This window comes from Effusibacillus consociatus, assembly GCF_042652925.1.
Lineage (GTDB): Bacteria > Bacillota > Bacilli > Tumebacillales > Effusibacillaceae > Effusibacillus > Effusibacillus consociatus.
The window spans coordinates 169,175-226,075 of the sequence record NZ_JBHSHC010000112.1 but is presented as its reverse complement, the minus strand read 5'-3'; the positions used below and the strand labels follow the sequence as shown (position 1 = coordinate 226,075).

At 47.6% G+C, this 56,901-nt stretch carries 61 protein-coding genes, 7 tRNA genes, 1 rRNA gene and 1 riboswitch (1 of these 70 running past the window's edge); of the genes, 9 read left to right on the top strand and 60 right to left on the bottom strand.

From position 1 onward, the window contains the following. The 8 genes from ACFO8Q_RS16105 to prsW form a co-directional block, all read right to left on the bottom strand. On the bottom strand, positions 1-277 hold the beginning of the coding sequence (locus ACFO8Q_RS16105) for a lysophospholipid acyltransferase family protein (RefSeq protein ID WP_380026839.1). Its footprint begins 317 nt before the window's first position; the window shows 277 of its 594 coding nt (coding positions 1-277); the start codon lies at positions 275-277; the stop codon falls past the left edge of the window. A gap of 13 nt (positions 278-290) precedes the next feature. Further along, entirely contained in the window at positions 291-971 is a 681-nt protein-coding gene (gene cmk, locus ACFO8Q_RS16100; protein WP_380026838.1) for a (d)CMP kinase, read from the bottom strand. A gap of 171 nt (positions 972-1,142) precedes the next feature. Further along, positions 1,143-1,664: a hypothetical protein gene (locus ACFO8Q_RS16095; RefSeq protein WP_380026837.1), complete on the bottom strand. Its 522-nt coding sequence runs from the start codon at positions 1,662-1,664 to the stop codon at positions 1,143-1,145. A gap of 63 nt (positions 1,665-1,727) precedes the next feature. Then, positions 1,728-2,411 (bottom strand): flagellar brake protein, encoded by a 684-nt coding sequence (locus ACFO8Q_RS16090; RefSeq protein ID WP_380026836.1) that lies wholly within the window; start codon positions 2,409-2,411, stop codon positions 1,728-1,730. Between the two features lie 116 nt (positions 2,412-2,527). Further along, positions 2,528-3,850, bottom strand: a complete 1,323-nt coding sequence (gene ypeB, locus ACFO8Q_RS16085; RefSeq protein ID WP_380026835.1) for a germination protein YpeB — start codon at positions 3,848-3,850, stop codon at positions 2,528-2,530. 23 nt (positions 3,851-3,873) lie between these two features. Then, positions 3,874-4,665, bottom strand: a complete 792-nt coding sequence (gene sleB, locus ACFO8Q_RS16080) for a spore cortex-lytic enzyme (RefSeq protein ID WP_380026834.1) — start codon at positions 4,663-4,665, stop codon at positions 3,874-3,876. Positions 4,666-4,782: 117 nt separating this feature from the next. Beyond that, a complete protein-coding gene (locus tag ACFO8Q_RS16075; RefSeq protein ID WP_380026833.1) occupies positions 4,783-4,989 on the bottom strand; it encodes a hypothetical protein in 207 nt (68 codons plus the stop codon). A gap of 71 nt (positions 4,990-5,060) precedes the next feature. Next, positions 5,061-5,726 carry a glutamic-type intramembrane protease PrsW gene (gene prsW / locus ACFO8Q_RS16070; RefSeq protein ID WP_380026832.1) on the bottom strand — a complete coding sequence of 222 codons (666 nt, stop codon included), beginning with the start codon at positions 5,724-5,726 and terminating at the stop codon, positions 5,061-5,063. Positions 5,727-5,834: 108 nt separating this feature from the next. Here prsW and ACFO8Q_RS16065 point away from each other — a divergent pair, with 108 nt between their 5' ends. Then, complete coding sequence (locus tag ACFO8Q_RS16065) at positions 5,835-6,806, top strand: asparaginase (protein ID WP_380026831.1); 972 nt, start codon at positions 5,835-5,837, stop codon at positions 6,804-6,806. Between the two features lie 55 nt (positions 6,807-6,861). Here ACFO8Q_RS16065 and ACFO8Q_RS16060 read toward each other — a convergent pair whose 3' ends face one another. The 4 genes from ACFO8Q_RS16060 to ACFO8Q_RS16045 form a co-directional block, all read right to left on the bottom strand. Next, positions 6,862-8,133 (bottom strand): Glu/Leu/Phe/Val family dehydrogenase, encoded by a 1,272-nt coding sequence (locus ACFO8Q_RS16060; protein ID WP_380026830.1) that lies wholly within the window; start codon positions 8,131-8,133, stop codon positions 6,862-6,864. A 95-nt stretch (positions 8,134-8,228) separates the two neighbouring features. Beyond that, positions 8,229-8,384 carry a hypothetical protein gene (locus ACFO8Q_RS16055; protein WP_380026829.1) on the bottom strand — a complete coding sequence of 52 codons (156 nt, stop codon included), beginning with the start codon at positions 8,382-8,384 and terminating at the stop codon, positions 8,229-8,231. Positions 8,385-8,414: 30 nt separating this feature from the next. Next, positions 8,415-9,554, bottom strand: a complete 1,140-nt coding sequence (locus ACFO8Q_RS16050; protein ID WP_380026828.1) for a trans-sulfuration enzyme family protein — start codon at positions 9,552-9,554, stop codon at positions 8,415-8,417. Continuing rightward, entirely contained in the window at positions 9,551-10,711 is a 1,161-nt protein-coding gene (locus ACFO8Q_RS16045; protein WP_380026827.1) for a trans-sulfuration enzyme family protein, read from the bottom strand. The genes ACFO8Q_RS16050 and ACFO8Q_RS16045 overlap by 4 nt, the downstream gene beginning before the upstream one ends. 70 nt (positions 10,712-10,781) lie before the next feature. After that, positions 10,782-10,889: riboswitch (SAM riboswitch) on the bottom strand. A 144-nt stretch (positions 10,890-11,033) separates the two neighbouring features. Here ACFO8Q_RS16045 and ACFO8Q_RS16040 point away from each other — a divergent pair. The 3 genes from ACFO8Q_RS16040 (at position 11,034) to ACFO8Q_RS16030 (ending at position 13,799) form a co-directional block, all read left to right on the top strand. Further along, positions 11,034-12,326: an MFS transporter gene (locus tag ACFO8Q_RS16040; RefSeq protein WP_380026826.1), complete on the top strand. Its 1,293-nt coding sequence runs from the start codon at positions 11,034-11,036 to the stop codon at positions 12,324-12,326. Positions 12,327-12,439: 113 nt separating this feature from the next. After that, a complete protein-coding gene (gene comA, locus ACFO8Q_RS16035; RefSeq protein WP_380026825.1) occupies positions 12,440-13,273 on the top strand; it encodes a phosphosulfolactate synthase in 834 nt (277 codons plus the stop codon). Between the two features lie 73 nt (positions 13,274-13,346). Further along, positions 13,347-13,799: a DUF441 domain-containing protein gene (locus ACFO8Q_RS16030; protein ID WP_380026823.1), complete on the top strand. Its 453-nt coding sequence runs from the start codon at positions 13,347-13,349 to the stop codon at positions 13,797-13,799. A gap of 38 nt (positions 13,800-13,837) precedes the next feature. On the opposite strand, the gene ACFO8Q_RS16025 is transcribed toward ACFO8Q_RS16030, so the two are convergent. The 15 genes from ACFO8Q_RS16025 to ACFO8Q_RS15955 all read right to left on the bottom strand — a co-directional run bounded on the left by ACFO8Q_RS16025 (position 13,838) and on the right by ACFO8Q_RS15955 (position 22,386). Next, complete coding sequence (locus tag ACFO8Q_RS16025) at positions 13,838-14,437, bottom strand: adaptor protein MecA (RefSeq protein ID WP_380026822.1); 600 nt, start codon at positions 14,435-14,437, stop codon at positions 13,838-13,840. A gap of 84 nt (positions 14,438-14,521) precedes the next feature. Next, positions 14,522-15,904 (bottom strand): dipeptidase PepV, encoded by a 1,383-nt coding sequence (pepV, locus tag ACFO8Q_RS16020; protein WP_380026821.1) that lies wholly within the window; start codon positions 15,902-15,904, stop codon positions 14,522-14,524. Positions 15,905-15,917: 13 nt separating this feature from the next. After that, complete coding sequence (locus tag ACFO8Q_RS16015; RefSeq protein WP_380026820.1) at positions 15,918-16,907, bottom strand: substrate-binding domain-containing protein; 990 nt, start codon at positions 16,905-16,907, stop codon at positions 15,918-15,920. 713 nt (positions 16,908-17,620) lie between these two features. Further along, positions 17,621-17,703: transfer RNA gene (locus ACFO8Q_RS16010), tRNA-Leu, on the bottom strand. Positions 17,704-17,836: 133 nt separating this feature from the next. Next, positions 17,837-17,911: transfer RNA gene (locus tag ACFO8Q_RS16005), tRNA-Gln, on the bottom strand. A gap of 12 nt (positions 17,912-17,923) precedes the next feature. After that, a 5S ribosomal RNA gene (gene rrf / locus ACFO8Q_RS16000) occupies positions 17,924-18,038 on the bottom strand. Positions 18,039-18,233: 195 nt separating this feature from the next. Then, positions 18,234-18,309: transfer RNA gene (locus tag ACFO8Q_RS15995), tRNA-His, on the bottom strand. Between the two features lie 20 nt (positions 18,310-18,329). After that, positions 18,330-18,405: transfer RNA gene (locus ACFO8Q_RS15990), tRNA-Trp, on the bottom strand. Between the two features lie 146 nt (positions 18,406-18,551). Then, positions 18,552-18,636 (bottom strand) — tRNA-Tyr (locus ACFO8Q_RS15985). An 8-nt stretch (positions 18,637-18,644) separates the two neighbouring features. Continuing rightward, positions 18,645-18,720, bottom strand: a tRNA-Thr gene (locus ACFO8Q_RS15980). A gap of 3 nt (positions 18,721-18,723) precedes the next feature. Beyond that, a tRNA-Asn gene (locus ACFO8Q_RS15975) sits at positions 18,724-18,798 on the bottom strand. Positions 18,799-18,974: 176 nt separating this feature from the next. Then, positions 18,975-20,882 carry an ATP-dependent helicase gene (locus tag ACFO8Q_RS15970; RefSeq protein WP_380026819.1) on the bottom strand — a complete coding sequence of 636 codons (1,908 nt, stop codon included), beginning with the start codon at positions 20,880-20,882 and terminating at the stop codon, positions 18,975-18,977. After that, positions 20,854-21,135 carry a hypothetical protein gene (locus ACFO8Q_RS15965; RefSeq protein ID WP_380026818.1) on the bottom strand — a complete coding sequence of 94 codons (282 nt, stop codon included), beginning with the start codon at positions 21,133-21,135 and terminating at the stop codon, positions 20,854-20,856. Before ACFO8Q_RS15965 ends, ACFO8Q_RS15970 begins: the two co-directional genes overlap by 29 nt. A 5-nt stretch (positions 21,136-21,140) precedes the next feature. After that, on the bottom strand, positions 21,141-21,857 hold the full coding sequence (locus tag ACFO8Q_RS15960; RefSeq protein ID WP_380026816.1) for a hypothetical protein: 717 nt from the start codon (positions 21,855-21,857) through the stop codon (positions 21,141-21,143). A gap of 64 nt (positions 21,858-21,921) precedes the next feature. Further along, positions 21,922-22,386 carry a SprT family protein gene (locus ACFO8Q_RS15955; protein WP_380026815.1) on the bottom strand — a complete coding sequence of 155 codons (465 nt, stop codon included), beginning with the start codon at positions 22,384-22,386 and terminating at the stop codon, positions 21,922-21,924. A 69-nt stretch (positions 22,387-22,455) separates the two neighbouring features. Between ACFO8Q_RS15955 and ACFO8Q_RS15950 the strand changes: the two genes are divergently transcribed. After that, positions 22,456-23,142, top strand: a complete 687-nt coding sequence (locus ACFO8Q_RS15950; RefSeq protein ID WP_380026814.1) for a metallophosphoesterase — start codon at positions 22,456-22,458, stop codon at positions 23,140-23,142. Positions 23,143-23,191: 49 nt separating this feature from the next. Here ACFO8Q_RS15950 and folE read toward each other — a convergent pair whose 3' ends face one another. From folE to ACFO8Q_RS15935, 3 genes are all read right to left on the bottom strand, one after another. Next, entirely contained in the window at positions 23,192-23,758 is a 567-nt protein-coding gene (folE, locus tag ACFO8Q_RS15945; protein ID WP_380026813.1) for a GTP cyclohydrolase I FolE, read from the bottom strand. Positions 23,759-23,899: 141 nt separating this feature from the next. Continuing rightward, positions 23,900-26,359, bottom strand: coding sequence for a transglycosylase domain-containing protein (locus ACFO8Q_RS15940; RefSeq protein ID WP_380026811.1), 2,460 nt, complete (start codon positions 26,357-26,359; stop codon positions 23,900-23,902). Positions 26,360-26,690: 331 nt separating this feature from the next. Next, positions 26,691-26,888 carry a cold shock domain-containing protein gene (locus ACFO8Q_RS15935; RefSeq protein ID WP_380026810.1) on the bottom strand — a complete coding sequence of 66 codons (198 nt, stop codon included), beginning with the start codon at positions 26,886-26,888 and terminating at the stop codon, positions 26,691-26,693. 105 nt (positions 26,889-26,993) lie between these two features. Between ACFO8Q_RS15935 and ACFO8Q_RS15930 the strand changes: the two genes are divergently transcribed. Together ACFO8Q_RS15930 and ACFO8Q_RS15925 are read left to right on the top strand one after the other, a co-directional pair. Next, positions 26,994-27,602, top strand: coding sequence for a DsbA family oxidoreductase (locus ACFO8Q_RS15930; RefSeq protein ID WP_380026808.1), 609 nt, complete (start codon positions 26,994-26,996; stop codon positions 27,600-27,602). Next, entirely contained in the window at positions 27,592-27,972 is a 381-nt protein-coding gene (locus tag ACFO8Q_RS15925) for a hypothetical protein (RefSeq protein WP_380026807.1), read from the top strand. The genes ACFO8Q_RS15930 and ACFO8Q_RS15925 overlap by 11 nt, the downstream gene beginning before the upstream one ends. A 30-nt stretch (positions 27,973-28,002) precedes the next feature. Here ACFO8Q_RS15925 and ACFO8Q_RS15920 read toward each other — a convergent pair whose 3' ends face one another. Together ACFO8Q_RS15920 and ACFO8Q_RS15915 are read right to left on the bottom strand one after the other, a co-directional pair. After that, entirely contained in the window at positions 28,003-28,800 is a 798-nt protein-coding gene (locus ACFO8Q_RS15920) for an SDR family NAD(P)-dependent oxidoreductase (protein ID WP_380026806.1), read from the bottom strand. A 3-nt stretch (positions 28,801-28,803) separates the two neighbouring features. After that, positions 28,804-29,172: a Lin0512 family protein gene (locus ACFO8Q_RS15915; protein ID WP_380026805.1), complete on the bottom strand. Its 369-nt coding sequence runs from the start codon at positions 29,170-29,172 to the stop codon at positions 28,804-28,806. Positions 29,173-29,295: 123 nt separating this feature from the next. Here ACFO8Q_RS15915 and ACFO8Q_RS15910 point away from each other — a divergent pair, with 123 nt between their 5' ends. After that, positions 29,296-29,847, top strand: a complete 552-nt coding sequence (locus tag ACFO8Q_RS15910; RefSeq protein WP_380026804.1) for a hypothetical protein — start codon at positions 29,296-29,298, stop codon at positions 29,845-29,847. On the opposite strand, the gene nth is transcribed toward ACFO8Q_RS15910, so the two are convergent. Continuing rightward, positions 29,833-30,486 (bottom strand): endonuclease III, encoded by a 654-nt coding sequence (gene nth, locus ACFO8Q_RS15905; protein ID WP_380027036.1) that lies wholly within the window; start codon positions 30,484-30,486, stop codon positions 29,833-29,835. The two genes, ACFO8Q_RS15910 and nth, sit on opposite strands and share 15 nt — an antisense overlap. 288 nt (positions 30,487-30,774) lie before the next feature. Between nth and ACFO8Q_RS15900 the strand changes: the two genes are divergently transcribed. Then, the gene (locus ACFO8Q_RS15900) at positions 30,775-31,113 is read left to right on the top strand and encodes a hypothetical protein (protein WP_380026803.1); all 339 of its coding nucleotides are present in this window, start codon (positions 30,775-30,777) and stop codon (positions 31,111-31,113) included. A 161-nt stretch (positions 31,114-31,274) separates the two neighbouring features. Here the strand turns inward: ACFO8Q_RS15900 and ACFO8Q_RS15895 are convergent, their stop codons facing one another. From ACFO8Q_RS15895 to nusA, 27 genes are all read right to left on the bottom strand, one after another. After that, on the bottom strand, positions 31,275-31,457 hold the full coding sequence (locus ACFO8Q_RS15895) for a hypothetical protein (RefSeq protein ID WP_380026801.1): 183 nt from the start codon (positions 31,455-31,457) through the stop codon (positions 31,275-31,277). A 45-nt stretch (positions 31,458-31,502) separates the two neighbouring features. Then, positions 31,503-32,114, bottom strand: a complete 612-nt coding sequence (locus tag ACFO8Q_RS15890) for an MgtC/SapB family protein (protein WP_380026800.1) — start codon at positions 32,112-32,114, stop codon at positions 31,503-31,505. Between the two features lie 27 nt (positions 32,115-32,141). Then, positions 32,142-34,523: a DNA translocase FtsK gene (locus tag ACFO8Q_RS15885; protein WP_380026799.1), complete on the bottom strand. Its 2,382-nt coding sequence runs from the start codon at positions 34,521-34,523 to the stop codon at positions 32,142-32,144. A gap of 164 nt (positions 34,524-34,687) precedes the next feature. After that, a complete protein-coding gene (locus ACFO8Q_RS15880) occupies positions 34,688-34,912 on the bottom strand; it encodes a YlzJ-like family protein (protein WP_380026798.1) in 225 nt (74 codons plus the stop codon). Further along, positions 34,912-35,682: a ClpP family protease gene (locus tag ACFO8Q_RS15875; RefSeq protein ID WP_380027034.1), complete on the bottom strand. Its 771-nt coding sequence runs from the start codon at positions 35,680-35,682 to the stop codon at positions 34,912-34,914. Before ACFO8Q_RS15875 ends, ACFO8Q_RS15880 begins: the two co-directional genes overlap by 1 nt. Positions 35,683-35,803: 121 nt before the next feature. After that, positions 35,804-37,504, bottom strand: a complete 1,701-nt coding sequence (locus ACFO8Q_RS15870) for a ribonuclease J (RefSeq protein WP_465251892.1) — start codon at positions 37,502-37,504, stop codon at positions 35,804-35,806. A 279-nt stretch (positions 37,505-37,783) separates the two neighbouring features. Further along, positions 37,784-38,662 (bottom strand): 4-hydroxy-tetrahydrodipicolinate synthase, encoded by an 879-nt coding sequence (gene dapA, locus ACFO8Q_RS15865; RefSeq protein WP_380026796.1) that lies wholly within the window; start codon positions 38,660-38,662, stop codon positions 37,784-37,786. Between the two features lie 38 nt (positions 38,663-38,700). After that, positions 38,701-39,915 (bottom strand): aspartate kinase, encoded by a 1,215-nt coding sequence (dapG, locus tag ACFO8Q_RS15860; protein ID WP_380026795.1) that lies wholly within the window; start codon positions 39,913-39,915, stop codon positions 38,701-38,703. Between the two features lie 13 nt (positions 39,916-39,928). Continuing rightward, complete coding sequence (locus ACFO8Q_RS15855) at positions 39,929-40,966, bottom strand: aspartate-semialdehyde dehydrogenase (RefSeq protein WP_380026794.1); 1,038 nt, start codon at positions 40,964-40,966, stop codon at positions 39,929-39,931. A gap of 83 nt (positions 40,967-41,049) precedes the next feature. Next, a complete protein-coding gene (locus tag ACFO8Q_RS15850) occupies positions 41,050-41,643 on the bottom strand; it encodes a dipicolinate synthase subunit B (protein WP_380026793.1) in 594 nt (197 codons plus the stop codon). 16 nt (positions 41,644-41,659) lie between these two features. After that, positions 41,660-42,538, bottom strand: coding sequence for a dipicolinate synthase subunit DpsA (dpsA, locus tag ACFO8Q_RS15845; RefSeq protein ID WP_380026792.1), 879 nt, complete (start codon positions 42,536-42,538; stop codon positions 41,660-41,662). 140 nt (positions 42,539-42,678) lie between these two features. Then, positions 42,679-42,954, bottom strand: a complete 276-nt coding sequence (locus ACFO8Q_RS15840) for a YlmC/YmxH family sporulation protein (protein WP_380026791.1) — start codon at positions 42,952-42,954, stop codon at positions 42,679-42,681. A 148-nt stretch (positions 42,955-43,102) separates the two neighbouring features. After that, positions 43,103-43,564 (bottom strand): dUTP diphosphatase, encoded by a 462-nt coding sequence (dut, locus tag ACFO8Q_RS15835; protein WP_380026790.1) that lies wholly within the window; start codon positions 43,562-43,564, stop codon positions 43,103-43,105. A 153-nt stretch (positions 43,565-43,717) separates the two neighbouring features. After that, positions 43,718-44,962: a M16 family metallopeptidase gene (locus tag ACFO8Q_RS15830; protein WP_380026789.1), complete on the bottom strand. Its 1,245-nt coding sequence runs from the start codon at positions 44,960-44,962 to the stop codon at positions 43,718-43,720. A gap of 60 nt (positions 44,963-45,022) precedes the next feature. Further along, positions 45,023-45,961, bottom strand: coding sequence for a polysaccharide deacetylase family protein (locus ACFO8Q_RS15825; RefSeq protein WP_380026788.1), 939 nt, complete (start codon positions 45,959-45,961; stop codon positions 45,023-45,025). 79 nt (positions 45,962-46,040) lie between these two features. Then, a complete protein-coding gene (gene pnp / locus ACFO8Q_RS15820; RefSeq protein ID WP_380026787.1) occupies positions 46,041-48,251 on the bottom strand; it encodes a polyribonucleotide nucleotidyltransferase in 2,211 nt (736 codons plus the stop codon). 144 nt (positions 48,252-48,395) lie between these two features. After that, the gene (rpsO, locus tag ACFO8Q_RS15815) at positions 48,396-48,665 is read right to left on the bottom strand and encodes a 30S ribosomal protein S15 (RefSeq protein ID WP_380026786.1); all 270 of its coding nucleotides are present in this window, start codon (positions 48,663-48,665) and stop codon (positions 48,396-48,398) included. 75 nt (positions 48,666-48,740) lie between these two features. Continuing rightward, complete coding sequence (locus ACFO8Q_RS15810; RefSeq protein ID WP_380026785.1) at positions 48,741-48,896, bottom strand: hypothetical protein; 156 nt, start codon at positions 48,894-48,896, stop codon at positions 48,741-48,743. A 67-nt stretch (positions 48,897-48,963) separates the two neighbouring features. After that, complete coding sequence (locus tag ACFO8Q_RS15805; protein ID WP_380026783.1) at positions 48,964-49,194, bottom strand: hypothetical protein; 231 nt, start codon at positions 49,192-49,194, stop codon at positions 48,964-48,966. Between the two features lie 233 nt (positions 49,195-49,427). Then, positions 49,428-50,378, bottom strand: a complete 951-nt coding sequence (locus ACFO8Q_RS15800) for a bifunctional riboflavin kinase/FAD synthetase (protein WP_380026782.1) — start codon at positions 50,376-50,378, stop codon at positions 49,428-49,430. Between the two features lie 14 nt (positions 50,379-50,392). After that, a complete protein-coding gene (gene truB, locus ACFO8Q_RS15795; protein ID WP_380026781.1) occupies positions 50,393-51,310 on the bottom strand; it encodes a tRNA pseudouridine(55) synthase TruB in 918 nt (305 codons plus the stop codon). Next, positions 51,307-52,281 (bottom strand): DHH family phosphoesterase, encoded by a 975-nt coding sequence (locus tag ACFO8Q_RS15790; RefSeq protein WP_380026780.1) that lies wholly within the window; start codon positions 52,279-52,281, stop codon positions 51,307-51,309. Before ACFO8Q_RS15790 ends, truB begins: the two co-directional genes overlap by 4 nt. Before the next feature lie 2 nt (positions 52,282-52,283). Beyond that, positions 52,284-52,637 (bottom strand): 30S ribosome-binding factor RbfA, encoded by a 354-nt coding sequence (rbfA, locus tag ACFO8Q_RS15785; protein WP_380026779.1) that lies wholly within the window; start codon positions 52,635-52,637, stop codon positions 52,284-52,286. Between the two features lie 99 nt (positions 52,638-52,736). Further along, entirely contained in the window at positions 52,737-55,157 is a 2,421-nt protein-coding gene (infB, locus tag ACFO8Q_RS15780; protein WP_380027032.1) for a translation initiation factor IF-2, read from the bottom strand. A gap of 28 nt (positions 55,158-55,185) precedes the next feature. Further along, positions 55,186-55,512, bottom strand: a complete 327-nt coding sequence (locus tag ACFO8Q_RS15775) for a L7Ae/L30e/S12e/Gadd45 family ribosomal protein (RefSeq protein ID WP_380026778.1) — start codon at positions 55,510-55,512, stop codon at positions 55,186-55,188. Next, complete coding sequence (gene rnpM, locus ACFO8Q_RS15770) at positions 55,505-55,783, bottom strand: RNase P modulator RnpM (RefSeq protein ID WP_380026777.1); 279 nt, start codon at positions 55,781-55,783, stop codon at positions 55,505-55,507. The genes ACFO8Q_RS15775 and rnpM overlap by 8 nt, the downstream gene beginning before the upstream one ends. 14 nt (positions 55,784-55,797) lie before the next feature. After that, positions 55,798-56,886: a transcription termination factor NusA gene (gene nusA / locus ACFO8Q_RS15765; RefSeq protein WP_380026776.1), complete on the bottom strand. Its 1,089-nt coding sequence runs from the start codon at positions 56,884-56,886 to the stop codon at positions 55,798-55,800. Positions 56,887-56,901 lie beyond the last annotated feature (15 nt).

Here is a 56,901-nt window from a genome sequence, read left to right as displayed (position 1 = left end):
GAGCCCTGCGATCACCGGCACCTCTTCTAACCGGAATCGTTCCGATCCGATGAAGAATGGATTTTAAAATGGGAATCCTGAACAGTTCTTCCTTGGCAAAGAATGAGATCTTTCGATCCAACCAGATTCCAATGGCGGGCGGATCCAATAGGCTGATATGATTCGAACAAAGGAGTACGGGGCCTTCCTTCGGAATATGCTGCTCCCCGGAAATTTCCAACGGATACAAAATCGAATATAACAACCGCAAAATTGCTCTTGCTATTGTATAAACCATTTTACTCTTCTCCCTATAGTTTTGTGCCTATCTGTTTCTCACAAATCGACACGATCTGCTCAACAACTTCATCCAAGGACAAATTGGTGGTGTCAATGGAATATGCATCTTCAGCCTTTCTCAAAGGAGCAAATTCCCTTGAACTGTCCATCTCATCCCGTTTTGCAATGCTGGATTTCAATTCCTCGAAATCAACTTGGACACCCTTCCGGATTAATTCTTCCATCCTGCGGCGAGCTCGTTCTTCCAAGGAAGCAGTCAGGAATATTTTTACTTCCGCATCCGGAATGACGCAGGTGCCGATATCCCGACCGTCCATGACAACCCCTTGTTCTTGGGCCAGTTTCTGCTGCATCTTAACCAACGAAGTACGGACTCCCGGTATGGCGGAGACAGTGGATACGTGTTCGGTCACTTCTTTTGAGCGGATCTGTTCGGTTACATTTGTATCGTTCACAAAAACGGATTGTTTCTGTTTATTGGTTTGCAATCTGATATGTAAATTTGAAGCCAATTCGACCAGCTTTTGCTCGTCCGACAAAGGGATTCCCTCTTCAATCGCCTTCCAGGTAACCGCCCTGTACATAGCACCCGTATCGATATATAATAACCCGAGCCTTCTGGCTACCATTTTCGCAACAGTACTTTTCCCTGCACCTGCCGGTCCGTCAATTGCCACTCGTATTTCATTCATGTGCAAACGTCCTCCTGCAGCTCTATGCACTCAAAGAGCACAAGTGGCGCCAAGGCACTCCGGGCCCCGCCAAAGTGCTTGCACTTTGGTGGGTAGACTATTGTGCCAGGTCGCCCTATGAAAAGAAAGAGCAGGCAAGGCCCGCTCGTCCTCATACTAACATATGCAAAGTCATCGTGCAAGGGAATTACTGCTAATCAGCACCTGTTCTACAACAGCAGCGTGACCTTCACTTGATTCAACGACGGTTCCCGGAGTCGGACTTGTAACGGACGGATCGTTATGATCGATTTCGAACTGGTAAATCCCGTTCTTGGATGAAGTGTCGATTTCGATCCGATCCCCATGTTTCACTTTGATGGCCGTTTCCGATTCCCCAATACGTACAATCGGAATTCCATTTATCTTCACCCACGCTTCAATCGGACCTGACTGACCTTTAACCGGCCGGATGATGATCTCATGGGCCGTTACACTCATTGAAGCCTGACTGTCTCCGTCTTGAGAAATTTTTTGTCCTTCCATTCCGTCTGTCACGGATAGAACCTGCCGAAGTTCCGGTACCGAAAGAACGAATTGGCTGATTACAATGCCTGCAAATCCCAGCATGGCAACACGAAAGAAAAGCCGTTCCAGTTTTGTGGAAACGGCCAGAAAACGTTCTTCGTAAGATTGAGGCCGACGGTATTCCATATGGCACCTCCACTTATACATCATCGTATGCCTGTTCGAGGTGTTTCATACATCCGACCTTGTTTACTTCGAGCGAAGCCAACCCCGTTCACGAAGTTCGATCTGTCTGCGATACACATATTGAATGATGGTTTGCCTGTTCGTTTCGCTTATCTCAACAAACTTTAAGGAACAGGTGTTTCGGGCCGACGGATCCGATGCCTTTGAAACCTTGAGCACTCGGGTCTTGCCTATAATTTCATGGATTTTGCCGTCCACATTCAATCGAAAACGAAATCCCGCCAAATCTCCTGTCTTTACGGGAGAATCCCTGCGTATGATCAGAGATAAACCACCTCCGGAAATGTCACGGGTGATTGACGGAATTGTATGTATTTTTCTGGTTTCCAGATCCATCAGTACAAGTTCAACCGAAATGGAAGCGGGCACTCTTACATATTCCCGTCTTTGTTTACGGCGAATCGCTTCTTTTTCAGGTTTTCTGATTACTTGCAAGTGGACATCCTTGAACAGATTCGCTTCTATAATGGAATCGAATTCACACGGTGTATCTTTTGCATCTGAAAAATGTACGGTAACCTTGGTACCTTCTGGCAGCGGTTCAAAGATTTGAGTCTCCGTATTTACAGGAATATCAATGAGCAGCCATTGTTTTTTTATCTCTCGTATTTGTGCATGGTAATGCCCTTTGAAAATGCCTTCCGATACGTGGAGAACAACAAATTGACCGGCGCTTGGCATGGACATACTAGATTCCCCCTCATGATTCTTAACCCCCCATGCCAATTATAACTTACACCTTAAAATTTTAGCAAATTATTAACAAATCATTAAAATGGAGCGGGAACTCCCGCTCCATCTCCTTACAGCTGCTTTAATTTTTCCACTTTTTCCTCATCACCGTTATGAGCATTAATATAGATTTTGTACGTATCGTTATCCATCGTTCCGATAAATTCGTAGGTTAAAACCTCTTTGCCCAATTCATCCTCGATTAACGCAAGCCCTGATTCTTGGATTTGCGTATGCTTCGAGACAAATTTTCTGGCTTGTTCCTGCGAAAGACCCGGCTTTCCCAGCGTCCGCTGCTTATGATGGAACAAGTAATCTTGACCGTTAAAACCGATTATTTCCCCGTTATCAAGGGCGACTTTCACCGCAACCGTATCAGGGTAGATTAATACATTCTCCTGTTTGGGAACAAATGTATAAATCGCAGTGTTGTCGTATTGCTCAGTTTTCGTCAGAGTCAGATTGGTATAACCTCGGACGGACAGCCACTGCTCCGCTTTTTGCTGCCCAGACACCAAATCCAATGTGGGATCTTTCACTTCCCTGTCTTTCACCAACCAAGTGACATGCCCGCCTTTGATTGTCATGTCCATATAAAATTTTTGCCCGTTAGGTTCCTGAGCAGTGACGGAATATGCGGGATACTGCATTCCTTTCCCGTTCTTCTGGACGGTGATTCCGGATGTATCCGATTTGCCCAGAAATGCTGCCGCCTTTTTGGCTGCTTCCTCTTGTGAAACGTCATTGCCTGAAACGTTTTGAATATGAGGCTTGTCTTTTGATTTCATTGCGCTTAAAGTATCAGACTGGATTTCCGGAAAAGCGGATACTTTTTTTTCAACCGTTTTAAATCCGTCGACAATTTGATTATCCGTTTTCTTTTGGGTTTGTGACAAAGCGAGTTCTGCATCCATCCAACGCAGGTTATGGGTAAGTACATTGGTTTGCAGTTTTTGAAGATCCTGCTCGATGCCATTTGCTTCGTTGTAGAGAGTTTGTAAAGTTTTCCATTCGTCGTCCGTGAGCGGTTGTTTCTTTTGATCGCGAATGGCCACACGATACGAGAACTCGCCTATATCCCGTAGAAATTCCTGAGTTCGATTAAACGGCATCAAACTTAGCGGCAGCTGACCCAAATCTGACTGAGCAACATATGAAATTCTCCAGATATTTGACAGACAAGGGGTTAATTGCCGCTGTGTGTTCATGGCCAATGCTTTTCCCAACTCGTCCTGCAAGAGGTCGAGGTTTGATGAGAGATCGTGAAACGCTCTTTGATACTGATTTTCGGCTTTGAGCAGCAGCGCTTGCTTTTGCTGATGTTCCCGATATCCCCAAAAACCCAACAGTACCAAAGCAAGTACGGCTGCGACAGTTACTATTCTCCTAACCATGGTAGGCCTCCTCGTACAATGACTTAGCGACAGAATATATGCTTGCCGATTCTTTTGATTTGGGGTCTGGACCATATCCATTTTGATGTTGCCGTATCGGGATTAAAGTAATAAATGGCTCCGCCCGAAGGATCCCAACCGTTTAACGCATCGCTTACCGCTTTTTTCGATTCTTCATTTGGCGTAAGCCAGATCTGCCCGTCTGCAACCGCTGTAAATGCTCCCGGCTGAAAAATAATCCCGGAAATGGAATTGGGGAACTTTGGATTCTCCAAACGATTCAAAATCACTGCCGCAACAGCAACCTGTCCAATATAAGGTTCGCCACGGGACTCACCGTGAATCGCATTTGCCATCAGATTGAAATCCCCTGTCGATATGCGGCTTGATGAATGGACAATCCGGGCCGGATCGTTTCTGGGCGATGCGGCTCTTCTGGCAGCTCTTCCCTTTCTACCGCCGGTTTGGGCTGGCGGCCGCCATGGATTGTAATTCCGGGTGGCCCGGACAAGCTTTTCTCTTGTATCTTCCCCTACTCTTCCATCAACCTTTATTCCGAACTGATATTGAAAATTTCGTACCGCCCAATAGGTGCTCCATCCAAAAATACCGTCAACATCCCGTTTGTAAAACCCGAGTAGTTTCAGCCGTCCTTGCAGTTCTCGAACGTCAATTCCCGTGCTTCCTTTCACCAAAATTCGGTTAGTAAAAGTTGGTGTCGAATTTCTCTCAAATGACGACGGACTGGAATAAAGTACAGAGAAGGCCATTGCCAATGACAAACCGGCAGCCAAAATACTCCACTTCAGTTTCAATTTGGTCCCCTCCTTGGAGATTTGCTTCTTCTGTATTTTGAGGAAGGAACCCCCTGTTTATGCCCATTGCTGGAAGGAAAAAAAATACAGGAGCTGATCGCTCCTGTAGATCGGATGTTACCGCAGTGTCTCAATTTCAAAGTCTCTCTCGTTGTCACACAAGCAACGTTTAAATCCTGTATCGACGTGACCTTTAAAATCACGCGAACCGCGAAGAATAAAGCTCTCGCCGCATTTTCTGCATCGAATATGGACTTTCACCCGATTGTTGCTTACCACAGCGGCATCATCTCCCTGCCATGATGATTCGATCAGCTCTCGCATAGGATGCCCCCTTTCCACGATCTTCATAGCTCAATTATCGTCAGACATTCGGTCAGTTCATACCATGTATGTTAATCTTTTGGTTTAAAAGGTGATCGATCCTGCGCCGCTTTCATTTTTCGCAAACCCAAGATCCACAGTCCAACCATAAAGGGCAGAATCATAATTCCCCAGATCGGATGAGTTCCGGTTAAAATAAGGTCATAGATTGAGTGCAGCAGCCAAGCGGAAAGCAAAGACCTGGTGAATAACTGAAACTTTAACGTGCGGCTCGAAAATTTGGCCTTGCCCGCATAATATCCCATTACAACGGCAAACAGAGCGTGGCCCGGAACGGGAAGAACCGCTCGAATCGCTGCTGTTTCCCAACCGTGCGGTAGTACGGAGATAATGTTTTCTACAGTTGCAAATCCAAGAGATATTGCGACGGCATAAAGTATCCCGTCATATAGCTCGTTTACTTCTTTACTTCTCTTTAAAAAAGAAATCAGGATCATGAATTTCACGATCTCTTCAATGCCTGCTGCCACAAAAAACACATGAAAATATGGAGAGGCGGTGAAACCTTCCAGCAATTGTTGGATACCAATGACGGGAAAAACGGCTAGCATGCCAAGAAAAAAAGACCATAAAACGGCTCGGAGCGGCTCTGATTCATAGCGATCCCGAAGATAAAAATACGACAGGAGTGCAATACCAGGTGCTACAGCAGCTACAGACATCATTATCAAGAACAACAAACTCCCTCCCGTCTTAATACAAAATTCGCCCGCACGACCTATTTTCCTGCACAATTTGACAATTATTTTCAGTTGTATAAAAATCGGGGTAGGAGGACTGGTACAATGAAAAAAATTGTTGTAATAACGACTGGCGGGACAATCGCCATGAATGAGGACCTTGAAACGGGAACGGTTCGGCCTGTTACGGTTAAAACGTTGTCAACCTACCTGCCCGCTGTCTCGCAGTATGCGGATGTTGATATGGAAGAAGCATTTAATCTCCCGAGTCCTCATCTTACATTCCGACATTTGGAGCAATTGCTCGAAAAAGTGCGAACCCTGATCTCAAACCCGACTATCGATGGGGTGGTCATTACACACGGAACCGATACATTAGAAGAAACAGCATTTTTTCTCGATCTTCAGTTACCCCCCGGCAAGCCTGTGGTTGTAACCGGAGCCATGAGATCCTCCAATGAAATTGGTGCGGACGGTCCTTTGAACCTGTTGAATTCCGTAAGGACAGCCGCATGCGAAGAAGCACACGGAAAAGGGGTCTTGGTTGTATTCAACGAGGAGATTCACGGGGCCCGCTTTGTAACCAAAACGCACACCAGTAACGTGGCAACCTTTCAATCGCCACAAGTGGGTCCGATAGGAACATTGGATAAAAGATCGATTCATTTCCGTCATATGCCCCTGGAGCATGAGTATTATCCGGTTGAGAGAATGAACCGTTCTGTTGGCCTCCTCAAAATGGCTCTGGGAATGGACAGCCGCCCGATTTTTCATCTGCTCGAAGATGGCATATCCGGAATCGTTATCGAAGCATTGGGACAAGGCAACGTCCCGCCCGAAGTGGTTCCCGGGATCCAACAAGCAATAAAAAGGGGCGTACCCGTTGTACTTGTCTCACGCTGTTTCAATGGAATGGTCCAGGATGTTTACGGATACGAAGGGGGCGGAAAACACCTTCGCGATCTGGGGGCCATATTTTCGAACGGTCTTAACGGTCAAAAAGCCCGCATTAAACTTCTGGTTTTACTGTCGTCCACTTCAGATTTGGAGTCAATACGCAAAGCATTTGAACATTAGAGCCTTAAAACAGAGCAGGGCGCATGCATCAGCATGCGCCCTGCTCTGTTTCTACTTACACCCAACCGCGCAATTGGCATGCTTCCGCCATTCGGCGTACCCCGACCATATAAGCGGCCAAACGCATATCAATTTTACGAGCCCGTGCAGTTTCATAGATCGTGTTGAACGCTTTGACCAGAATTTCTTTGAGTCTTCTGTCAACCTCATCCTCCGTCCAATACAACCCCTGGTTGTTTTGCACCCATTCAAAGTACGAAACAATGACGCCCCCGGCATTCCCCAATACGTCGGGAACCAACAAGACTCCCCGCTCGGTAAGTATCTTTGTTGCTTCGAAGGTGGTTGGACCGTTGGCTGCTTCCACCACAATTTTCGCTTTTATATGAGGAGCGTTTTTTGAAGTGATTTGGTTTTCAATGGCTGCAGGAACCAGAATATCACAGTCAAGTTCAAGCAGCTCTTCATTTGAAATCGTATTTTTATAAAGTTTTGTTACAGTGCCAAAAGAATCGCGACGATCCAACAAGTAGTCAATGTCCAGGCCGTTTGGATCGTGCAAGCCGCCATAGGCATCTGAGATCCCAATCACGATTGCACCCGCGTCATGCATAAACTTGGCCAAATATCCTCCGGCATTGCCAAAACCTTGAACGACAACGCGTGCCCCTTTTAATTCAATTCCCTTTACCTTAGCGGCTTCTTGGATCGCGATGGTCACACCGCGTGCAGTCGCTGCATCACGGCCGAGGGAACCACCGAGGACTAAAGGTTTACCGGTGATAAAGCCCGGAGAATCAAATTCTCTGATTCTCGAATATTCGTCCATCATCCACGCCATGATCTGGGAATTCGTAAAAACGTCAGGAGCCGGAATGTCTTTGGTAGGTCCGACGACCTGGGAAATGGCACGTACATATCCGCGACTCAGCCGTTCCAGCTCACGGAATGACATTTCCCGCGGATCACAGATGATTCCCCCTTTTCCTCCGCCGTAGGGCAGTTGTGCGATCCCGCACTTCAAACTCATCCACAAAGCAAGGGCTTTAACCTCGTCTTCGGTCACATCCGGATGAAACCGAATCCCTCCTTTTGTCGGACCTACAGCATCGTTGTGTTGCGCACGATATCCGGTGAAAACGCGGGTAGTTCCATCGTCCATACGCACCGGAATGCGAACAGTCAAAACACGTAGCGGCTCTTTCAGAAGCTCGTACATTTCATCCCCGTACCCCAGTTTGTTTAACGCTTCCTTAATCACCATCTGGGTCTGAGTCAATACGTTTAATGACTCTCCTTGATTTTTCGTGTTTGTCCGGTTACTCATTCTTAAACCACCTTTAATAGCAAATCAAATGAAGACATGCAAGGATAGTATAACCTGACCCTATTCATTTAGGAAAGCACGTCTTGACCAAAAGTTCAATGTTTCAAAGATGGATCTGGGATTTCTATATCATCCGGGTTGTCCTGTTCCACCAATGTATCGGGGTCTCCCTGTGCGGATTCAGATATCGCTCCTTCCAAGTCATCCGGGTTATCCGCTTTAATCAATGTTTCCTCTGACTCCGGTCTCATATGGACAGCTCCCTTTTTGTCGATGTACTTTTATATTCCCTTGAGAGCTTGTTCTATATCCTCGATCAGGTCTTCAGGACTTTCCAGCCCTGCCGAAAAGCGAAGCAATCCTCCGTTGATGCCTCTGATCAGACGTTCCGGTTCAGGCATCGCGGCATGAGACATTTTCACCGGATACGACAATATGGATTCCACGCCGCCAAGACTTACAGCAAACATGGGAAGCTGCAAATCTTTTACAAATCGGCGAACCGCTTCGGCATCATCCAGTTCAAATGACAATACCGCACCAGGACCGTCCGCTTGCTGCAAATGGATTTTACCGCCAGGGTGTTCATCCAGACCCGGGTAATACACTTTCTTGATTTTTGGGTGGGCAGCCAGGTAATTTGCAAGCACTCCCGCTGTTTGCTGACTTTGGGTCATCCTGACGGGGAGGGTTTTAATGCCTCGCATGAGCAGCCAACAATCCTGCGGCCCGAGTACTCCTCCGAAGCCATTCTGGATTAAATAAATTTCTTTGGCTAACGCCTCATCCCGAACGGTGACGAGTCCCGCAACAACGTCAGAGTGACCTCCCAAAAATTTGGTCCCTGAATGAACCACCACATCAATGCCTGATTCGTGAGGCCGCTGCAAGAAAGGGGACATGAAAGTATTATCAACAACTGTGATAACCCCTTTTCTTTTTGCGATTTCGGCTGCTCCCTTTAAATCAATAATCTTCAGGGTTGGATTTGAAGGCGTTTCTAAAAGAAGCATTTTTGTCTCAGGGCGGATCGCAGAATCAATTTTGTCCAAGTCGGAAGCATCCACAAAAGCAGTTTGAATCCCCAAACGGGAAAACACACGGGTCAGCGCCCGAAAACTTCCGCCGTAAATGTCTTCACAAGCAACAACATGCGATCCGGAGGACAAGGTCAGCAATACTCCCGTGATTGCAGCCATGCCGGATGCAAACGCAAACCCGTAGTTTGCTCCTTCGAGTTCCGCGATAATATGTTCCAGCGCTTTTCGGGTAGGATTACCCGAACGGGCGTAATCGAACTCCTGGGTTGAATCAAATTCCTCCTGATGAAAGGTAGAAGCTTGGTAGATCGGAACACTGGAGGCGCCGGTTATCGGATCGACCTCTACCCCGGTATGAAGAGCTTTCGTCTGAAATTTCATTTTGACACCGCCCCAACCTTGGCCGCCTCTAAAGCTTGAGCCAGATCCTCAATGATATCCTGGTAGTGTTCAATACCAACCGAAAAGCGCAGAAGTCTGTCTGTTACTCCATAAGCCTCCCGTACTTCTTTCGGAATATCAAAATGGGTCTGTCTTGCCGGATAGGTGATTAACGATTCCACGCCCCCAAGACTTTCGGCAAAAGTAATCATTTTCACACTTGCCAAAATCGGCTCGATCATATTTTCGTCTGCCACTTCAAATGACAGCATGCCGCTGTATCCTGCAGCTTGTTTTTCATGAACCTCTTTGCCTTCATGATCGGTTAGGCCCGGAAAATACACCTTTGTTACCTGCGGGTGCTTAACGAGCCATGCTGCAACCAGCTGGGCATTCTCCTGGTGTTTCTCCATCCGAAGAGCCAAAGTTTTCATCCCACGAATCATCAACCAGCAATCTTGCGGTCCCAACACTGCCCCAATCGAGTTTTGCAAAAAGAATAATTTCTCGCCCAGTTCTTCATCCTTAACCACGATTAATCCACACAACACGTCGTTATGACCACCAAGATATTTGGTTCCCGAGTGAAGTACGATATCTGCGCCAAGGTCCAGCGGACGCTGGAAATAAGGGGTCATAAACGTATTGTCCACAATCGTCAGCAGACCGTATTTTTTCGCAATGGCGGCACAGCCCTTTATATCAGTGATCTTCATTGTCGGATTGGTCGGAGTCTCGATAAAAATCGCTTTCGTGTTCGGCTGCACAGCCGCTTCCACAGCCGCCAAGTCCCCGGAATCCAGATAGGTGGTGGTGATGCCTTTTCTTCGCAAAATTTGTTCCAACAATCGATACGTACCACCGTACAAGTCATTGGATGCAATCAAATGATCCCCGGGCTCAAATATTTCAAACAAACAGCCGATTGCAGCCATCCCGGAAGCAAACGCAAACCCTCTGGTGCCGTTCTCCAAGTCGGCAATCGTATCCTCCAGCACTTTTCGCGTCGGGTTTAAAGTTCGTGTATAATCGAAACCTGTACTTTGCCCCAAAGCGGGATGAGAAAATGTGGTGGAATGATGAATCGGCAGTGATACTGCTCCTGTGCGCGGATCTTGACGATTCCCTGCTTGCGCCAAACGTGTCTCAATTTTCATCGTGATCTCCTCCTGACTTAAAAAAGGCCTTTCTCTAAAGAGAAAGACCTTGTGAATTTCCGAAGTCCTCCTCTTATCTGTCAGGTACTACCTGCAGGAATTAGCACCACAAATCTTAAACAAGATTCAGGTTGCCGGGCTTCATCGGGCCAGTCCCTCCGCCAGCTCTGGATAAGAGTCAAAATAATTCAGTTCTTTGGTTCTTGGATACACTGTACAACCTTTGGGCCAGCTCGTCAAGAGTGGATTAACAACAACTGCCTGCAATCGGAGTCTGATTCATGGATACACTACTTGTACACTGAGGAAAGGACTGAACGGAATGGCGCAATCAACCTCTACCAGTTCCAAAGTTTCGGTTCTGCCGCTCATCGCTCTCGGAAGCGTTCCGCTTATCATGGTGTTGGGCAATTCGATGCTGATCCCCATTCTGCCGACTATGCAGGAACAGCTTGATATATCCAAATTTCAAGCAAGTTTGGTTATCACACTGTTTTCGGTTCCGGCGGGAATCATAATCCCTCTGGCCGGTTTCCTTTCGGATCGGTTTAACCGCAAGATCGTGATTATTCCCGCATTACTTTTGTATGCTCTTGGTGGTCTCATATCCGGCCTGGCAGCTTTCATGCTGGCGAAGCCCTATGCAATCATCATGGCTGGTCGAGTTCTGCAGGGGATTGGTGCTGCCGGAACGGCACCGATTGCGATGGCTCTGGCGGGAGATATTTTCAAAGGAGGTGCCCGCAGTCAAGCCCTTGGATTAATAGAGGCTTCCAACGGGCTGGGTAAAGTCCTGAGTCCGATTTTAGGTGTATTGATTGCAATGATTGTTTGGTACGGCGCCTTTTTGGCTTTCCCTGTTTTATGTATTCCGGCAGCGCTTGCAATCTGGTATTTCATAAAGGAACCGAAGAAAACGGGAGAAAGTCAAAAAATACCGGAATACTTACAATCACTAAAAAAAATTTTTAAGCGGGAATGGAAATGGCTGCTCACAGCTTACTTTGCGGGTGCAAGCTCGCTTTTCATTCTGTTTGGGGTTCTCTTTTACTTGTCTCAGATTTTGGAAGAAACATACAAAATTGATGGACTGTTGAAGGGCGGAATATTAGCAATTCCTTTGCTCGCGATGTCCTTGAGCTCTTATATCACCGGATCCAACATTAAAAAGAAAAAAGGGTTAATGAAGACGCTGATTATCGTCGGGATGATCCTCGTCGCCGTTTCCCTGGGTTCCGGTTCCTTTGTCAGAAATACTTACCTGCTGCTGGCCCTGCTTGTGATCAGCGGAATCGGAACCGGTCTGGTATTGCCCTGTTTAAATATGCTGATCACCTCTGCCGTGAGTATGGAGGAACGTGGGATCGTTACCTCTTTTTACGGATCGGTCAGATTTCTCGGAGTCGCTATTGGTCCGCCTGTTTTTACCTGGTTAATGGGACTTTCAACTGCTGCAATGTTTCTTTCGGTAGCAGGTCTCGCCCTTCTTTCCACAGCGTTATCCACCTGGCTTATCCGTGTTCCCGGCAACGATGCCCCATCCCCGCCAGCACCCGGCACTCTTCCCTTCGAAACCCTCCGAAAACTTCTGGCAAAAAGAAAAGCACGGGCTTAACACCCACGCCCGTTTTTCGCATACGATATTGGAGCCCAGTTTCCATTGTTGTGTCAAGGTTACCAAACCCTTAAGGAATTTGACTTGCACGAGGGGAAAGGAGTTTTTTGATCATGACCGAATTTTTACCGCAAAGACCGTGGAATACGATTATAAGTGATCCGCTGCCCGGCCGTTTTTCCAAACCACGAACTTGCGGTTTAAGTATGCTGATTGACAAGGGACTAGGAATTCGTGAAACATTGGATCTTGTAGAAATGGCCGGCCCCTATATCGATTTCCTGAAACTAGGCTTTGGAACCGCCATGCTGTACTCGAAATCCATACTGCAAAATAAAATTAACATATTGCGCGAACACGACATTCAAATCTATCCGGGCGGTACTCTCCTTGAGGCAGCAGTGCTGCAGGGGTGTTGGCAGGAATTTATGCGAAGCGCCAAAAAAATTGGATTTTCAGCCATTGAAATTTCTGATGGAACCATCACTCTTGACAGAAAACTTCGCCGGGAACTGATTCAAGAGGCCAGAAACATGGGATTCGTGGTTCTGAGTGAAGTAGGAAAGAAAGAAACGAATGTACACTTGCCAATCGAAGAACAATTGGAAACGATTGAACAGGATCTCGAAGCAGGCGCGTTTAAGGTGATTATAGAAGGACGCGAGTCCGGCAAATCCGTAGGTGTGTATGAAGCGAACGGTTCGATCAGGAAAGATGATGTTGACCAGCTTCTCGAACAACTCAAGTCGATCGACTCATTAATCTGGGAAGCACCTTTAAAATCTCAGCAGGAGGAACTGATTTCGAGATTCGGCTCCAATGTGAACCTGGGAAATCTCGCCCCATCGGAAATTATTTCCGTCGAATGTTTGCGGCGGGGGCTTCGCAGCGATACTCTCCGGTTAACGAACAACCCTTTGTATCCTCCCGTGATGATTGTTGAGTGAATCGGAATTTGATTCGCATATGCCCCCTTTCTTGTCCATATATTTGTATGGATTGATACAAGGGGTGGGGCTTATGGCCGGTGAAATTGTCCTCGTTTTGTTGATTATCGTAGGCATCGTGGGAAGGGCAAGCATTCTTGCTACAGCCGCAAGTGTCCTGCTGATCTTGAAACTGTCCAATTTGCAAAGATTCTTTCCCGCTTTAGAGAGACGCGGACTTGAAATAGGATTGTTGTTTTTGATGATCGCAGTGTTGGTACCGCTTGTGAACGGAAAAATTCAAACGAAGGAATTATGGGGTACATTTTTCACTACCTCCGGATTGTTTGCATTATTCGGAGGAATTGTAGCAACCTATCTAAACGGGCAAGGGCTCATTATGCTCCGTATGGAGCCTCAGTTGATGCTGGGGCTTGTTATAGGATCCATCATCGGGATTGCCTTCATGAAAGGAATACCCGTCGGACCGCTTATGGGTGCCGCAATAGCCGCTTTGTTGATGAAAATTTATTTTTTGTTCCGATAAAAGAAGACGGGATCGGCTCCCGTCTTCTTTGCTTGTTATTATGCGAAATACTGGTTCAGCGTCTCGATCGCTGTGTCTTTGATGATCAATTTGCCGTACTCTTCGAGCACCGCTAACGTTACATTGGACATTGTTCCATATTCATACAGCAGCGCCCACAAAGCATCGGAGTCTTCCTGCTCCATCTCTTCCTCGTTCACAAAAAGGAAGTACCGGTCTTTATAGTGGTACAAGGAAGTGGTTAAGTCAAACGATGAAAAGACCACCTTGGCGGCCGACAGCACATTTTCGAAATCATCAAACATGAAAGTAATTGCAGTACTGTGGTCGACTGTAATGATTTGTTCATCGGCAGCGAATTCTTCTTCCCTATTTTTGTCTGTTTCCTCAGGAATGGACGGAACTTGGGTAACAATTACGACAACACCTTCAGTCGGCATTGTGAATGCTTCCACTGCAATCGGCCCCATTACCTCAAATCCGACTTCCAGATAGGCCTGCTCCATCATATCCCAGAACAGTTCCTGAACCTTGCGCCCGTTTTGCCAAATTTCATCACGGTCAATTCCGCGTTCTTCCAAGTCTTCATAACTGATGAAGATTCTTACTTTGTTATTTCCAAGCCTTTCTACTACCATTTGAATCACTCCTTTACAGACGGGAGTTCTTACTCTGAATTATTCACCATTTCGATAAATGGTTCTGTAACGTGGATTACCAGATCACTTCGCTAACTCATAGATGGCATTTGCATACAGATTGGTAATCTGAATCAGATGCTCAATGTCAATGCATTCATCCTTTTGATGGGCCAAATCTTCCATACCTGGGAACAGAGGGCCAAATGCCACTGCATTCGGTATAGCGCGGGCATAGGTACCGCCTCCTATTGCAAGGGGTACGGATGATTGATGCGCAAGTTTTTCATATACCCGCTGAAGCGTCGTAACCACAGGAGAATCCTTGGGTACATAGAGAGGCTTCTTATCATTGAGCACGTCCAATTGAAAACTGAATTGTCTTACTGTTTGTTGAACCAATTGTACCAGTTCTTCACCCGTTCGGTCTATAGGATATCGAACATCAAACACCATTCGAACCGAATTTTCGTTCACTTCAAGAAGTCCGAGGTTACACGATAGCTTTCCCGTTATTTCATCGGAACATTGAATCCCCAAAAAACTTCCCTCAGGATCGGCGGACGACAAGAACTCGAAAAACGCTGATTCGGCAGATGGGAATTGACTAAGGATTTTCCCCATGAGAGTGATTGCATTCACGCCAAGTTCCGGTAAACTGCCGTGGGCTGATTTCCCTTCAACTGTCAAAGCAAATTTAGTTTCCCCTTGTTCGGACAGCGTATAAGATATTCCGTGTTCGTTACAAAATCGTTCAAGTGTTGTTTGGAAAACCGGAATGTATTGGGATGAAACAATCAGTGTGGCTCTGCAAGAATCGGGTACCATATTGGGGCGATCTCCCCCAATAATTTCGACAGGATACAGGTTGATTCCATGAACGGAATCCCTTGGTTTAGACAACGCGAAATGCAGAATCCCCTTTTCCGCATAGATCAAAGGGAAATCAGCATCAGGGGTGAACCCTCCCCAAGGGAGCGGTTCTTTCCGAAAATAGTGATCCATGCAGCGCCAGTCTGTTTCCTCATCAATACCGAGAATCAAACGGACTTTTTTCCTGAGAGGCAGACCGCTTGCTTTGACGGCCAACAATCCGTAAAAGGCTGCCATTGCCGGTCCTTTGTCATCAATGGCTCCTCTTGCAAAGATCTTTCCCTCATGAATCTCAGCGCCAAATGGCGGATAAGTCCAGCCTGTCCCGGCGGGAACAACATCGAGATGAGCAAGTACCGCAACGTATTCATCTGAATCGCCGATCTCGATATGTCCCGCGTAGCCATCAACGTTTCGAACCTTACACCCGTGTGAGACACCCAGATTCAACATGTACTGCAATGCTCGGTCGGTCTCTTCACCAAAAGGTTTGTTCGGGTCGCAGCTTTCTTCTCCGACACTTGGAATCCGCAGAAGTTCCTGCAGACAACCGATGATTTGCTGACGATGGGACTGAATCCACGATCCAAACAAATCGACAGGCCTCCTATGTGGATTTGCGAACTGTCATATCGTGCGGCAGGATAACGGAAAACTCCTCCACCGGTTCATCGTGAATCAATTTGGTCATAAATCGCATAGCTACCGCACCCATATCATAAATCGGCTGTGAAATGGTGGTCAATTCAGGCCGAACCATGATGGCCAATCGAGTGTTGTCGAATGCGATCACTCGCACCTGGTCGGGGACCGCAAGCCCAGCATCGAGACAAGCATGGATGGAGGCAACACCAAGTTCGTCACTAACGGCAATAATTCCGTCAGGTTGGGGATTGGAGGTTAATTCCCGTTGCAGCAAATCAAGTCCATGCTCATACCGCAAATCGGAACATTCAAGGATTCGCGCTTGAAGCCCCGCTTCTTTGACCGCTTTTAAATACCCTTTTTGCCGTGGTTCCCCGATCACGGGATGGTCGGACGGTCCGCTCAGCAGCAAGATATTTTTACAATCTTTTTGAGTCAGGAATTTGGTTGCATCATACGCGGCTTGTTCACTGTCAATATTTACGGATGGAATTCGGCCTTCCGGATCAACTGTTGCACAAAGAACGACCGGCAGTTGAGCCTCCTCAAAGGCTTTCAACAAATCGGCAGTCAAACGGTCGCCCATAAAAAGGACTCCGTCCACCTGCTTCTCCCACATGGTTCCCATCAGGTCAATTTCTCTTTCGGTTTGAGCATCCGAATTGCTAAGGATAATTTGGTAAGCATACATGGTAGCAATATCTTCCATACCACGAACCATTTCCGCTACAAATGGAGCCGAAACATCGGGTACAATGATGCCGATCGTCTTGGTTTTTTTACTGGCCAGTCCTCGTGCAACTGCATTCGGACGGTAGCCAAGTGCCTGGATGGCATCCAGCACCTTTCGCTTGGTTTCATCTTTCACAACTGCTGTTCCGTTAAGAACACGAGAAACGGTTGCCATCGACACTCCAGCTTCCCTTGCCACATCATAAATTGTTACGCTCACAGTTCAACACCTACTTTGACGGCTCGTATAGTTACTCTATATTATCATATCACAATACAAAAAACACAGGGACCAACGCCCTGTGTTTAATTTTCAATATGGTGGAGGCTGACGGGATCGAACCGCCGTCCCTCCGCTTGTAAGGCAGATGCTCTCCCGAGCTCAGGGCACACACTGGTTTAATTGCATTCTCCTGTTATAGAATCACCGTCCTTTAGCACGAATGCATGAAGGGAACAGGCAGACCCTTCCCGTTCGCCAAATACACCCTTTACAAACATCAGGAAGATTCTTGGACTCGTCTTGAAAGCGTTCAGAAACAGCAATGTAAGGGCTTTTGTTCATTCCGATTGCTCCAATCCCCAAAAATTTACAACAAAAAACAGTATGCGCACCCTTACAAGCTCCTATTCGTTGTTTCCGTTGATTTTCAGGAAATTGGTGGAGGTTCTGCGTCCGCATTTCTGCCATTACGTTTGCCTTTCAAAGTTTCTTGCCACATTAAGTAACGTCTACTTGAAATTGTGGCAATAATTCTTTTCTTTTACATACAGAAAAACCCTCCTAGTGCCGTTGGCAATCAGAAGGGCTAACGTTCAAACATCAGTCCAGTGTGTCTGTGAATCCTCGTTCAGCTTCACTGGACTATTCGTTTTTGTACGCATATTTACTGAGAAGTCGAAACGCGAAAACCCGCGTCATTTCTGAAAAAGTGGTGCGGATGGAGGGACTTGAACCCCCACGGTCGCCCGCTGGAACCTAAATCCAGTGCGTCTGCCAATTCCGCCACATCCGCAAGTGTATTTTCGGGCTACCATCCTCAAGGCACGACTTGGCACTTCAGTGCCATAGCGTGACCTAGTACTCTTGAGTGAAAGTACTCGGAATAAGCCTCGGAGCCTTCCCGTCACTTTGATGGGCCCTAGTCTTGGCTGGGGAGGAAGGGATCGAACCTTCGCATGACGGAGTCAAAGTCCGTTGCCTTACCGCTTGGCGACTCCCCAAAAGTAAAAAACGCCTAGCAACGACCTACTCTCCCAGGGCTCGTGCCCAAGTACCATCGGCGCAGGAGAGCTTAACTTCCGTGTTCGGGATGGGAACGGGTGTGTCCTCTCCGCCATAGTCACTAGACCTACAAGACGTAGCGTCGTTCGACGTTCCGACGGTCACCGATGGCCTAGTGTCGACGATGTCACAGGACGAGGCGTTTATCGTCGACCGGCATGGACGCCGGTGCCTTTAGTCGAACTTCCGCTGTTACCCCACGAAGTGAAGTGATGGAGTTTGTTCCGAGCACTTCGCGGGAACCTCGGAACAAACTTGGTATGGGGTGAGTGATGGGAATCGAACCCACGAGTCCCGGAGCCACAATCCGGTGCGTTAACCACTTCGCCACACCCACCATATAAAGTTTAAGAAAATTGGCAGGGGCAGCAGGACTTGAACCCACGACATGCGGTTTTGGAGACCGCCGTTCTACCAACTGAACTATGCCCCTATAAAACACCCCACCAAGTGAAGTGAAGCTTTGAAGCGTATTCCGAGTACTTTGCGGGGACCCCGGAAAAAGCCCAAAAAGAGCCCAAGTAATTAGCAGGGCCAGGAACAGCTTTCCAGAGTTCCTTCGAAGAACTCAACAATCACTGGTGGAGGGAGAAGGATTCGAACCTTCGAAGGCGAAGCCAACGGATTTACAGTCCGCCCCATTTGGCCACTTTGGTATCCCTCCAACTTCAATGGAGCCAGCGACAGGAATCGAACCCGCGACCTACTGATTACAAGTCAGTTGCTCTACCTGCTGAGCTACGCTGGCAAATGGCTCCTCGAGTAGGGTTCGAACCTACGACCCTCCGGTTAACAGCCGGATGCTCTACCGCTGAGCTATCGAGGAATAGTTGAGACATCGTGTAGAATACCACGAAAATCGTCCAATCGTCAAGCACCAGCTTCAATTGTTTTTCAAGCCGGTGGGACAAGCGACGAAATTTATAATACCATGTACACCGAATCATCTCAACATGATTTATGAGGACCAATCAAACAAAATTCTACAATGGACGTTATTATTTAAATCTTTCTCATGGTTGCTTTGATTTCATCCAAAAATGGACTTCGCTCGATCTTTTCACCCCGGTATTGCTGCGGTGCAAATAAATACAACTGTTCCTTCGCCCTAGTGATTCCAACATAAAACAAGCGCCGTTCTTCCTCCACGGATTCTTGGGATTCTTTCTCTTTCAGTGACTTGCTGTGCGGCACCATCCCTTTGACGAGACCAATCAAAAAAACAGTTTTAAACTCAAGTCCCTTAGCTTTATGGAACGTCATCAACTGAATGCCGCGGTCTGTCCTTTTCGCTTGCCGCAGAACCTCGTTTACCTTCTCCACGTGAGCCAGAAAATCCGCAATGGTTTCATAAGGAAGAACCGCTTGTTCCAATACCTCGACAGGTTCGAATATAAACTCTTTTTTCTGTCGGGTTCTTTCACTGTAGTCGTCCAGATATTGATCGTAACCGACTTGTTTGCGAATAAACCGTAAAGCTTCCCGCGGAGTCATTCCGGCTATTTTCTTTAAATCCCAGGCCATCTCTTCAAGTTTTCGCCGCTTCCAGGTTTCAAGCCCGGGCAGTTCCATCAATGTATGCACACACGAACGGTCCGGATCGTAATTACTCGATAAGAATACGGATATCTTGTCTTGATAAATATAACGCTTCGGACGATTGAGAATTGTTACAAGCGATTCCACATCGGAAGGCCTCAGAGCAAGCTTGAAATAAGCCAGAATATCCCGGATCTGCCATTGCACATAAAAATTGGCATCCGAATCTTTCATGCAAAACGGAATTTCCCGGCGAACCATTTCATCCACCAATGCGCGTCCCTGAATATTGGTTCGAAACAGCACCGCGATCTCCTCAATTTTTTCGTCTGCCTGCATTTGCTGTTGAATGCGTTCCAACACCATTATCGCTTCTGACCGCTCGTCAGCAGGAAATAACAGAACCGGCGGCTCACCTTTTTTCCCGGTACCCGAAAGCTTCTTGAATTCCCGTTTCTCATTGCACTCAATTACCGCACATGAAGTTTCGATAATGGGATCGGTCGAACGGTAATTCATTGCAAGGACAACTTTTTTTGCTCGCGGAAATTCCTGATGAAAATTCAGAAGAAAATCAACGCGGGAACCCCTGAAGCGATAGATCGACTGATCATCGTCGCCAACAATGCACAGGTCGCTGTTAACGGCGAGCATTTTAACGATCTCATACTGCACATGGTTCGTATCCTGAAATTCGTCCACCAAAATATGCCTGTACTTATTTGCAAATTCCTGCCGGATATCCGGTTGGCTTGTCAGCAATCGATAGCATTCCACCAAAATATCATCGTAATCCCAGCGGTGATTTTTTAATTTCCAGTCTTCGTATGCTTTATACCGCCGTTTAAAATCAAGATATTCCCGTTTCTGGGGCTTGATTTGCTCATGCAGGATTAAATTGTTTTTACAAAGGCCGATTTTGGTGAGAAGGTCATTGATTTGCTCATCGTCACCATCCTGTCCCTCACTGCGCAGCAATTCTCTAGCGATCAGACGCTGTTCCCATTCTTCCAGGAGTTTGGGCACACTGCCGTATGACCGAAGCAAAATTCTAAGAAAAATCGAATGAAACGTTCCCGCATCACAAGACTGGGCTTTTAACGAACCGATACCCGGCAGCGCCGCAAGCCGGTTCCGCATTTCTTCCGCTGCCGCTTTGGTAAATGTCACGATAAGCATATCCCGTGGGTGAACACCCGCTACCTGCATCAAATAAGATGCCCGACACGTTAACACAGTTGTTTTGCCGCTTCCGGGACCGGCAAAAACGACAAGCGGTCCGCCAACATGCGTGACCGCTTCTTTCTGGGGTTGGTTCAATTCAATGCCGGCGCTCTTTAAATCATCGAAAAATTTTTCTTCCCTGTTCATCTTCAGACTTTGTTACCCCCAAAATCGATTGAAAACCGGGATTTTCCCACTTTTGTATGAAAGCGCGGAATAAGCGGATTTTCTCGAGCAGCATTTTTCTTTCCTCAAGCAAACTGCGGATGTTTTGAAGATCCCCGCGATTAAAAAATTCCAACGCGAGTTCCGGCATCTCCATGACCCTGCTTTCCCATTTATCCACAACGGTCCGCAAACGATCAAACCTTTCGTGAAGACGATCCCCCGCTGGTTTCATACCCTTTATACGTTAACAGGTTCTTTCTGTTGGCTCCATTTGTTTACCAGTTGCTGAAGATCATCAATGAAACCGGCAATCCGCTTTTTTTCCCCCATCAGCCGCTCGATCGATCGCAGATCCTCTGAATTAAATTTCTCGATCACCTCTTTCGGAATTTCCTGATCCCTTTGCTGCAATTGTGTCAAATACCCTTCAATCTCTGCTGCGACAAGCGTTACCAAGTCTTCATGCTGGTTCATTGTTGCTTCCCCCTTCACCGGTTCTAACGAATCATCAATCGAATCAAGTTCCCATTCTGTCAGCACCCAATCGCCCTCTTCAAGCCTCGCGAATCTCCAATCCCTTTCCAGATCCACCCGGGACATTAATTCGCCCTTGCTTCTCTGCGTCCGCTGCTGAAGCATGCGCAGAACCTCTCCCTGCTTGAAAGGGCAACGGTAATATTGAAAAAGGGCGTAAACCTCGTTGTGCAGTTCATCAGATTCCAATTGCCGCAAAGTCCATTTTTGTCCATCCTGAACAAAGGCACCGTGCGGTGCATTCAACGCCTTGTGGATACGCATTCTCAAGGTTTCTCTTGATCTTTGTTCACGAAATGAATACTCTTCCGCAACAATAATTGCCAACTCTTCTTCCGATAACGGATTCCCGTTTTCGTACAGAATTCGCTTCAGGGCTCCCTCCAGGCTGTATCGAAATGACCAGATTACCTGCTGCACGAAATGCACCCCCCTCACAAAGGAAACATCATTACCCTCTTCTACAAAAAAGGCCCGAATCCTTCTAGAAATCTTGGTTTTTAGCGATCATCTTAAGCCTTCCGCGACATGCCCCGCAGCAGTACTTTCGTGTATCGATTTTTCTTTTACGCTGGAATTCAACCCCGCATCCCGAACATCTGTAGAAATACCGGGTTGTTACACTTCGGCGAATGCCTGTGTCCTTGCAATAACGGGTTCCCCCAACCTGCTGCAGCAGCTTTTTAAAATCGGCATCACCGTGACGATACCCTTTCCCTTCAAGATGAAGATGGTAATGACAGAGTTCATGCTTAATGATTCCGATTAATTCGTCCATGCCATGGATCTGCAGCGGCCGCGGATTGATCTCAATATCATGGCTGGCCAGCAAATACCTTCCTCCGGTCGTTTGCAGGCGCGCATTAAAGCGGGCTTTATGCCGAAACGGTTTGCCAAAGCCTGTAATCGATAGATGTTCGACGAGATTTTGAAGTTCCTGATCTGTCATGCAGCGACCCTCAGCTTTTATCATAGTTAAAATTCATGTTACAATCTGGATTAGAAAGGTTGTGTACATGTGCGTATATTTGCGATAGGTGACCCTCATCTTTCATTTGCAGTCGACAAACCAATGGATATATTTGGTTCCCAATGGGAGAATCATCCGGCTAAATTGCAAGAGGAATGGATCCAAACAGTCAGACCCGAAGATTGGGTGCTGATTCCCGGGGACATCTCCTGGGGTATGCGTCTGGAAGAAGCAAAACCGGATCTGGAGTTCCTCGGTCAATTGCCCGGGAGAAAAATCCTGATTCGCGGCAATCATGACTACTGGTGGTCGACCATTTCCAAAGTCCGCGGAATTTTACCGGCAGATATGTACGCATTGCAGAATGACTCCATAAGGATCGGTGATATTGCGATTTGTGGAACTCGCGGTTGGAATTGCCCGGGGGGATATGATTTTGACGAACACGATCGACTGGTGTACGAGCGGGAAGTTTCCCGTTTGGAACTTTCCCTGAAGAACGCGGATCAACAAGCGATAGAAAAGTGGGTCATGCTTCATTATCCGCCGACCAATGAAAAACATCAAGAGTCCGGGTTTCTTGACGTCATGAGACAATATAACGTGTCTGTGTGCATCTATGGTCATCTCCACGGTGACGGCCATCGCAACGCGATGCTCGGAGAACACTATGGCATCGGGTTTTATCTTACGTCCTGCGATTATTTAAACTTCAAACCTCTGCAACTCCGGTAAAAAGGTGTCCTGCAAAAAGAAAGGACGCCTTTCTTGACGTCCGGGACTCTCAACAATTCCGAATCAATGCAAAAACTTCATCGCGAGCAGCTTTATCTTCTTGGTAAATTCCTCTCACAGCGGTCGTTACAGTCCGGCTGCCCGGTTTGTTGACTCCCCGCATGGACATGCACATGTGTTCCGCTTCAATCATCACGATGGCTCCCTGGGCTTCCAGCTTGTTCATCAATGTATCGGCCACCGTAGAGGTTATCCGTTCCTGCAATTGGGGTCGGCGAGCCACAGTTTCTACCAGACGTGCCAACTTGCTTAGACCTGTTACCCGTCCATCTCTCGGCAGATAGGCGACATGCGCTTTCCCGAAAAACGGCACCAAATGATGTTCGCACATCGAATAAAAGGGAATGTCACGCACCAAAACAACTTCTTCGTGCAGTTCATTAAAAATTGCGCTCAGTTCATCTTCGGGATGTTTGTGCAGTCCGGAAAAGACTTCCTCGTACATACGGGCAACCCTTTTTGGCGTATCCAACAATCCTTCACGGTCAGGATCTTCCCCGACGGCTTCCAGGATCATGCGTACCGCTTGTTCAAGCTTAGCTCGGTCGAATGACATGATCTATACCTCCATCTACGTACGACAATTTTCGGCAATTATTACCACACCACTATATCATAATTATTCTAAGCTGTTAAGAAGGAAAGACCCCCGATACAGGATCGGGGATCGTTCGAGATTCATTCGATGTTCATTGGTTTAGAGGTTAGGAAGAACTCCTCCGCCCGAATTTGGATCTCCTGTTCCTCCGGTCGAACCGCCTCCGGATTGACCGCCGGTGCCACCGGAGCCGCCGGTATTGCCACCGGTACCTCCCGATCCACCAGTGCCGGTTGATCCTCCCGGTAAGATGCCGGTATTGTCTCCACCCGTTCCGGGTGTCGGCGGTTTGGCTGGATCCTTCGGTTTATCTTTTTCTTTTTCTTTCTCTTTGTCCTTGGCATCTTTATCCTTATCCTTCGGTTGCTCTGTTTTGATCGGTACCAAATTTGATTGAGCAAGCTCTTTCCCATTCGCGTCGTAGGCGCTTACCGAATAATAATAGGATTTCCCAGGCTGGGCATCTGTATCAACAAAGACAGGCTCTTTCAACATCATGCCTATTGGAATGCCACCCTCAGTCTGTCCAGCATTCTCGGTACGGAAGACATTGTACTGGACGTCCCCTTTAAGGGAGTTCCACTTGAGCGTAACCGCTTTTCCATTCCATTCACCCGAGACTTGAAGCACTTGGGGTTCTTCTTTCTTCGGTTCTTCAACCGGTGCTACATTAAACGAACCCTTAGGATAATTCTTCAGCGCTTGCGGCATCACTTTGCTAAAAAGCTGGGCGGGATATGCACTGACAAATCTGCTTGGCTGATCTTTCAGATAGTGGTTGTCATCGGTCACGTCAAATCCCATCCAGACAGCCGCCACCAATTCCGGGGTATATCCCACAAACCACGTATCTTTGTTGGAACCCGCAATCTCTCTTTTATATTCGGTAGTCCCGGTCTTACCTGCCACCGCCCGATCCGGCAACCTGGCAGCAGTTCCTGTTCCTTTGTTTACAACCACCTGTAATAATGATGTCATCGTAGACGCTGTCGATTCCTTCATTACTTGAACAGGAGAAACCTTAGTTTGCGCCAGAATCGCGCCCGACCCGGTGGTAATTTTGGTAATTGCATGGGCGGGAATACGTACCCCTTTGTTTGCGAACGCTTGATAAGCATCAGCCATATTTAAAGGCGAGACTCCCTGGGTGAAAGCGCCCAGCGCGATTGCATAGTTGTTATCATTCTTGTGAAAAGGAATCCCTGCCTTTTCGGCAAACTTTTTACCTTCGGGTATTCCAATGTCAGCTAACACATCTACAGCAGGAATATTCCAAGACTGTCTCAGTGCTTCCCACATGGGTACCTGTTCACGAGGGGTCCTGTGATTATCCCAGTCATTTGGGACGAATCCCCCATAGTTAGATCCTTTTTTGTCGTTCAACATGGTGTCCGGATGATACTTGTTCGGATACAAATCGATTGCCGGACCATAAGACAGCAGCGGCTTAATCGAAGAACCCGGTTGTCTTCCCGAAAATACATCCGAGAGAAACGCCCGGTTCAGGTTTTGGAATGAATCCACATCCCGTGCGCCTGCGAGTGCGACAATTCCGCCGGTCTTATGATTTACAATCACCATTGCACCTTGTACAGGTGTCTTGTCGGCCGCATTGGGAGGAAAATTGGCCGGATCCCTGAACTGCTTTTCCACAGCTTCTTGTGCATTTGTATCCAAATGAGTGTAGATATTAAGGCCACCGCGCAGTATTTGATGTCTCGGTATGCCGTATTTTTCTTCGGCTTCCTGCAGGATATAATCCACGTACTGAGGATAGCTGATATTATTCGGATCGGATTTCTTGTAGTTAGGGTTTACTTTTACCTTCTTTGCTTCATTTGCTTGTTGCTCTGTAATATAGCCCTCCTGAATCATGTTATCCAATACGATATCGCGACGTTTATATGCTTGGTCCAGATTGTTGTAGTAATAGGAAGGAGCTTGCGGCAAACCGGCCAAAAAAGCTGCTTCGCCCAAACTGAGTTTATTGTTCCCGTCTCCTCCGACCGATTTATTAAAATAAATCTTCGCTGCTGCTTCTATTCCCAAGATTGACGGATGAAAGTTCACCTTGTTCATATACATTTCAAGAATATCATCTTTTGTGTATTCTCTTTCGATCTGCATCGCAAGGGCGATTTCCTTAATTTTACGCGTAAATGTTTTGTCTTGATCACCCAAAAGCGCGTTTCTTGCTAACTGCTGGGTAATGGTACTGCCGCCCTCAGCCTTGCTGCCGGTGATAATATCCTTATAAACTGCCCGGGCAATGGCCCTGTAACTGATCCCGTCATGATCGTAAAATTGACGGTCCTCAGTCGCAACGATCGCTTGCTTGAGATACTCCGGTACTTTTGCGTACGGGACTGGATCCCCTTTATTTAAACGAATTTCCACAGCAGGTTTCTGGTTTCTGTCATATATTCTAGTTACTGTATTTGGCGTTTCTAATTTGGAAGGATCCATTGCGGGCAAGGTAACAGCGCACCCTACACCGAGGACAATGGTTCCGGTAATAATCATCGCAAGCACAATACTGCGAATTACTTTTTTTCCCATTCGGTTTCACCTCTCCCCAGCCATTCTACTCTATTCTGGCCCATTCTTCGAACCCGAGAATTGCGAAATTATCCTTGAATCTCCTGATATCGCCCGAATCTGCCGGATTATTTCCCTTTCTTACTGTGCTTCCCCCCTGAGACTTCCCCAATAATAAAATAGAGGGAACTTCTCCCTCCAAATAAGACGTCTTTTATATTCAATTCGTTACGAATTTTGATTTTTGTCCGTAACCAAAAAAACTCCGAATCGATTCGATTCGGAGATCTATTTCACTTACAAGACTCCTGGATGTTACCCATACAGGAAAAGTAAGCGTTCGATTCTGTAATTAGAGCTTAACGACGTTTGCCGCTTGCGGTCCACGGTTTCCTTCAACGATGTCAAAAGACACGAGTTGACCCTCTTCAAGAGTCTTGAAACCTTCAGTCTGAATTGCGGAGAAGTGTACGAATACATCGCCACCGTCTTCACGCTCGATAAAACCGTAACCTTTTTCTGCATTGAACCATTTTACTTTTCCTTGCATGGGAAACCTCCTACAGGTACATTAAAAATTAGATGTTACATTAGACATTCTACCAAGTGCGGAAAATGAAGTCAAATTGAGGAGTAAGGGGGAAATATGAAAAATATGGACAAACAACTGACGTATTTTTACGATTATAATTGTCCTTATTGTTACATCAGTTATGTGATGATCGAGAAACTGTCGCAGGAAATTGCAATCGATTTGCAGTTGGTTTCCTGGAAAATGCCAGAAAACGCCGTCGTCGACCCAAAGCCGCCCAATTACAAGCAGGAGGGCACCAAGGTGGCAACAGATCTTGCCCAACAACTGAACGTACCGATCCGTTTCGATTCACCGGTTACCGGAACCCGAGCCGCGCACGAAGCAACCAAAATTGCATTTGTGATGGGAAAAGGACTGGAATATGGCCGGAAAGTATTCGATTCCAAATGGGTCGAAGGGAAAGATATCTCAGATCGGGAATTCCTGATTGAAATCGCCGGCCAATTAGGGTTGGATACGGAAGAATTCCGTACCGCATTTTTGAACAGGCAGGGAAAGAAAGCGGTAGAAGATGATTTCCGGCGCAGCTTTGACCAAAAAATCTGGACAATTCCTTCGTATCAAGCCCAAGGCCGTGAAATTCAGATCCATCACTTTAAAGACATGCCTTCAATTGAAGAATTACGGAATTTTATTCTGCAGGGAGAGTTCTTTTTAGATGAAAAATAAGAAACCGATACCTTTGCAATCGATTTATACCGTGTTTATGGAAGAACCCGACGATTTTTATTTTCACCCGAGAGGGGTTCTTTTCGTTGATGTCGAGGGGAATCACACCTTATTCTGTTCCGATGTGGACCATAATTTTTTGTTAAAAGTGATTCGCAAATTCCCTTATAAAGATCTTGAACAAGGCATCCAATATAATGATTATCAATTTGAGCTCAAAAACCTGACGCTCCAAATGCAGGAGAAATACGGAAATTCTCCGCAAGCTATCCCGCTGGTTCTTAAAGAGTTGTATCAAACAAGTCCTCGCCAGTATGCTTTTCTGGAAAAAACCATGGCAACCAATTCGGTATATTCCCACCTCACTTAATAGAAAAAGCCGGAGATCCTCCAATAAGGATCAATCCGGCTGTTTTTTTTCCATCCTGTACAATCTTCCGGTACCTCGCGCAAACAGAGTTGGCATTAACGCTTTAAACTTGACTATAGGAGCCATGCCTGCCGGTACCATCACTTGAGGAATTTCTTCTTCGACCGCCCGGACAATGGCTTGTGCGACTTCCTCCGGTTTGCGCATAAACCTTTTTGCCACTTTCGGTATCGGTTCCGAGTAGGCTTTTTCAAAAAACGGAGTGTCCACAGGACCGGGGTTTATTGTAGTGACTTTGATCCCATATTCCCGAACTTCCTCTCTTAACGCTTCCGAAAGTCCGATAACGGCAAATTTTGTGGCGGCATATCCGCCGTGGGTAGGGGCGGCCACAAATCCCGCCATTGATGCAACGTTCACCACATGCCCCATTTTTTGCCCGACCATGTGCGGAACAATCGCTTGTATGCAGCGAACAACACCGAGATAATTGACATCCATCATATCTTGTATATCTTTCATGTCGGCTTCAAGAATCGGAGCATACACTCCAAATCCTGCATTGTTCACAAGAACATCTATCCGGCCGTAATGCTTCAACACTTTATTGGCCATCGATGCAACCGACTCAGAATCCGTTACATCTACCGGAACAATGAAACATGTACCGCCTTTACCCCGTATTAATTCGGATAATTCATTGAGCTTGTTTAAAGACCTGGCTGCAATTGCCAGCAAAGATCCTCTCTCGGCGAACGCGAGTGCGGTTTCCCAACCGATTCCACTGGAACTTCCGGTAATTAGCACAACCCTGTCTTTGACGTTCATTCGTTATTCACCCGTTTCATAGCCGACTTCAACTGCGGCGTTTACAATGTAGACAAGATCATTTCGATCTCCTTTATCCGGAAGGACAACTCCGCTCGAACACAGAAGCCCCCCCTGAACGACTTCCACCGTTACCTTGCCATACGGAAAAACACCGTTTACCTGCTCAATATCGATCTTATCGGCATCCGCAGGCACCCCAAGCTTTACATGAACACGCATGTTATTGATGTCCCGGCCTGGCAGCAGTTCTCTAAGTCCGGGCATTGAATTGTGTTGAATTGCGTTACGCGCCGCCCTTATGCACGCGACTGTGATGTCCTGCCCGTGCAAATCAACGCCCATTCCGATTTCGATAAACATTACTTTCATGTTTTTCACCTCATTACCGAACGTATGTTCTTGACAAGATTGCTCGCTTTTACTACTATTTACTTAACAACCCAGACTCCTCAACAGTGCAGACTTTAACAGCTCTGAAGGAGATGAAGTGCGATGCTGCTTGCGACCTCTCATTGGAACGAATTAATTGCAAGATATGTGATTGACAACTACTCTTGTCCTTTTGATCTGGTGCTGAACGGTTTCCGCGATTCCGACATCGTGAAACGGGTTAGCGACGAACTGCTTCGAAACGTAGAATCGCCCCCGGTTTCTACCGGTCTGTATGAATATCTATGCTCTTTGCCGGATCATTTATTTAATCTTATTTGTTTTGACGCTGAGTCTCTGCTCGCTATGAACCCGATTGATCAGAAAAGATTGCTGGACGAGGCTTTACGGGTGTTATCCCCCGGGGGGCATTGTACCTTTCTGATTGCTGACGGTGTTCGATCCGGAAAGATCGTACCGAAAGGGTTCCAGCTTGTACACCGGTTTCTGTCAAGCCGGTATAAAGTAGTCACCATTATGAACGAGCAGTCCAGCCCAGGTCTGCCGTTTCAACTTGCTCCCCACCAATACTTGGCCGTTTTTCAAAAGCCAACCGACAGGAAGAAACAACTCCTTCGCCAAACCACCGCGCGGTCTCGTCTATCCCTTCTTTAAGAGTTTTTTGTTTTCTTTTTTATAAAATGCGCAAATTTCTTGCATAGGACAGATATGACATTTTGGACTCCGGGCACTGCATACCCTTCGACCATGCAGAATTAATGCATGATGTGCAAATGTCCATTTTTCCTTTGGAAGTTTCCTCATAAGGTCTTTTTCGGTATCAAGGACATTTGTGGCCTTTGTTAATCCGAGTCGGTGAGACAGACGATCCACATGAGTGTCAACTGCAATCGCCGGTACTCCAAACGCTGTGCTGATCACTACATTCGCAGTCTTTCTCCCCACTCCCGGCAAGGCAACGAGTGCATCGTAATCGTTTGGCACCTCTCTTCCGTATTTTTCCACCAGAATTCTGCATGTCTCCAAAATATGCTTTGCCTTAGAGCGAAATAAACCGATCCTCCGAATCTCGTTTTCCAGTTTTTCCTGTGTTAACTCAAGGTAATCTTCCGGCTTCGGATATTTCGCGAACAGTCCGGGAGTTACTTCGTTTACCAGCTTATCCGTACATTGCGCGGATAAGATCACAGCAATCAACAGTTCGAACGGATTTCGGTGAACCAGTTCACAGTCTGCATCGGGATACAAGTTTTCCAAATGCTGAAGAAGGATAGGAATCTCAATCTTTTTCATATTTTTAAGTGTGACGCAAAACGAATCTTTTTTCAATCATTTTGCTGCACTTTTTGCTGCACTTTAGCATTTTTCAGCCTCAAGAATCAATGAACGTTCCGTGCTCTCGCAAACCCAAGTGGTTACAAAGGAAATAACAATATTTAGAAAGCCAGGGATTTAGGAGGTGGATTCCGAAGGTATACCTATACCAGATTGTGCATATCATGAAATATAAGTCTTTTTCGATGACTGAAACAGTTGCGGTCGGAAACTGACAAACACATAATACAAGATGAGGTGTTTCTTATGATGTCAGGTTCCGAAAATGAACGGGAAGTAGCAAAAGCATTCCTTCAGCTTGACTTTTATTTAAAAGCTCTTCGGCTGCCTATCACAGTGAAAGATGTTTACCGCAGGGCGTACAAAAAGCGTCTCGGCGATTACTATCACGAACACTGGATTGATCTTGTCCTGGAGGATCCGGATTTTCAAGATTGCATCCAAGAACCTTTCACCGCTGTGACTATTTTCGAAACGCTAAGAGAAAATGGACACACGCCGATTATTTACGCACTTTTCCGTATGACCCGCCGCATGAACATTGGCTATTCCCATGCATATGTGATAGGGATAACGCAAGAATAAAAGACCCGCTACCGGGTCTTTTTTCATTCTGTCAGCGCCTTTGCCTCCGGCGTCTGTATGCAACCAGGTAAAAAATCAATCCAATGGACAAGATCACAGTGCCATACCAGATCCAATTCCCCCACGCTATCCATGCGGGATACATGCTCATCCTCCTTGTCCTAAGAGAAGTGCTTCTCTAACTCTGCTACAAAAGCTTTCAAAGACGATTCCGTGCCTGCTCCAAAATCTTCATCCAGCGATTCGTATTCCTTGAGGTCATTTTTCAGCACCTCGAGCACATGCCTGAGCATCGTTTCCGGAACCTCGTATATGCTAATTACACGCGAACTTTCGGAACGCACGGTGAGCCCCCTTCTCTTTTTTGGTAGTATGGGCAGATTGAAAGATCATGATTCTTCCCGCTGCATCGAAGACGGATTCTTCCGGTTCCCCCTGCGGTGGCCTCGAGGCACATTTGGCCTGCCAAGGCTGCGAGTTCTGCGTGTTACACGGTCTCCTATCTGCGCGTCAGGAGCATTCGATCCCTGCCGCGTCTCTTTCCATTCGGAAAAAACTTTCGGAAATAAATGATGAAAATCAAGAATGATGTATGCAAATACGGAAGCGGACAGAGCCGGAATATACATGCCTGCTGACAGCATCAGACCAATTGCGCTGGCCGTCCACATACCGGCCGCTGTGGTGAGTCCTTTCACGTGGGACCCGGTTTTGATGATCGCTCCGGCTCCCAAAAATCCAACCCCTGCCACCACTTGGGCGGCAATTCGCCCTGTGTCCTGAAATGCAGACCCAAAGGCAGGAAATCCATAGATGGAAGCAAGTCCGAACAAACATGAACCAAAGCAGGTTAAGGTATACGTACGAAACCCGGCTCCTCTTTGTCGATTCACGTCTTTAAAATGACGTTCCCGCTCCAGTCCCATAATAGCTCCGGCGAGAAACGCCAAAAATAGTCGCAATAAAATAACGGTCAGAGAGTCCGGAAATAAATGGCCCATCATTTCACCCTGCCTTTTCTAGGTGTTCTATGATTCTGCTTGCATGTCTTCCCATTGTTCCTTGGTTAATCGTACTTCTCGCGGTTTCGATCCTTCAAATGAACCCACAATCCCGCGTTCTTCCATCTGGTCAATCAAGCGGGCGGCGCGTGAATATCCCACCTTCAGACGCCGCTGGATCATCGACACGGAAGCTTGTTCCGATTCAACAACCAGTTTCACTGCTTCCCAGAATAAAGCATCCAAATCTCCATCTTCTGTTGAACTTTCCTCTTTCGGGGCGGACAAATCCAGGTGATACGAGGCGGATTGCTGCTGTTTTGCGTAAGAAACCAATCTTTCCACTTCCACTTCCGACAAGAACGCTCCCTGCAAACGAATCGGTTTTGATTCCCCAACCGGAAGATACAGCATATCGCCGCGGCCGAGCAGCTTCTCTGCGCCACCCATATCCAGAATTGTCCGCGAATCCATCTGGGACGAAACCGCAAATGCAATCCGGGACGGGATATTGGCCTTAATAACGCCGGTAATTACATCGACGGATGGGCGTTGGGTTGCAAGGATTAAGTGAATTCCTGCCGCTCGGGCCATTTGGGCAAGGCGGCAAATCGCATCTTCGACATCGCCGGGAGCCACCATCATCAAATCGGCCAATTCATCGATAATCACAACGATGTATGGCAGGAGCTGTTGTGAACGCTCCACCATGAGAGCATTATAGCCCTCCATGTTGCGGGTGCCTTCTTTCGCAAACAGCCCATATCGGTGTTCCATTTCCTGCACCACTTTTTTGAGCGCATAAGCGGCTCTCCTAGGGTCAGTCACCACAGGCGCGAGCAGATGAGGAATACCGTTGTATACATTTAACTCGACCATTTTTGGGTCGATCATGATAAACTTCACTTCACTCGGTTTCGCTTTATAAAGAATCGATGTGATAATGCCGTTGATACAGACAGACTTTCCCGAACCGGTGGCCCCTGCCACGAGAAGATGCGGCATTTTCATCAGGCTGCCAACAATCGGTGCTCCTGAAATATCGCGGCCCAGCGCTATGGACAGTTTCGACGGCGATGATTGAAATTCGGTTGATTCAATGACTTCTCTTAAAGTGACAATCGCTATTTCCCGATTCGGAACCTCGATCCCTACGGCCGATTTTCCGGGAATCGGAGCCTCGATACGAATATCCTTTGCAGCTAGTGCCAATGCCAAATCATCTGCCAGGTTTACAATACGGGAAACCTTTACTCCCACTGCAGGTTGAATCTCATAACGTGTAACGGTCGGCCCCCGATGCGCCTCGGTAACTTTCACTTGAACGCCAAAGCTGGCCAGGGTCTCCTGCAGCTTTAAGGCGTTGGATTCCAAATCCTTCCGGTCCCCTCCCGCTCTCGGCCCGTAAGGGCTCTCCAATAAAGTGAGCGGTGGAATCTCATATGCTTCATCCTGTGTTTGCATTTGAAGAACCAATGGATCTGTCGCCTCATAATCAGGAATCGGCTCTTTGAGCGGCTTCGCGAATTGTTTTTCTTTATAGCGAACCGTGATCTGCGCCGGGTTCTTATCGCCGGAGGGGGGCTGTTTGGCCTCACCCTGCCCCCCCTCATCAAGAAGTTGATCGGCAAAATCCATAATCTTTAGAGGCAGCCCATCGTTAAAATTCCCGTCCGCAGCGGCAGCCATAGCATGTTCGCCTTTTACGCCCTGCCGGTTTTCTTTTTGCTTGCGAGCGTCCTTTTTTCCGGAAGGATCCGGTTTCAGAAGTTCGATCGCCTCTTTAACGTCTGCTTTCAATTTGCCAACCCGGCCTTGCACTACTTCCCGTCCTTTTGCGAGAAATGCTACCATCGATCTGCCGGTAATCATGATCAGGGAGACGGTTCCCAGAATTGATAGAACAAACATGGTCCCCGCAGTGTCGAACAATTTATGCATCAACATAAAAACCGCATACCCAACTAAGCCGCCGCCGGCACTAGGAGGTACACTCGCTCTACCTGTCATGTTTCCGGAGAAGGCATCATGGAGTGTTTGAATTCGGGTTATCGTTACCTTCAATAACTCCGGTTCTCTGCTGGAGGCTGCCATGATACCAGTATATAGATTCAGGTGGCTCCAGGCCAGCAGCACCAAAATAAACAAAAGAACGCCATATTGCCGCATCGACATGCGCAGAGGCTGACGTTTTACCATGATGTAAAATGCAACAAAGATCAGGTAGAGCCCTATGATCCAATACCAGTTTCCGGCCACAAACATGAAAAGGTGTGCAATAAACTTGCCTACCCACCCCATTCCGGCCAGCGAAAGGCCTGCTGCCGCCAATAATAGCAGTCCGATAATCTCATATTTAATAAGCTGTTTTGCCTGCTGAACCGCACTGTTCTTTTTCCTTCTACCCATATATCCCGCTCCCAAGTGAAAAAAACTGGCATTTCCCAAGTCAAGGGGCACCGGTGGAATGCCTGGCAAAGAAAGAGCACCCGGAGGGTGCTGGAGATATCTTGCCTATACGTAATTGTTTCTTCACGCAGCGTCTTTTTCCTGCATAAGAGGTGGATTTTTCGTTAGTGGGACTGTTGAAAAATCGGTACCGTTGTCCCCGGGGAGATAGCTGCATTCAAATAATCATACGGATTGGGTGACAATAATCGAACAACCCTGCCGCACCCTTGGCCGCAAGGCTCTACCAGCATTTTCACCCCTTGGTACTCTGTCTCGATCCAATTGCAAGTCATCGACTCAAACCCCTCCATGACTGTTTCCAGAGGTATGGCCGCCCAATACAGCATTATTGAACAACTCCCATGGTTTTGTATTGACGGTATTGATCGATCAGCTGGTTCAATTTCTTCATCGCGTCACCGAGACCGCCAATTTGATCGATGAGTCCGTATTCCACCGCGTCCTTCCCAACCACCGTTGTACCGATATCCCGGGCCAACTCGCCCGTTTTCAGCATCAGCTCTCTAAACTTCTGCTCATCGATGCGAGAATGTTTGGTGACAAATCGGATCACCCTCTCCTGCATTTTCTCAAGATACTCGAACGACTGGGGCACACCGATCACCAGACCGGTAAGCCGTATCGGATGAATGGTCATAGTCGCTGTTTCGCTAATAAAAGAATAATTGGATGCGACCGCAATTGGCACACCGATCGAGTGTCCGCCGCCCAATACCAAAGTCACGGTCGGTTTGGACATGGAAGCGATCATTTCCGCTATGGCAAGCCCTGCTTCGACATCTCCGCCAACCGTATTCAGGATGATGAGTACACCTTCAATTTTTTCATTCTGCTCCGCTGCCACCAGTTGAGGGATAATGTGCTCGTATTTCGTTGTTTTGTTCTGTGGCGGAAGCACAATGTGACCCTCTACCTGTCCGATTACGGATATAACGAAGATATTTGACTCATCACTCGAGGCAACCCGAGTCTGTCCCAAGGTTTCAATGTTTTCAAGCGTCGGGTTTTGCCTTACCTCGCTTTGCGGAGCGGAGGGCCGGGTCGTAGTAGTAGCGGGATCATCCGGAAAAGAGGGTGGATTGATGTGAGCGAACATCCAATCTTCTTTTTGCATGCTCTTGTCAGCTCCTTTACACGTTTCGCGTCTAGTATGATTCACAGAGCGGTTTTGCATACAAAAAAGCCTGATGTTTCCATCAGGCTTGCCTGTTTACTGCTTAAACCTCCATAATGATCGGCAGAATCATCGGCCGACGGCGGGTTTGTTCGTATAGATAACGCCCAAGCGCATCCCGTACACCATTCTTTAATGACGACCACTCGTTTACGTTATCAGAAACCATCTTAGCGAGAGTATTCATCACAATTTTATTAGCCTCTTCCAAGAGTTCTTCCGATTCCCTTACATAAACAAAGCCGCGGGAGATAATGTCCGGACCGGAAAGGATGGTTCCATCCTGTTTGGATAGAGTCACGACCACTACAAGGATTCCGTCTTGGGAAAGAAGTTTGCGATCGCGAAGAACGATATTTCCGACATCACCGACGCCCAAGCCGTCAATCAATACATTGCCTGCCGTGTACTTCGGACCGAGTCGGCCTTTTCCACCCTGAAACTCAATCGAGTCTCCGATATCAACGATAAAAATATGATCAGGATCGACGCCGGTCTGAACCGCCAAATCCGCATGCCGCTTTTGCATACGGTATTCACCGTGAACAGGAATAAAGTATTTGGGACGAATCAGATTCAGCATCAGTTTTAATTCTTCCTGGCTGGCGTGACCCGATACGTGGATCCCCGATACGGCCTGATAAATTACATTGGCTCCAATGCGGAACAATTGGTCAATCGTTCGGGAAATAAATTTTTCATTCCCCGGAATCGGAGAGGACGCGATAATTACCGTATCTCCAGGCATCACTTCCACTTTGCGGTGAGTGGCTCGTGCCATCCGTGTCAATGCGGACATCGGTTCCCCTTGGCTGCCGGTTGAAAGAATTGCAATCTTGTCAGCCGGAAGCTTATTCACCTCGTCCGGGTCCACCAAGGTTCCCGGATTCACCCGCAAGTACCCAAGATCATGCGCTATCGTGATATTATTCACCATGCTCCGGCCAACTACAGCCAGCTTTCTGCCGTACTTTTCCGCGGCATCGATGATCTGTTGAATACGATGCAAATTTGATGCGAAAGTCGCAATAATAATCCGTCGTTCAGCCGTTGCGAAACACTCGCTGATCGTTTGTCCGACAACCCTTTCCGACATTGTATAGCCGGCCCGTTCAGCATTCGTACTGTCAGACAATAAGGCAAGCACGCCTTTCTGGCCAAGTTCCGCCAATTTGTGAAAATCTGCAGGACGTCCGTCTACCGGTGTAAAATCAAATTTAAAGTCGCCGGTATGAACGACGACACCCTCCGGTGTATCAATTGCAAAACCTACAGTGTCTGGAATACTATGGTTATTGTTAAATACACTTACTGTGAAATCCCCTAATTTGATTACGCTTTGGTTCGTAATTACGTTTAATTTGGTCGTTTCCAGCAATCCGTGCTCCCGGAGCTTCCCTTCGACCAACCCTAAAGTAAGTCGAGTTCCATATACTGGCACATTTAAATTTTTTAAAAAATAAGGGAGACCCCCAATATGGTCTTCGTGTCCATGAGTAAGCAACACCGCACGAACCTTTGTCTTGTTCTCCAGAAGATAGGAAATGTCCGGGATGACAATATCAATCCCCAACATCTCCTCCTCAGGAAATTTCAATCCGGCATCAACTACTATGATGTCGTTTCCATACGAATAAGCGGTCATATTTTTGCCGATCTCACCGACTCCGCCCAATGGAATGATCGACAGTTTGTTTTGTGACTTGCTCAAAACTGCACCTCCATGTGTGTTATTTTCTCTCATTTTGCCCCAGTTCGTGTTCGTCATAACCCGCACCAGTCCACTTGCCATCATTATACATGAACCCCTATCGTGGACACAAGGTTCCTCTCTGTAATAATATGGGCAAATAAAAAAGAGCCCCCTGTGCTTGGGCTCATAAATTGTATTCGGGGTCCCCGACAAAAGCACGACTTGGCACTTCAGTGCCTTAGCGTGACTTAGTACTCTTGAGTGAAAGTACTCGGTGTTTATCCGGGTCCCCAACAAAGTGCTTGCACTTTGTTGGGGCAGTGCATTGCTTCACTTCACTTTGTGGGGTGATATCATCTCGCGAAGAATTCCAACCATTTTGTCATCTGCTTCCACCAGCGGCAGACGAACTCCGCCAACCGGCACGCCAATCATGTTTAAAGCTGCTTTTACCGGAGCCGGATTTGGCATTAAGAACAATGACTCAAAAATAGGCAGCAGCTTGTTGTGCAGTGCTGTCGCTCTTTCAACCTCTCCTGCAAGGAAAGCCTCGATCAATTCTTTCATTTCAAGACCTACCACGTGGGAGGCCACCGAGACGATTCCGTATCCGCCTAACGCCAAGAAAGGCAGCAGCATTTTATCGTCACCAGAGTAGACCGTATAGTTTTCCGGCCGATTGGCAAGCAATTTCAATACCTGATTCACGTCTCCGGTCGCTTCTTTCATCGCTACGATGTTTGGGATTTCTGCCAGCCGCAGCTGCGTCTCAACATCGATGTTCACCGAGCTTCGCCCCGGAATGTTATACAGCATGTTTGGTAGCGGTGTGGCTTCCGCAATCTCTTTAAAATGTCGGTACAACCCTTCCTGTGAAGGACGGTTGTAATAGGGTGCAACCACCAACAGACCGTCGATCCCGCATTGTTCTGCCTCTTTGGACAGACGAACGGACGCTGCCGTATCGTTGGAACCGGTCCCGGCAATCACTTTCACTCTTCCCGCGGCAAACTCTGCCACTTTTTTAAACAAATCCAGTTTCTCGTCGTGTGACAAGGTCGGTGATTCACCGGTTGTACCCGCCACCACAATCGCAGTAGTGCCAGTTTCAATTAAATGGTCAACCAGTTTTTCCAGTCGTCCGTAATCAATATGCAAATTATCATCAAAAGGGGTTACCATCGCGGTAACCAGTCTTCCAAAGTCCAATCCTTCCACCACCTAAGCTAAATTGACCAGATGTTTCACTATGCGTGTAACTTAAATTTTGTATGAAGGGCGCGTATGGCTTTCACCATATCTTCTTGCCGGACCAAGCACCAAATTGTGGTATGGGAGTCGGCAGACTGCAACACTTCAATGTCTTCTGCTGTCAATGCTTCAAGAATAGTAGCCATTACACCGGGAACCCCGGCAATACCGGCTCCCACCGCAGAAACTTTTGCACAATTTGGCAGGAGTTCCGGTTCAAACCCCAATTCCCGGATAAGAGCGGCCGCTTTTTCTCCGTCTTCGCTGAAAACGGTAAACGCTACTCCTGCAGGGGTAACCGAAATAAAATCCACTGAAATCCGGTTATCCGCCATCGTTTTAAACACTTTCAACTGGTTGCCGCCTGTTGGTGAACAAGCAACTTTTATTTGCGTGATATTTAAAGTTTGTGTGATACCGGTGAGCACCTGATCCTTCAAACCGCGAGCTTCTATCCGGTCTGCTTCCGCCTGGCTGACAATTAATGTTCCTTCATCTTTTGACAGGGTCGATCTCACTCGAACCGGAATGTTTTTCTGCATCGCGATTTCCACCGCACGAGGGTGTATGACTTTTGCCCCCGAATAAGCCAGGTTGCAAATCTCTGCATAGGTTACAGTCTGCAATTTACGAGCATCTTTTATAATTCGCGGATCCGCTGTCATGATTCCGTCAACATCCGTAAAAATATCCACTACTTCCGCGTTGAGTGCGACGCCTAAAGCGGTAGCCGACGTGTCGCTTCCGCCCCGTCCAAGAGTTGTAATATCCCCGTTTTCAGCAGCTCCTTGGAAACCTGCTACAATTACAATCTTTTCTTGTTCTAATTCTTGCAAAATGCGCTTAGGATTAACTGTGATGATTTGCGCATTTGTATGATCATCATTTGTCACAATGCCTGCCTGGCCCCCGGTTAAGACACAGTTGTCATAACCGCGGCTTCTCAGCATGCTGGAGAATACAACACCGGAAATCAGTTCTCCGCAGGACATTAACAAATCCCGTTCCCGCCGCGAACATGCATCCGGCGGATCCAATAAAGAAAGCAGGGTATCGGTTGCGTATGGGTCTCCTTTTCGCCCCATGGCCGAAACAACCACTACAACGTGATACCCGGCTCTGACAGCATCTTCAATATGGTTGATCGCAAGCAGTCGGTGCTCACGGGTTGCAACCGAGGTCCCGCCAAACTTCTGAACGATAATACGCATCGAGAACCCCTCTTTACTTTGATTTCACCATATGTTCGGCAATTTGAACGGCGTTCAAAGCTGCACCCTTCAAGACATTATCCGAAACAATCCACAGATTTAACCCACGCGGGTGGAAGAGATCCCGCCGAATTCGTCCCACAAAGGTGTCATACTGGCCGGCTGCTTCTGTCGCCAACGGGTAAGCCTGTTCTTCCAGATCATCAACCACTTTCACACCGGGAGCGGATTCCAGCAGAGAGCGCACTTCAGCCAGATCGAACGGTTTGCGAGTTTCTACGTAAACCGCCTCGGAATGCCCGAAGAATACCGGGATACGAACGCATGTAGGAGTGATCTGAATCGAATCGTCTGCAAAGATTTTGCGGGTTTCGTTCACCATTTTCATTTCTTCGCGGGAAAATCCGTTTTCTTCAAACACATCAATTTGCGGAATTGCGTTGAATGCGATCTGGTGATGTTTCGGAAGTGATTTCACCGGCAAAATCTGTGGATTTGCCGGCTCTCCGTTTAACACCGCACGTGTTTGCTCCCGCAATTCATCGATCGCCGCTTGACCGGAACCGGAAACGGCCTGATAAGTAGAAACCACTATTCTATCGATTCCATACGCATCATAAATGGGCTTCAGCGCCACAACCATTTGGATTGTGGAGCAATTCGGATTTGCAATGATTCCACTATGCTGCGATATCGTATGAGCATTGACTTCAGGTACGACGAGAGGAACTTCCGGAAGCATTCGGAATGCACTGGTGTTGTCGATCACCACCGCTCCTCGTTCCACAGCGGCAGGAGCCAATTTTTCAGAAATGGACCCTCCGGCCGAGAAGAGCGCAAAATCAATCCCTTCAAAAGATTCCGGAGTCGCTTCTTGTACGGTATATGTGTTGCCCTTAAAATTGACTCGTTGCCCCGCCGATCTTGCGGACGCCAAGGGACGCAGCTCTCCTACCGGAAAATTGCGTTTTTCAAGTGTCTCCAACATCTTTTGTCCAACTGCACCTGTTACCCCAACCACTGCTACGTTATAAAGCTTTTTCCTCTCCATCATTAGCACTCCTTACACTACCATCTGTGCCAAAACGGCAAGACCGGCAACCGCACCGGGCCTTATCCGTTTCGGCTCAATGTTTAATATTTATACCTTTCAATCAAAACCGGTTGAAACTGTTTCTTTTCCAACGCAGCTTCTAAAGTAGGATACACGAGATCCATTTTTGCCACCAGAGAATTCATTTTTTTAAAAGGATCATCCTGACCAAATGGTACCATAAAAATATTCTTAGCGGACATTAATTTTGCAATGTTCGACATATTTAGGCCGAGTCCGTCGTTTGTGGAGATCGCAAGCACGACAGGACGATCATTTCGCATCGTTGCTTTTGCCGCCATCAGGACAGGAGAGTCTGTCATCGCATTTGCAAGACGGGAAATTGTATTCCCCGTACACGGTGCAATCAATAACGCATCAAGCTTCTTGCTCGGCCCTAACGGTTCCGCTTCCACAATGGAAGTAATCGGCTTTTGTCCGGTCAGCTGTTCAATCTCGGCGACCCATACATCCGCTTCCGCGAATCTGGTGCTTGTCGTTTGTACGGTATGTGAAAGGATGGGAATTACAGAAACTTCCATTTCCACAAACTTTTTCATCACCGGACGAATCTCGTCATAAGTGCAGTGGGATCCGGTAATTGCAAAACCGATCGTCTTGCCCTTCAGTTCCATGTTGTTACCTCCAGGATTATGCGTGATCCAAAACGAGGCGACAGATTGTTTTCGCAATAATCTGCCCTGCTGTTTTGGGCGCAACGATCCCTGGCAAACTTGGAGCAAGCAGCGCTTTGATGCCTCTTTTTTCAGCAAACCGAAAATCGGTTCCGCCCGGACTCGAAGCGATGTCGATAATGACACAGCTTTTCTTCATGCGGGCCAATACTTCCGATGTTAAAACCGGTGCAGGAATCGTATTGAATACAATATCCGCCTGTTGCAGCGCGGTCCCGATATTGGAAATATTGAAAGCGTCGAATCCCATTTCAATTATTCTCGCGATATCCGCTTCTTTTCGTGCTCCTGCTTTAACCTTTGCACCAATGCCTGCGCACATTCGAGTCAGCGTCATCCCGCATCGACCGAATCCAAGAACAGCAACATTGGAGCCATGGATCGTAAAATCCGTGTTCTCCATTGCCATTTGAATCGCACCTTCAGCTGATGGAATCGAATTTAAAATGGCCACTTCATCGAGTTCCATCAACTTAATCAAGCAAAGTCCATGCCGTCGGCTGGTTTCCGAAAGCACACTGCGGGCGATGCCGGTAAAGATCTTGCATTTCTTGGGAAGAGCAGAAAAATGATCATCTGTCAAAACGATCGGGCGTGCGGAATACTTGGATCCGATTGTCCAATCGTCACTCATACCGGTTACCGGCATTATTACTGCATCCAGATCCTGCAACACTTCGAGTGACAAGTTGGTCTTAACGGCATCCGCCATTTTCAACTCCAAGTCGTCGAATCCGATCAGGTACACGGAGGCGTCCAAATCCAGGGCGTGTTGAATCACTTCGATGATTCGCGCGTCCCCGCCTAAAAACGCCATCTTGATACCTGTTAGCATGGGTGACTGACCCCTTTCAAATCATTGTACGCAAAACATCCGAAATTTCAAGTTTAAATCTGTTTTAACAGCGCAATCCAGGCTTGCTCCATGCCGGATCGATGCACGTGCTCCATACTATGCATGAGCCCAGATCTCTGTTACACACCGGAATTTCTTTCCTTTTCAGTGAATTTTCCCCGCTTCAAATCCAGCAAAATCGTGTCTGTTCCTATCTTGTGAATGGACTCCCATGGAACCGATTGTTCTTCATGCTTCTTGCCAAATGAAAAAAAACGAGTATCAGCTGGTAAAATCAGGTATCCGATCCTTCCGGTTTTTGCATCAATCCAAAGGTCCGCATGCCCCAATTGGCCAATTTTTTCCCCATTTTCCATATCCACAAGTTCTCTGCCCGCCAGTTCGCTTAATCTCACAGCGACGTCCTCCCTTAGCAAAATTTGCCGCCACATTAGTAAAAACATTTCGTTAACATGTATGCGAAATGGGGATGAAAAAGTCCAGTAGAAAAGCCCGGCAAATAAAGAAAAGGGCTGCTCGTTAGAGAGCTGCCCTTCAGACATTTTATTTTCCCGTGGAACCGAATCCCCCGGTTCCACGACCAGTAGGCACAAGTTCTTCCACAACCTTAAGATTTGCTTGGATCACAGGCATAATAACCATTTGTGCGATTCGTTCACCAGGGTTCACCTCATATTCGCTTTCTCCCTGGTTCACGACTACACATTGAATTTCACCTGTATAATCACTGTCGATAACTCCAACCGAATTCGCCAAGTTAATTCCGTATTTGGATGCCAGCCCGCTGCGAGGAAACACAAGCGCAACATAAGACGGGGAAGGCAGTTGAATGGCAATCCCGGTCGGAATTCGAGCTTTTCCCCCGGACGGAATCAATACAGGTTCTTCTATACACGCACATAAATCCATCCCGGCAGCCCCGGATGTTGCATAATACGGCATTGGAAACCGTTCACCCATCAACGGAGACATTTTCTTAACCAAAATCTGCAAACCGTTATCCAACGAAGCAACACCTCACAATATAACCCAATTATAGTGCAACTTGTTGGCTTTCCACTTTGTTGCTCTTATACTCTTTTCCCTTGCGGTGAAAGTGACGATAAGATGTTGGTTGGGACCCGTAAAAAAACTGATTGACTTCGAATTCTATAGTAATCAGTTCGGCTTTTTCAAGTCCTCAAACGGTCCGATTGCCGACATCGCCATCGGGCCTTGGCAGACCCTCTTGGCTACTGCGTTGATATCTTCGAGAGTGACTTCAGTAATTCGCCGGACCGTCTCGTCCAGGGTGATTTGCTTGCCGAGCAGAAGCTCATTTTTTCCCAACCGGCTCATCCGCGAACTGGTGCTTTCGAGCGACAGCATTAAGGAGCCTTTTACCTGATCTTTTGCTTTGCGTAGTTCTTCATTCGTTATGCCGTTGGTTGCAAGATCCGCAAGAATCTCCCCAATCAGGTTCACCGCTTCCTGCGCCTGAATTGGAGACGTACCCGTATAGACGCCAAACGTTCCCCCATCCCGGTACGAAGAGTAGAAGCTGTAAACGGAATATGCCATTCCTCTTTCTTCCCGGATTTCCTGGAACAGTCGGGAACTGGAGCTTCCGCCAACGATGTTGTTCAAAAGAATCAGGGAATACACCGCCGGATCATCAAACGCATATCCCTGTGTAGCGAGACAAATATGGGCCTGTTCGGTTGCTTTCCGCCGCACCTGTTTATTCGCCTGGAAAACCGGCGCCACTTGAGGATCTGACACACGCTTGCCGCCCAAGGGGGAAAAATATTGTTCAGCCGCCCGGTGCACCTCATCCGCTTTCACATTGCCGGCAACCGCCAATACCAAATTATCAGGCGTGTAGTGCGAACTGAGGTAGGAGACCATATCCTCCCGCGTGAAGGCCAGAAGATTCGACTCGGGACCTAAAATCGTATAGCCAAGAGTATGATCGGGATACATGGTGGCCGCCAACAGATCGTGAACCTGATCATCCGGTGTATCTTCATACATTTTAATCTCTTCGATAATGACTTTTCGTTCTTTGGCTAATTCCTCGGGCGCCAATTTGGAGTTAAGCAACATATCGGCCAACGTTTCCAAAGCCAATTTAAAATGTTCATCCAAAACTTTCGCGTAGTAGCAGGTGTATTCTTTGGATGTAAAGGCATTGACCTGACCGCCAATTCCATCAAACAATTCCGCGATTTGACGGGCAGACAGTTTATTGGTGCCTTTAAACATCATGTGTTCAATAAAGTGCGACATTCCGTTTGTGGCCGGGGTTTCATCACGGGATCCCGAATTCACCCATACCCCTAGAGAGACGGAACGGACTGAAGAAATTTCTTCGACAACAAGCCGCATGCCATTTGACAATATCCCCTTGTAAAACAAAGACATCCTCCTTTAACCTGTACCTCCCATCAACTATAACAAAGGAAAGAAGTTCCTACAATCACTTTATTCGACTTTGCGAATTGGAGACAGAAGTTCACTGACCGTAACAAGCTGGAACCCCTTTTTCTTCAGGTCTGGTACTAGAGTACGCAAAGCGCCTAAAGTTGGTTCAGTCGGATGCATAAGAATCATGGCCCCGTTTCGTGCATGGGGAATGATGCGGTTCAAAATCTGTTCCTTGGGGGGGCGCCGCCAGTCGACTGTGTCGAGTGTCCAGAGTACTGTTCCCATTCCTTGACTTCTGGCGATTTTTACCGTGGCCTGATTAAAGGAACCGGACGGCGGTGCAAACCATTTGCTTTCCACACCCAGAACCTGTTTGATTTCCTCCTGCGTTTTCACAATCTGGTGAAGCTGTCGTTCAGGGGAGAGAGCTGCCATATCGGGATGGGTATACGCATGATTGCCTATCTCATGCCCCTCTGAAACAATTCGTTTGGCGACCTCGGGGTTTTTGGCCAGCCACGATCCGTCGAGAAAAAACGTCGCTTTGGCCGAGTTGTCCTTTAATACCTGTAAGATGCCATCGATGTATTCGGTGCCCCATGCCACATTGATCATCAAAGACATTTCTTTTTTGTGAGGATTTCCTTGATAAATCGGGAGGTTCGGATAATCGCTCAGTTTTATCTTGGGAGGCAATTGTTTGTACACATAGAAGTCAGGAGACTGACTTCCGTTTTTCTGGAAATTCTGCCATGTGGCCTCAACATCCAGTTCAATCCCATTCAATTCGGGGATTACATTCGGTTTCCCCGCGCGGCTTACAACCGCATCAATCGGCTGTTTAAACAGTTTGGAAGCTTTCCGCTGCAAATCCTCTTTGGTCAAGTTCTGTTGAATGGAGACGGTGCGCTTCTCCCATTCCGGATTTCCATTTTGGGCTGCTGCATCGGTTGCTGCAAGCATCAAAAGACAAACACCCGCCATCAGTATACGCAATTCGCTCACCCCTTCCTTAGAATTCGGTGTTATTTTGCGCAAAAAAACAGAAAAGAGCCAGAAACTGACTCTTTTCCACTTATTGTTTATTTTCGTATTGACGTCGGGGAGGTCTGTTCTCCCGCGGGCGGTTATCACGTTCCCTGCGCGGAGGTGCAGCTGCCGGATCCTCAGGCGGTTCCCCCCGAAGCTCCCGCAATGCTGCCCTGCGGGACAGATTAACCCGACCCTGCGGATCGATTTCCGTAACTTTGACCATAATTTCGTCGCCGACTTTTACGACATCTTCCGTTTTCTCCACTCTTTCCTCGGCCAGATGGGAGATGTGCACAAGTCCCTCTTTACCGGGCAGCACTTCCACGAAAGCGCCATATTTTTCAACTCGAGTAACTTTACCGTTATAGATCACGCCGACTTCTACTTCACGAACAATGCCTTCAATGATCGAACGGGCTTTTTCTCCCGCATCCAGGTCTGAAGTCGCAATGAATATCCGGCCATCCTGTTCGATATCGATCTTGACACCGGTCTCCTCAATGATTTTATTGATCACACGACCGCCTGGTCCAATCACTTCACGAATCTTATCCGGATGAATCTTCATCGTAATGATTCGCGGCGCATATTTGGACAATTCGGTGCGCGGCCCGGCGATTGCCTCCAGCATTTTATTCAAGATATGCATTCTTCCGCGGTGCGCCTGTTCCAAAGCCTGCTTCAAAATCTCCGGGTTGAGCCCTTTGATTTTGATATCCATTTGCAATGCAGTCACGCCGTTTACAGTTCCTGCCACTTTAAAGTCCATGTCACCCAAATGATCTTCCATGCCTTGAATGTCTGTCAGAACGGCATATTGTTCATCTTCTGCCACCAGTCCCATAGCTACTCCCGCAACAGGAGCTTTAATTGGAACACCCGCATCCATCATGGCAAGGCAGGATGCACAAATACTGGCTTGGGAAGTCGAGCCGTTCGATTCAAGCACTTCAGACACCAAACGGATCGTGTACGGGAACTCCTCTTCGGAAGGAATAATCGCTTCCAGTGCCCGTTCTCCCAACGCTCCGTGCCCGATCTCACGCCGGCCAGGCGGGCGTAAAGGGCGGGCCTCACCAACAGAAAAGGGAGGGAAATTGTAGTGGTGCATAAACCGCTTGGATTCCTCAAGATCCAGCCCGTCGAGAATTTGTACATCTCCTAAAGCTCCGAGTGTACAAATTGACAGGGCTTGGGTCTGTCCACGTGTAAACAATCCGGATCCATGTGTTCGGGGCAAAATTCCAACTTCACTGGTGATCGGACGCACTTCATCCAGCGATCGGCCATCCGGACGCATGCCTTCAAAAATAATCGCCCGTCGGACTTCTTCCTTCACGATATCGTATAAAACTTCTTTGGCATCCGCCATTTGCTCCTCGGTCAGTTCCGGGTTTTGCTCCTGCAGATAAGCCAAAGTCTCTTCCTTCACAGCGTTAATCGCGTCTTCACGGGCTTGTTTTTCCGGAGTCCGGATTGCGATCTTCATCTTTTCTGCAGCGAACGCGCGCACCTGCTGATTGATTGTATCATCCACTCGGTGTAAAACAACTTCCATTTTCGCTTTGCCAACCGCTTTCTGAATCTCCTCCTGGAAAGCGACCAACCGCTTGATTTCCTCATGGCCAAACAGGATCGCTCCCAGCATCACGTCTTCCGGAACTTCATTTGCACCGGCTTCCACCATCACAATTGCGTCCTTGCTCCCTGCCACGGTCAAGTGCATATCACTGTTCACTTCTTGGTCTACGGTAGGATTAATGACGAACTGACCATCAATACGCCCTACTATTACACCTGCAATTGGCCCTTCAAACGGAACGTCCGAAATCGTCAGCGCGGCTGAAGTCCCGATCATCGCTGCGATTTCAGGGGCACAATCCTGATCCACCGACATTACAATATTGACAATCTGGACATCGTTGCGGAATCCTTCCGGAAACAGCGGACGAATCGGACGGTCAATCAAACGGCCAGCCAAAATCGCCTTCTCGCTCGGACGACCTTCTCGCTTAATAAAGCCCCCGGGGATTTTCCCTACTGAGTACAGCCGTTCTTCGTAATTGACTGTCAGCGGGAAAAAGTCGAGGTCTTTTGGCTCTTTGGATGCGGTAACCGTGGAGAGAACCGCCGTTTCCCCATATCGAACCATAACGGCTGCGTTTGCTTGTTTCGCAAACTTCCCCGTTTCAATCGTCAGTTTTCTTCCTGCCAATTCTGTTTCAAAAATCTGTGATGAATTAGTTTGCTGCATGCAGGCAATAAGCCTCCCTTCTAACAACTCGTGAACCAACAAATAATAAATATGTACACAAACATATAAATTTCGGCATATGCACAGTATTTCCTTCTTTTTGAGACAAAAAACAAGAAGCGGGAGAAGTTCCCCGCTTCCTGATTATTTACGAAGGCCAAGTTTTTCAACAACTGCCCGGTAACGGTTGACATCCTTCTTACGAAGGTAGTTCAACAAGTTACGACGATGCCCAACCATCTTGAGGAGACCACGACGAGAGTGGTGATCCTTCTTATGGACGCGCAAATGGTCGTTCAAGTAGTTGATTTTGTTTGTCAGGATAGCGATTTGAACTTCAGGAGATCCGGTATCGCTTTCGTGTACCTTAAACTGATCGATCAATGCTTGCTTTTGTTCCACAGACAACGACATGCTGCGTCACCTCCTTTTCCAGTTATATCCCCTCAGCCCAGAAATCGTCGAGGTACTCGAAATCCATGCAGAGGTTCATTTGCCGATGACCGTAATAACCAATCTGCCTTGTGCAATATCCTTTGCCACAATATCAAATGTGCGTCCCGATACTGAGAGGAATCCCCGAAAACGGGTCGCTATCGGTACATTGCCGGGAATTTGTTTCGCAGCCCTGACAATGTCCTCCACTCGGATCCCCCGTTGTCGCTCCTCATATAGCCTTTGCTTGGCATGAACAGTGACAATGACTTTCATATCAATTGAATGGTTCTGTCGAACCTTCAAAATGACGATCTGTTTCAACGAACAGCGAAAAAAGGGTATCCTGAAACGCAACGAGGTACGGATCGGTGATCCCGTTTTTCCGGTACAGCTTCACCATTTCCCGGTTTAAGCGCTGAAACTCTTCGCTGATACAGATACGGGCCACTTCCCGACACAAATGAAACAGACGGGCATCACGTGAGTCAACGGATGGATATTTCACGGCACATATCCCCTTACAGCCAGGATGTGCTGTCAAAGTTAAATGCTCCGCTAATACCAGGTTGTAGTATAGCATAGATTGATACAAGAGTAAACAGACAGCACTCGATTGCTTCAAGTCTATGCTTTGTTTCAGTTGTCCTATGTCTGAAATTCCCCCACAAAATGACGTGAAGCGCTGTAGCAACACCGAGTACTTTGCGGGGACCCCGGTAATTGATATGGGATACCATCTTAGCGGGGAAAGCTTTCAAATCTGCGTTTCGCTTCCTGTACATCCGCCTGGATTTGCGCAATCAGTTCCTGAGCGGAATTAAACTTTTTCTCGGAACGGAGAAAATCCAAAAATTGAATTTTCATCTGCTTATGGTACAGATCCCCGGAAAAATCGAATAGATGAGCCTCAAGGGTAACCTGATTTTCCAAATCGTTAAAAGTAGGCTTATAACCAATATTCATGAGTCCACTTAACGGTTCGTCCATGTCAGCGAATTTACATTGAATCAGATATACGCCTGTGCGGGGAAGCACGAATTTGTGCAATGGTGCGATATTTGCCGTAGGAAATCCCAGTACCCTGCCTCTTCCTTCGCCGCGGACAACTTCCCCCAGAATCTCGTAGGGTTTTCCCAGCAGCTCGGCCGCCAGTTTCACTTCTCCCAAAAGCAGTTTTTCACGGATAAACGATGACGAAACTTTTTCCCCGTACAAATTGACAGCCGGCACGATATGAACCGCCCTTCCTGCTTCTTCCGCCAGCGCTTTTAGAGTGTTCGCATCGGCTCGCCCGCCGGCACCAAATCGATAATCAAAACCTACCACGATCGCTTTTGCATTCAAACGGAAGAGAAAGTCATGGACGAACGATTCTGCCGTGACAGAAGCGAATTGAGTGTCAAACTGGACTACATAACAGATGGTAACGCCCAGTTCTTCAAAAACCTCCAGCTTAATGGGCAGCGGAGTTAACTGCTGATCGTAGTTCGCTCCCGCACCAAGCACTTGCCTCGGATGGGGATCAAATGTCATAACAGCCAGGTTGACCCCTTTTTCAGCAGCTATCTTTCTGGCATCCTCAATAATTTGCCGGTGCCCCTTATGTACTCCGTCAAAATTCCCGAGGGCCATCACACTCGGTTCAAATGCTTGGTTACCCGGATTTCCCGTAATCCAAACAGTCTTCACAATTCGCGCCTCCCCTACTCTTTAAACACTTTCTCAGGTTTCGTAAAGACCTCCTGGTCCTCGACCCTGACCACACGATAAATAGCCAGCAGCTTTCCGGAACGGGATTCGATTCGTATACGATCCCCGACAGCAAGGGCGAATGTTTCAACCAAAGGGAAGGTCATCTCCATTCCATTCAAAACTCGCCTTTCCTGCTTGTCACTGACAGAATATACAGGAAGGTATTCGACCGCAACCGATGCGGAAAGAAGATAGCGCCCGATCTCCCCTTCCTCCTTGGCTCTTTCAAGCTCCTCCAAGGTATGGGACATTTCTAATGTAAAAGGTCCTGATCGGATTCGGGTTAGCCTGGACATATGAGAAGGGACTCCAAGCTCTCTGCCCAGATCATGACATAACGTCCGTATGTACGTTCCTTTTGAACATTCTACACGAAATTGAACCCTGGGATAATCAGTGCTTAGATCCATATGTAAAATCTCAATCGAGTAGATGGTCACCTTCCGCGCCGCCAGGACCACTTGTTCCCCTTGCCGGGCCAATTCGTAAGCGCGTTTCCCGTCTACCTTCAGAGCGGAGAAAGCGGGCGGAATCTGTTCGATTTCACCATGAAATCTCGAGAAAGCAAGGTTCACCTGTTCTTCCGTCAGAAAAACCTGGTCTACCTGTTCGACAACCTCTCCGGAGGCATCCTGGGTAGTAGTGGAAAAGCCGAATGTAACCTCTCCCTTGTAAGCTTTGCTTTGGTCAAGCAGGTACTCGGCAATTCGGGTTGCGCTGCCGATACAGAGGGGGAGAACACCGTCCACATCCGGGTCTAACGTTCCGGTATGTCCAATTTTTTTGATCCCCAGAATTCGTCTTACTTTGCCGACCACTTGATGTGAAGTCATACCTTTTGGTTTATTAACGACAATGATTCCGTTCATGACCTTAAAGATTCTCTCACTTTCGCAAGTACATCAGACTGAATTTGCTCAATGGATCCCTCGATAGTGCATCCCGCAGCGCGAGCGTGCCCGCCACCACCAAAAAACAGGGCAATTTCTCCAACATCAACCTGGTATTTGGAGCGAAAACTCACTTTCACCACACCCTCCGCTTTTTCCCTAAAGAGGATGCCAACCTCGACTCCCTGGATGTTTCGGGCGTAGCTGACCAATCCTTCCACATCTTCATCAGAGGCACCCACTCGCTTAAGCAGCTCTCTGTTGACAACAATCCAGGCCACTTTGCCGGTCTCATCCCTCTGTAAAGCGCCTAATGCCTCACGAATCAATAGTGCTTGTGACCATGATAAGGTCTCAAAGACACGGTCGGCAATGTCGTATGGAGACACACCTGCAGACAAAAGATCGGCGGCAATCCGGTGAACCTCAACGGTGGTATTGCTGTACCGGAACCCTCCCGTATCGGTAAGAATTCCCGTATATAAGCAGATTGCCATTTCGCGGCGGATATCTGTTCGCATATGGCGCGCCAGGTTATAGACGATTTGGGAGGTCGCCGCTGATTCCAAATCAACCAGATTCACTTTCCCGAAAGAATCGTTCGTTTTATGATGGTCGATATTTAAAATTGCAGCATTCTCCTCGAGTAACGCAGAACAGCCGCCTAACCGCTGCAGATCCCCACAATCGAGGGCCACAAGATTCGTGAATTTCCGATTTAATTCCGATGCCAGACGGATTTGTTCATTCATTGGCAAAAAAGTGAAACGATCGGGTACCGGTTCCTCGCAAGCAATCACAAAACGCTTCCCCCAAGCCTCCAGCAGGTGGGCCAAGCCGAGAGTCGAGCCCAGGGCATCCCCATCCGGCTGGACGTGGGTCAATACTAAAAAATCATCATGCTCTTTTAGAAAATCGGCAGCTTCCTGCAGCATTTGCTCCGTGTTCAAAGCTAGTCCCTCCTGTCGGAGTTGATATCGCGTAAAACCTCCTGAATCTTTGTGCTGTAGTCAAGTGAGGTATCGAGTTGGAAAATCAATTCGGGCGTCAACCGAAGCCGAATCCGTTTGCCCACTTCACTCCGAATGAAACCGGCTGCGCTCCGGAGAGCTTTCAATGACTCTTCCCTCTGTTCAGCAGAGCCCAAGACGGACACATATACCTTTGCAATCTGGAGATCTCCCGAGGCTTCCACGTCAGTCACCGTGATAAACCCGATCCGGGGATCTTTCAGTTCATTTTGGATAATATTCGAAATTTCTTTTTTCAATTGTTCGCCCACGCGACTTACTCTAATTTTTCCCATGGCAGTACACCTCCTGTAAGTTACCGGATAAAAAATCCAAGGACTTGGAATGGAAGAAAACCCGGTGCGTCTGATGCGACCGAACCGGGTGTTGAGAATTTATTGCACCTTGATGGCTTCCATCATGAACGCTTCAATGATGTCGCCTTCTTTGATATCATTGAAGTTTTCCAAGGTAACTCCGCACTCGTAGCCGGAAGCGACTTCACGTGCATCGTCTTTAAAACGTTTGAGCGAGTCGAGTTTCCCCTCGAATACTACGATCCCGTCGCGAATCACACGAACATCGGAGTTACGGGTAATCTTGCCGTCGGTTACATAGCATCCGGCAATCGTTCCGATTTTGGATACCTTGAATGTCTGCCGCACTTCGGCACGCCCCAAGATAACTTCCTTATACTCGGGATCCAGCATCCCTTTCATGGCAGATTCAATTTCCTCGATCGCGTTGTAAATGACCCTGTATAAACGAATGTCCACTTTCTCCGATTCGGCCATCTTGCCCGCATTCGGTTCCGGACGAACATTAAATCCGATTACGATTGCATTGGATGCAGTCGCAAGCAGAATATCGGATTCGGTAATCGCCCCGACACCTTTATGGATTACACGTACACGGACACCCGCTACTTCGATTTTCTCCAAAGAACCGGTCAGCGCTTCCACCGAGCCTTGAACATCCGCTTTAATAATGACGTTCAGGTCTTTAACTTCGCCTTCTTGTATTTGCTTATACAAATCTTCCAGCGTTACACGGCTTTGTGCACCGAGCTGCTCTTGCCGCTGCTTTGCGACTCGTTTATCGACCAGAGCGCGTGCCTTACGCTCATCGTCATACACGACAAACAGATCCCCAGCACTTGGAACTTCATTGAGACCCAAGATCTCCACCGGACCGGATGGACCGATTTCTTTCACGCGACGTCCTCGATCGTTCACCATCGCGCGCACTTTTCCGAACGTAGTTCCGGCAACTACAATGTCACCGATTTTCAGCGTTCCGTTCTGCACAAGTACAGTAGCAACAGGCCCTCGGCCTTTGTCCAATTCCGCTTCGATAACCGTTCCACGCGGTCTGGCAGCCGGGTCAGCCTTTAACTCTGCCATTTCAGCTACTAACAGAATCATCTCAAGGAGTTGTTCCAAACCTTCTTTTTTCTTTGCGGAAATCGGAACGAATATCGTATCTCCGCCCCACTCCTCGGCAACAAGCCCGTATTCGGTCAACTCCTGGCGAACCCGGTCAGGATTCGCATCAGGTTTATCCATCTTATTAACAGCCACAATAATAGGAACATTTGCCGCTTTTGCGTGATTAATCGCCTCAACGGTTTGCGGCATTACTCCGTCATCCGCTGCTACGACCAGAATCGTAATGTCGGTTACTTGAGCACCCCGTGCACGCATCGTGGTAAATGCGGCATGGCCGGGTGTATCCAGGAAAGTAATTCTCTTGCCGCCGATTTCAACCTGGTACGCACCTATATGCTGGGTGATACCGCCAGCCTCTTGCGCTGTGACATTGGTTTCGCGAATCGCATCCAGCAGTGTCGTTTTTCCGTGATCCACATGCCCCATGATGGTTACGATCGGAGGACGTTCTATCAGTTTTGTCGGGTCAACCTCTTCAACCAGCATGTCTAATGCTTCTTCATCCACAGGTTCTTTTACAACAACTTCAATACCATAATCGCCGGCAACAAGTTCGATTGCGTCCGTTTCAATCTCTTGATTAATCGTGGCCATGATCCCCAGGAACAAGAGCTTCTTGATCACTTCAGACGGTTCCCGTTTAATGAGTTTCGCCAGTTCTCCAACCGTCATCGGACCTTCAATTTCAATTTTTTTCGGTCCTTCCGGTTGTTTCGGAGCTTGCGCCGGAGGATATTGTCTGGTTTGATTTCCTCTGCCAGGCCTTTGGTTTCGGTTTGGAGGCCCGCCCGGTTTTCGATTGTCTTTATTTCCTTGTGGATTTTGTTTTGGTTTTTTAATGATCCGTTCCTCTCTGGTAAAAGCACGCACATCATCCAACACTTCTTCGACGATAGCACTTGCCTCCTGAGCGTGAGCGACCGTCGGACGAGGGCGGTTGCCCTGTCCCTGTGGCTGAGCTTGCGGACGGTTGCCCTGTCCCTGTGGCTGAGCTTGCGAACGGTTGCCCTGTCCCTGTGGCTGACCTTGCGAACGGTTGCCCTGTCCCTGTGGCTGACCTTGCGAACGGTTGCCCTGTCCCTGTTTCTGATTTTGTGGACGGTTGCCATGGCCATGGTTTGAAGAATGGCCTTGTGGACGATTGCCATGCTGCTGCGTGTTGGCACGCGGAGCAGGATTTTGGTCCGACTGGCGTTTTTCTTTACGCAGTTCCTCAGCATCTTGCTTTTCTTGAGCACGCTTCTTCAGATCCGCCATGAACCCTTCCACGGCGGTCACCATTTCCGGATCCATTACACTCATGTGATTGTTCACCTGTATATTGAGCCGATTTAAAATCGTAATGATCTCTTTGCTTGACATATTCATTTGTTTGGCGTATTCGTATACGCGTAACTTACTCACATGCTTCACCCCCGATTTGTTCCCTTGACAATTGCAAAATCCGTTCTGCGAATCCTTGATTCACAATTACAACAACAGCCCGCTCGATTTTGCCCAATGCCCGGCCAAGTTCCGCTTTCGAACCAACTTCAATCAGTGGAACGTTGTAACTGCGGCATTTGTCACGGTACTTCTTCTTAGTATTCGGGCCCGCATCTTGGGCAACCACGGTCAACAGCGCCTTTCCGGAACGCACCCGAGCCATACATGCTTCGTCTCCCGTTACAACAGCTCCGGCTCTCATCGCCAGTCCCAATAAACTATACAGTCGATCACTCATCTGATTTCACCGTCATCAAATCGGATTCGAGCTGCTGGTACACCTCATCTGATACGGTTGTTTTTAAAGAACGGTCCAACGCTTTTTTCTTCCTCGCAATTTGAAAGCATTCGGCAGTCTTGCATATATAGGCACCTCTCCCCGCCTTCTTGCCTGTCGGATCGAGGAAAACTTGATAATCGGGACTCAGAACGACGCGAATCAACTCACGCTTTGCTTTCATTTCTTGACAACCGACACATTTCCGAAGAGGGATTTTTTTCTGAGCCATGCAAATCCCTTCCTTTACTCTTCGACATCAGGCTCTGTATCGAGACCGGAGTCCCCGTTATTCAATCCAAGCTGAGATTCGCTCTTGATATCGATTTTGCAGCCTGTCAGCTTTGCCGCGAGTCGGGCATTCTGTCCCTCTTTTCCGATAGCGAGCGACAGTTGATAGTCAGGAACAACCACTCGTGCAACCTTTTCGTCTTCCGCCACTGCCACTTCCACACTGACCACTTTTGCCGGAGACAATGCGTTGGCAACAAACTCGGCAAGATCATCGCTCCAGCGAACAATATCAATTTTCTCACCTTTTAATTCATTTACGATGGCCTGTACCCGTGTGCCGCGAGGTCCAACACAAGCGCCGACCGGGTCGACATCCGGGTTTTTCGTATGCACTGCAATTTTTGAACGCTGTCCTGCCTCTCTGGATACCGACTTGATTTCTACGACTCCATCATAGATTTCCGGCACTTCCAGTTCGAACAGGCGCTTCAGCAGTCCCGGATGTGTGCGGGAAATCATTACCTGCGGGCCTTTCGTTGTCTTTTCAACTTTTGTAATATATGTCTTAACCCGATCATTGTGTTTGAACTTCTCGCCCGGCATCACTTCAGTAAACGGCAGCACCGCTTCAATTTTACCCAAATCCACATAGTAGTTCCGTGCGTCTTGGCGCTGGACGACTCCTGTTACGATATCATCCTCACGGTCAATAAATTCCGTGTAGATAAGACCTCGTTCCGCTTCACGGATCCGTTGGGTAACCACTTGCTTCGCGGTTTGTGCTGCGATTCGGCCAAAATCGCGAGGGGTTACCTCGATTTCCACAATGTCTCCGATTTGAAGAGCGGGGTTAATTTGTTCGGCCGCATCCAATGAAATCTCCAGCCTCGGATCAACAGGATCTTCCACCACTTGTTTGCGGGCAAATACTTTGACATTTCCCGTTTGCCTGTCAATGTCGACTCGCACGTTAGCTGCCGAATTGAAGTTTCGTTTGTAACCGGAGATCAATGCAGCTTCAATTGCATCGATCAGCACTTCTTTTTTAACCCCTTTTTCTCTTTCCAGCTGTTCCAGAGCTTCCATAAAATCAACATTCATAAAACCGCTTCTCCT

Excerpts from the sequence above, each read along its gene's own strand:
- cmk (WP_380026838.1), bottom strand. The coding sequence starts at position 971 with ATGAATGAAATACGAGTGGCAATTGACGGACCGGCAGGTGCAGGGAAA.
- ACFO8Q_RS16095 (WP_380026837.1), bottom strand. The coding sequence starts at position 1,664 with ATGGAATACCGTCGGCCTCAATCTTACGAAGAACGTTTTCTGGCCGTT.
- ACFO8Q_RS16090 (WP_380026836.1), bottom strand. The coding sequence starts at position 2,411 with ATGTCCATGCCAAGCGCCGGTCAATTTGTTGTTCTCCACGTATCGGAA.
- ypeB (WP_380026835.1), bottom strand. The coding sequence starts at position 3,850 with ATGGTTAGGAGAATAGTAACTGTCGCAGCCGTACTTGCTTTGGTACTG.
- ACFO8Q_RS16075 (WP_380026833.1), bottom strand. The coding sequence starts at position 4,989 with ATGCGAGAGCTGATCGAATCATCATGGCAGGGAGATGATGCCGCTGTG.
- ACFO8Q_RS16065 (WP_380026831.1), top strand. The coding sequence starts at position 5,835 with ATGAAAAAAATTGTTGTAATAACGACTGGCGGGACAATCGCCATGAAT.
- ACFO8Q_RS16060 (WP_380026830.1), bottom strand. The coding sequence starts at position 8,133 with ATGAGTAACCGGACAAACACGAAAAATCAAGGAGAGTCATTAAACGTA.
- ACFO8Q_RS16055 (WP_380026829.1), bottom strand. The coding sequence starts at position 8,384 with ATGAGACCGGAGTCAGAGGAAACATTGATTAAAGCGGATAACCCGGAT.
- ACFO8Q_RS16050 (WP_380026828.1), bottom strand. The coding sequence starts at position 9,554 with ATGAAATTTCAGACGAAAGCTCTTCATACCGGGGTAGAGGTCGATCCG.
- ACFO8Q_RS16045 (WP_380026827.1), bottom strand. The coding sequence starts at position 10,711 with ATGAAAATTGAGACACGTTTGGCGCAAGCAGGGAATCGTCAAGATCCG.
- ACFO8Q_RS16040 (WP_380026826.1), top strand. The coding sequence starts at position 11,034 with ATGGCGCAATCAACCTCTACCAGTTCCAAAGTTTCGGTTCTGCCGCTC.
- comA (WP_380026825.1), top strand. The coding sequence starts at position 12,440 with ATGACCGAATTTTTACCGCAAAGACCGTGGAATACGATTATAAGTGAT.
- ACFO8Q_RS16030 (WP_380026823.1), top strand. The coding sequence starts at position 13,347 with ATGGCCGGTGAAATTGTCCTCGTTTTGTTGATTATCGTAGGCATCGTG.
- ACFO8Q_RS16025 (WP_380026822.1), bottom strand. The coding sequence starts at position 14,437 with ATGGTAGTAGAAAGGCTTGGAAATAACAAAGTAAGAATCTTCATCAGT.
- ACFO8Q_RS15970 (WP_380026819.1), bottom strand. The coding sequence starts at position 20,882 with ATGAACAGGGAAGAAAAATTTTTCGATGATTTAAAGAGCGCCGGCATT.
- ACFO8Q_RS15965 (WP_380026818.1), bottom strand. The coding sequence starts at position 21,135 with ATGAAACCAGCGGGGGATCGTCTTCACGAAAGGTTTGATCGTTTGCGG.
- ACFO8Q_RS15955 (WP_380026815.1), bottom strand. The coding sequence starts at position 22,386 with ATGACAGATCAGGAACTTCAAAATCTCGTCGAACATCTATCGATTACA.
- folE (WP_380026813.1), bottom strand. The coding sequence starts at position 23,758 with ATGTCATTCGACCGAGCTAAGCTTGAACAAGCGGTACGCATGATCCTG.
- ACFO8Q_RS15940 (WP_380026811.1), bottom strand. The coding sequence starts at position 26,359 with ATGGGAAAAAAAGTAATTCGCAGTATTGTGCTTGCGATGATTATTACC.
- ACFO8Q_RS15935 (WP_380026810.1), bottom strand. The coding sequence starts at position 26,888 with ATGCAAGGAAAAGTAAAATGGTTCAATGCAGAAAAAGGTTACGGTTTT.
- ACFO8Q_RS15930 (WP_380026808.1), top strand. The coding sequence starts at position 26,994 with ATGGACAAACAACTGACGTATTTTTACGATTATAATTGTCCTTATTGT.
- ACFO8Q_RS15925 (WP_380026807.1), top strand. The coding sequence starts at position 27,592 with ATGAAAAATAAGAAACCGATACCTTTGCAATCGATTTATACCGTGTTT.
- ACFO8Q_RS15920 (WP_380026806.1), bottom strand. The coding sequence starts at position 28,800 with ATGAACGTCAAAGACAGGGTTGTGCTAATTACCGGAAGTTCCAGTGGA.
- ACFO8Q_RS15915 (WP_380026805.1), bottom strand. The coding sequence starts at position 29,172 with ATGAAAGTAATGTTTATCGAAATCGGAATGGGCGTTGATTTGCACGGG.
- ACFO8Q_RS15910 (WP_380026804.1), top strand. The coding sequence starts at position 29,296 with ATGCTGCTTGCGACCTCTCATTGGAACGAATTAATTGCAAGATATGTG.
- nth (WP_380027036.1), bottom strand. The coding sequence starts at position 30,486 with ATGAAAAAGATTGAGATTCCTATCCTTCTTCAGCATTTGGAAAACTTG.
- ACFO8Q_RS15900 (WP_380026803.1), top strand. The coding sequence starts at position 30,775 with ATGATGTCAGGTTCCGAAAATGAACGGGAAGTAGCAAAAGCATTCCTT.
- ACFO8Q_RS15890 (WP_380026800.1), bottom strand. The coding sequence starts at position 32,114 with ATGGGCCATTTATTTCCGGACTCTCTGACCGTTATTTTATTGCGACTA.
- ACFO8Q_RS15885 (WP_380026799.1), bottom strand. The coding sequence starts at position 34,523 with ATGGGTAGAAGGAAAAAGAACAGTGCGGTTCAGCAGGCAAAACAGCTT.
- ACFO8Q_RS15880 (WP_380026798.1), bottom strand. The coding sequence starts at position 34,912 with ATGCTGTATTGGGCGGCCATACCTCTGGAAACAGTCATGGAGGGGTTT.
- ACFO8Q_RS15875 (WP_380027034.1), bottom strand. The coding sequence starts at position 35,682 with ATGTTCGCTCACATCAATCCACCCTCTTTTCCGGATGATCCCGCTACT.
- ACFO8Q_RS15870 (WP_465251892.1), bottom strand. The coding sequence starts at position 37,504 with ATGAGAGAAAATAACACACATGGAGGTGCAGTTTTGAGCAAGTCACAA.
- dapG (WP_380026795.1), bottom strand. The coding sequence starts at position 39,915 with ATGCGTATTATCGTTCAGAAGTTTGGCGGGACCTCGGTTGCAACCCGT.
- ACFO8Q_RS15855 (WP_380026794.1), bottom strand. The coding sequence starts at position 40,966 with ATGGAGAGGAAAAAGCTTTATAACGTAGCAGTGGTTGGGGTAACAGGT.
- ACFO8Q_RS15850 (WP_380026793.1), bottom strand. The coding sequence starts at position 41,643 with ATGGAACTGAAGGGCAAGACGATCGGTTTTGCAATTACCGGATCCCAC.
- dpsA (WP_380026792.1), bottom strand. The coding sequence starts at position 42,538 with ATGCTAACAGGTATCAAGATGGCGTTTTTAGGCGGGGACGCGCGAATC.
- ACFO8Q_RS15830 (WP_380026789.1), bottom strand. The coding sequence starts at position 44,962 with ATGTCTTTGTTTTACAAGGGGATATTGTCAAATGGCATGCGGCTTGTT.
- pnp (WP_380026787.1), bottom strand. The coding sequence starts at position 48,251 with ATGCAGCAAACTAATTCATCACAGATTTTTGAAACAGAATTGGCAGGA.
- rpsO (WP_380026786.1), bottom strand. The coding sequence starts at position 48,665 with ATGTCGTTGTCTGTGGAACAAAAGCAAGCATTGATCGATCAGTTTAAG.
- truB (WP_380026781.1), bottom strand. The coding sequence starts at position 51,310 with ATGAACGGAATCATTGTCGTTAATAAACCAAAAGGTATGACTTCACAT.
- rbfA (WP_380026779.1), bottom strand. The coding sequence starts at position 52,637 with ATGGGAAAAATTAGAGTAAGTCGCGTGGGCGAACAATTGAAAAAAGAA.
- infB (WP_380027032.1), bottom strand. The coding sequence starts at position 55,157 with ATGAATATGTCAAGCAAAGAGATCATTACGATTTTAAATCGGCTCAAT.
- ACFO8Q_RS15775 (WP_380026778.1), bottom strand. The coding sequence starts at position 55,512 with ATGAGTGATCGACTGTATAGTTTATTGGGACTGGCGATGAGAGCCGGA.
- rnpM (WP_380026777.1), bottom strand. The coding sequence starts at position 55,783 with ATGGCTCAGAAAAAAATCCCTCTTCGGAAATGTGTCGGTTGTCAAGAA.
- nusA (WP_380026776.1), bottom strand. The coding sequence starts at position 56,886 with ATGAATGTTGATTTTATGGAAGCTCTGGAACAGCTGGAAAGAGAAAAA.